General features: G+C 46.9%; 53 protein-coding genes, 2 tRNA genes and 7 pseudogenes (1 of these 62 running past the window's edge). 52 read left to right on the top strand and 10 right to left on the bottom strand.

Annotated elements, in window-relative coordinates; all coding sequences use genetic code 11:
* The 4 genes and pseudogenes from mnmE to DWX76_RS15060 all read left to right on the top strand — a co-directional run.
* A pseudogene (mnmE, locus tag DWX76_RS08500) lies at positions 1–899 on the top strand (tRNA uridine-5-carboxymethylaminomethyl(34) synthesis GTPase MnmE) (it extends 479 nt beyond the left edge of the window).
* A gap of 358 nt (positions 900–1,257) precedes the next feature.
* Positions 1,258–3,165 carry a tRNA uridine-5-carboxymethylaminomethyl(34) synthesis enzyme MnmG gene (gene mnmG, locus DWX76_RS08495; RefSeq protein ID WP_118570495.1) on the top strand — a complete coding sequence of 636 codons (1,908 nt, stop codon included), beginning with the start codon at positions 1,258–1,260 and terminating at the stop codon, positions 3,163–3,165.
* A 344-nt stretch (positions 3,166–3,509) separates the two neighbouring features.
* A pseudogene (rsmG, locus tag DWX76_RS08490) lies at positions 3,510–4,192 on the top strand (16S rRNA (guanine(527)-N(7))-methyltransferase RsmG).
* Between the two features lie 94 nt (positions 4,193–4,286).
* Positions 4,287–4,415 carry a hypothetical protein gene (locus DWX76_RS15060; RefSeq protein WP_270224374.1) on the top strand — a complete coding sequence of 43 codons (129 nt, stop codon included), beginning with the start codon at positions 4,287–4,289 and terminating at the stop codon, positions 4,413–4,415.
* A 460-nt stretch (positions 4,416–4,875) separates the two neighbouring features.
* Here DWX76_RS15060 and DWX76_RS08485 read toward each other — a convergent pair whose 3' ends face one another.
* Positions 4,876–5,826: an alpha/beta fold hydrolase gene (locus DWX76_RS08485; RefSeq protein WP_022358786.1), complete on the bottom strand. Its 951-nt coding sequence runs from the start codon at positions 5,824–5,826 to the stop codon at positions 4,876–4,878.
* A gap of 606 nt (positions 5,827–6,432) precedes the next feature.
* Here DWX76_RS08485 and DWX76_RS08480 point away from each other — a divergent pair.
* The 27 genes and pseudogenes from DWX76_RS08480 (at position 6,433) to DWX76_RS08340 (ending at position 27,547) form a co-directional block, all read left to right on the top strand.
* Entirely contained in the window at positions 6,433–6,972 is a 540-nt protein-coding gene (locus DWX76_RS08480) for an HD domain-containing protein (RefSeq protein WP_243021913.1), read from the top strand.
* Between the two features lie 158 nt (positions 6,973–7,130).
* Complete coding sequence (locus tag DWX76_RS08475) at positions 7,131–7,901, top strand: ParA family protein (protein ID WP_107000951.1); 771 nt, start codon at positions 7,131–7,133, stop codon at positions 7,899–7,901.
* A gap of 76 nt (positions 7,902–7,977) precedes the next feature.
* Complete coding sequence (locus tag DWX76_RS08470) at positions 7,978–9,153, top strand: ParB/RepB/Spo0J family partition protein (protein WP_227589454.1); 1,176 nt, start codon at positions 7,978–7,980, stop codon at positions 9,151–9,153.
* A 51-nt stretch (positions 9,154–9,204) separates the two neighbouring features.
* Positions 9,205–9,708, top strand: a complete 504-nt coding sequence (locus DWX76_RS08465; protein WP_107000950.1) for a DUF4446 family protein — start codon at positions 9,205–9,207, stop codon at positions 9,706–9,708.
* A gap of 136 nt (positions 9,709–9,844) precedes the next feature.
* Complete coding sequence (locus tag DWX76_RS08460; protein WP_412694024.1) at positions 9,845–10,660, top strand: DUF3881 family protein; 816 nt, start codon at positions 9,845–9,847, stop codon at positions 10,658–10,660.
* Positions 10,661–11,044: 384 nt separating this feature from the next.
* Positions 11,045–11,116 (top strand) — tRNA-Arg (locus DWX76_RS08455).
* Between the two features lie 314 nt (positions 11,117–11,430).
* Positions 11,431–12,045: a ParB/RepB/Spo0J family partition protein gene (locus DWX76_RS08450; RefSeq protein ID WP_243022503.1), complete on the top strand. Its 615-nt coding sequence runs from the start codon at positions 11,431–11,433 to the stop codon at positions 12,043–12,045.
* A pseudogene (locus DWX76_RS08445) lies at positions 11,963–12,298 on the top strand (AAA family ATPase); the annotation flags it as partial. The gene DWX76_RS08450 and the pseudogene DWX76_RS08445, both read left to right, overlap by 83 nt.
* Positions 12,292–12,594 (top strand): annotated as a pseudogene (locus tag DWX76_RS08440) (NifB/NifX family molybdenum-iron cluster-binding protein); the annotation flags it as partial. The pseudogenes DWX76_RS08445 and DWX76_RS08440, both read left to right, overlap by 7 nt.
* Before the next feature lie 264 nt (positions 12,595–12,858).
* Positions 12,859–13,068, top strand: a complete 210-nt coding sequence (locus tag DWX76_RS08435) for a DUF6219 family protein (RefSeq protein WP_015516636.1) — start codon at positions 12,859–12,861, stop codon at positions 13,066–13,068.
* Positions 13,069–13,071: 3 nt separating this feature from the next.
* Positions 13,072–13,527, top strand: a complete 456-nt coding sequence (gene bcp, locus DWX76_RS08430; RefSeq protein WP_118293336.1) for a thioredoxin-dependent thiol peroxidase — start codon at positions 13,072–13,074, stop codon at positions 13,525–13,527.
* On the top strand, positions 13,527–14,276 hold the full coding sequence (gene yaaA, locus DWX76_RS08425) for a peroxide stress protein YaaA (RefSeq protein ID WP_118522287.1): 750 nt from the start codon (positions 13,527–13,529) through the stop codon (positions 14,274–14,276). The genes bcp and yaaA overlap by 1 nt, the downstream gene beginning before the upstream one ends.
* Positions 14,277–14,403: 127 nt before the next feature.
* Positions 14,404–14,811, top strand: a complete 408-nt coding sequence (locus DWX76_RS08420) for a Fur family transcriptional regulator (protein WP_107000938.1) — start codon at positions 14,404–14,406, stop codon at positions 14,809–14,811.
* Positions 14,804–15,985, top strand: coding sequence for a rubrerythrin (gene rbr, locus DWX76_RS15055; RefSeq protein WP_107000937.1), 1,182 nt, complete (start codon positions 14,804–14,806; stop codon positions 15,983–15,985). The genes DWX76_RS08420 and rbr overlap by 8 nt, the downstream gene beginning before the upstream one ends.
* A gap of 16 nt (positions 15,986–16,001) precedes the next feature.
* Positions 16,002–16,301 (top strand): annotated as a pseudogene (locus DWX76_RS08410) (L-lactate dehydrogenase); the annotation flags it as partial.
* Positions 16,302–16,328: 27 nt separating this feature from the next.
* Positions 16,329–16,703 carry a desulfoferrodoxin family protein gene (locus tag DWX76_RS08405; RefSeq protein ID WP_107000936.1) on the top strand — a complete coding sequence of 125 codons (375 nt, stop codon included), beginning with the start codon at positions 16,329–16,331 and terminating at the stop codon, positions 16,701–16,703.
* 90 nt (positions 16,704–16,793) lie between these two features.
* Positions 16,794–16,952: a rubredoxin gene (locus DWX76_RS08400; RefSeq protein WP_107000935.1), complete on the top strand. Its 159-nt coding sequence runs from the start codon at positions 16,794–16,796 to the stop codon at positions 16,950–16,952.
* A 573-nt stretch (positions 16,953–17,525) separates the two neighbouring features.
* A pseudogene (locus DWX76_RS08390) lies at positions 17,526–17,798 on the top strand (antirestriction protein ArdA); the annotation flags it as partial.
* Positions 17,799–17,914: 116 nt separating this feature from the next.
* Positions 17,915–19,348, top strand: a complete 1,434-nt coding sequence (locus tag DWX76_RS08385; protein ID WP_118570494.1) for a phospholipase D family protein — start codon at positions 17,915–17,917, stop codon at positions 19,346–19,348.
* A gap of 18 nt (positions 19,349–19,366) precedes the next feature.
* Complete coding sequence (locus DWX76_RS08380) at positions 19,367–20,038, top strand: response regulator transcription factor (protein ID WP_118570493.1); 672 nt, start codon at positions 19,367–19,369, stop codon at positions 20,036–20,038.
* Positions 20,038–21,081 (top strand): sensor histidine kinase, encoded by a 1,044-nt coding sequence (locus tag DWX76_RS08375; protein ID WP_118482275.1) that lies wholly within the window; start codon positions 20,038–20,040, stop codon positions 21,079–21,081. Before DWX76_RS08380 ends, DWX76_RS08375 begins: the two co-directional genes overlap by 1 nt.
* A gap of 31 nt (positions 21,082–21,112) precedes the next feature.
* Positions 21,113–22,174, top strand: a complete 1,062-nt coding sequence (locus DWX76_RS08370; RefSeq protein WP_118471711.1) for an FUSC family protein — start codon at positions 21,113–21,115, stop codon at positions 22,172–22,174.
* 120 nt (positions 22,175–22,294) lie between these two features.
* Positions 22,295–22,516 (top strand): calreticulin, encoded by a 222-nt coding sequence (locus DWX76_RS08365; protein ID WP_227589456.1) that lies wholly within the window; start codon positions 22,295–22,297, stop codon positions 22,514–22,516.
* 151 nt (positions 22,517–22,667) lie between these two features.
* On the top strand, positions 22,668–23,900 hold the full coding sequence (locus DWX76_RS08360; protein ID WP_117796787.1) for an ATP-binding protein: 1,233 nt from the start codon (positions 22,668–22,670) through the stop codon (positions 23,898–23,900).
* 349 nt (positions 23,901–24,249) lie between these two features.
* Entirely contained in the window at positions 24,250–25,890 is a 1,641-nt protein-coding gene (gene hcp, locus DWX76_RS08350) for a hydroxylamine reductase (protein WP_118570492.1), read from the top strand.
* A gap of 308 nt (positions 25,891–26,198) precedes the next feature.
* Positions 26,199–26,684: a YbaK/EbsC family protein gene (locus DWX76_RS08345; protein ID WP_118570491.1), complete on the top strand. Its 486-nt coding sequence runs from the start codon at positions 26,199–26,201 to the stop codon at positions 26,682–26,684.
* A 26-nt stretch (positions 26,685–26,710) separates the two neighbouring features.
* Entirely contained in the window at positions 26,711–27,547 is an 837-nt protein-coding gene (locus DWX76_RS08340) for a Tim44 domain-containing protein (RefSeq protein WP_118293331.1), read from the top strand.
* A gap of 135 nt (positions 27,548–27,682) precedes the next feature.
* On the opposite strand, the gene DWX76_RS08335 is transcribed toward DWX76_RS08340, so the two are convergent.
* A complete protein-coding gene (locus DWX76_RS08335) occupies positions 27,683–28,513 on the bottom strand; it encodes an alpha/beta fold hydrolase (RefSeq protein ID WP_243022505.1) in 831 nt (276 codons plus the stop codon).
* Between DWX76_RS08335 and DWX76_RS14415 the strand changes: the two genes are divergently transcribed.
* Positions 28,436–28,669 (top strand): hypothetical protein, encoded by a 234-nt coding sequence (locus DWX76_RS14415; RefSeq protein WP_243022506.1) that lies wholly within the window; start codon positions 28,436–28,438, stop codon positions 28,667–28,669. The genes DWX76_RS08335 and DWX76_RS14415 overlap by 78 nt on opposite strands.
* A 38-nt stretch (positions 28,670–28,707) precedes the next feature.
* Here the strand turns inward: DWX76_RS14415 and DWX76_RS08330 are convergent, their stop codons facing one another.
* Positions 28,708–30,516, bottom strand: coding sequence for a bifunctional lysylphosphatidylglycerol flippase/synthetase MprF (locus DWX76_RS08330; protein WP_118570489.1), 1,809 nt, complete (start codon positions 30,514–30,516; stop codon positions 28,708–28,710).
* 489 nt (positions 30,517–31,005) lie between these two features.
* Between DWX76_RS08330 and DWX76_RS08325 the strand changes: the two genes are divergently transcribed.
* Entirely contained in the window at positions 31,006–32,196 is a 1,191-nt protein-coding gene (locus DWX76_RS08325; protein WP_022359140.1) for an iron-containing alcohol dehydrogenase, read from the top strand.
* Positions 32,197–32,338: 142 nt separating this feature from the next.
* Here DWX76_RS08325 and DWX76_RS08320 read toward each other — a convergent pair whose 3' ends face one another.
* Positions 32,339–33,628: a RelA/SpoT domain-containing protein gene (locus DWX76_RS08320; RefSeq protein ID WP_107000923.1), complete on the bottom strand. Its 1,290-nt coding sequence runs from the start codon at positions 33,626–33,628 to the stop codon at positions 32,339–32,341.
* Positions 33,629–34,041: 413 nt separating this feature from the next.
* Here DWX76_RS08320 and DWX76_RS08315 point away from each other — a divergent pair, with 413 nt between their 5' ends.
* Positions 34,042–35,025, top strand: coding sequence for a 3'-5' exonuclease (locus DWX76_RS08315; protein WP_118570488.1), 984 nt, complete (start codon positions 34,042–34,044; stop codon positions 35,023–35,025).
* Between the two features lie 157 nt (positions 35,026–35,182).
* On the opposite strand, the gene DWX76_RS08310 is transcribed toward DWX76_RS08315, so the two are convergent.
* Positions 35,183–36,622, bottom strand: a complete 1,440-nt coding sequence (locus DWX76_RS08310; protein ID WP_243022502.1) for a serine hydrolase — start codon at positions 36,620–36,622, stop codon at positions 35,183–35,185.
* Positions 36,541–37,551, bottom strand: coding sequence for a TIGR01906 family membrane protein (locus DWX76_RS08305; protein ID WP_412694022.1), 1,011 nt, complete (start codon positions 37,549–37,551; stop codon positions 36,541–36,543). Before DWX76_RS08305 ends, DWX76_RS08310 begins: the two co-directional genes overlap by 82 nt.
* A 440-nt stretch (positions 37,552–37,991) precedes the next feature.
* On the opposite strand from DWX76_RS08305, the gene DWX76_RS08300 reads away from it, so the two are divergent.
* Positions 37,992–38,654 carry an HAD family hydrolase gene (locus tag DWX76_RS08300; RefSeq protein ID WP_118570486.1) on the top strand — a complete coding sequence of 221 codons (663 nt, stop codon included), beginning with the start codon at positions 37,992–37,994 and terminating at the stop codon, positions 38,652–38,654.
* A gap of 140 nt (positions 38,655–38,794) precedes the next feature.
* Here DWX76_RS08300 and DWX76_RS08295 read toward each other — a convergent pair whose 3' ends face one another.
* Positions 38,795–39,697: an SH3 domain-containing protein gene (locus DWX76_RS08295; protein ID WP_118570485.1), complete on the bottom strand. Its 903-nt coding sequence runs from the start codon at positions 39,695–39,697 to the stop codon at positions 38,795–38,797.
* A gap of 576 nt (positions 39,698–40,273) precedes the next feature.
* Here DWX76_RS08295 and trmB point away from each other — a divergent pair.
* The 3 genes from trmB (at position 40,274) to trxA (ending at position 41,498) form a co-directional block, all read left to right on the top strand.
* Positions 40,274–40,909: a tRNA (guanosine(46)-N7)-methyltransferase TrmB gene (trmB, locus tag DWX76_RS08285; RefSeq protein ID WP_118570483.1), complete on the top strand. Its 636-nt coding sequence runs from the start codon at positions 40,274–40,276 to the stop codon at positions 40,907–40,909.
* Positions 40,910–40,975: 66 nt separating this feature from the next.
* Positions 40,976–41,119 carry a hypothetical protein gene (locus DWX76_RS13975; RefSeq protein WP_181986257.1) on the top strand — a complete coding sequence of 48 codons (144 nt, stop codon included), beginning with the start codon at positions 40,976–40,978 and terminating at the stop codon, positions 41,117–41,119.
* A 61-nt stretch (positions 41,120–41,180) separates the two neighbouring features.
* Positions 41,181–41,498, top strand: coding sequence for a thioredoxin (gene trxA / locus DWX76_RS08280; protein WP_117796797.1), 318 nt, complete (start codon positions 41,181–41,183; stop codon positions 41,496–41,498).
* Positions 41,499–41,757: 259 nt separating this feature from the next.
* On the opposite strand, the gene DWX76_RS08275 is transcribed toward trxA, so the two are convergent.
* Positions 41,758–41,830 (bottom strand) — tRNA-Lys (locus tag DWX76_RS08275).
* 734 nt (positions 41,831–42,564) lie between these two features.
* Here DWX76_RS08275 and nrdD point away from each other — a divergent pair.
* The 4 genes from nrdD (at position 42,565) to DWX76_RS13970 (ending at position 46,480) form a co-directional block, all read left to right on the top strand.
* Positions 42,565–44,754: an anaerobic ribonucleoside-triphosphate reductase gene (gene nrdD, locus DWX76_RS08270; protein ID WP_117796798.1), complete on the top strand. Its 2,190-nt coding sequence runs from the start codon at positions 42,565–42,567 to the stop codon at positions 44,752–44,754.
* Positions 44,755–44,801: 47 nt separating this feature from the next.
* Positions 44,802–45,299, top strand: a complete 498-nt coding sequence (nrdG, locus tag DWX76_RS08265; protein WP_118522276.1) for an anaerobic ribonucleoside-triphosphate reductase activating protein — start codon at positions 44,802–44,804, stop codon at positions 45,297–45,299.
* 207 nt (positions 45,300–45,506) lie between these two features.
* Positions 45,507–46,121 carry a hypothetical protein gene (locus DWX76_RS08260; protein WP_118570482.1) on the top strand — a complete coding sequence of 205 codons (615 nt, stop codon included), beginning with the start codon at positions 45,507–45,509 and terminating at the stop codon, positions 46,119–46,121.
* A gap of 191 nt (positions 46,122–46,312) precedes the next feature.
* A complete protein-coding gene (locus DWX76_RS13970) occupies positions 46,313–46,480 on the top strand; it encodes a hypothetical protein (protein WP_182429761.1) in 168 nt (55 codons plus the stop codon).
* Between the two features lie 195 nt (positions 46,481–46,675).
* On the opposite strand, the gene DWX76_RS08250 is transcribed toward DWX76_RS13970, so the two are convergent.
* On the bottom strand, positions 46,676–46,915 hold the full coding sequence (locus DWX76_RS08250; protein ID WP_022359127.1) for a helix-turn-helix domain-containing protein: 240 nt from the start codon (positions 46,913–46,915) through the stop codon (positions 46,676–46,678).
* 215 nt (positions 46,916–47,130) lie between these two features.
* Positions 47,131–48,048: an AraC family transcriptional regulator gene (locus tag DWX76_RS08245; RefSeq protein WP_117796802.1), complete on the bottom strand. Its 918-nt coding sequence runs from the start codon at positions 48,046–48,048 to the stop codon at positions 47,131–47,133.
* A gap of 449 nt (positions 48,049–48,497) precedes the next feature.
* Here DWX76_RS08245 and DWX76_RS08240 point away from each other — a divergent pair, with 449 nt between their 5' ends.
* The 10 genes and pseudogenes from DWX76_RS08240 (at position 48,498) to DWX76_RS08210 (ending at position 57,488) form a co-directional block, all read left to right on the top strand.
* Positions 48,498–50,294, top strand: coding sequence for a beta-L-arabinofuranosidase domain-containing protein (locus DWX76_RS08240; RefSeq protein ID WP_243022501.1), 1,797 nt, complete (start codon positions 48,498–48,500; stop codon positions 50,292–50,294).
* On the top strand, positions 50,279–50,440 hold the full coding sequence (locus tag DWX76_RS14410) for a hypothetical protein (protein WP_243022500.1): 162 nt from the start codon (positions 50,279–50,281) through the stop codon (positions 50,438–50,440). Before DWX76_RS08240 ends, DWX76_RS14410 begins: the two co-directional genes overlap by 16 nt.
* Before the next feature lie 106 nt (positions 50,441–50,546).
* Entirely contained in the window at positions 50,547–51,104 is a 558-nt protein-coding gene (locus DWX76_RS14405) for an ABC transporter permease (RefSeq protein ID WP_243015326.1), read from the top strand.
* Positions 50,993–51,481: an ABC transporter permease gene (locus DWX76_RS14400; protein ID WP_243015327.1), complete on the top strand. Its 489-nt coding sequence runs from the start codon at positions 50,993–50,995 to the stop codon at positions 51,479–51,481. The genes DWX76_RS14405 and DWX76_RS14400 overlap by 112 nt, the downstream gene beginning before the upstream one ends.
* An 11-nt stretch (positions 51,482–51,492) precedes the next feature.
* Positions 51,493–52,215, top strand: coding sequence for a hypothetical protein (locus DWX76_RS14395; RefSeq protein ID WP_243022499.1), 723 nt, complete (start codon positions 51,493–51,495; stop codon positions 52,213–52,215).
* A gap of 20 nt (positions 52,216–52,235) precedes the next feature.
* A complete protein-coding gene (locus tag DWX76_RS14390; protein WP_243022498.1) occupies positions 52,236–52,616 on the top strand; it encodes an ABC transporter permease in 381 nt (126 codons plus the stop codon).
* Positions 52,617–52,627: 11 nt separating this feature from the next.
* Positions 52,628–53,706: pseudogene (locus tag DWX76_RS08225) on the top strand (ABC transporter ATP-binding protein).
* A complete protein-coding gene (locus DWX76_RS08220; RefSeq protein ID WP_022359121.1) occupies positions 53,703–54,641 on the top strand; it encodes an ABC transporter ATP-binding protein in 939 nt (312 codons plus the stop codon). Before DWX76_RS08225 ends, DWX76_RS08220 begins: the two are co-directional and overlap by 4 nt.
* A 192-nt stretch (positions 54,642–54,833) precedes the next feature.
* Positions 54,834–56,522, top strand: a complete 1,689-nt coding sequence (locus DWX76_RS08215) for a peptide ABC transporter substrate-binding protein (protein WP_243022497.1) — start codon at positions 54,834–54,836, stop codon at positions 56,520–56,522.
* A gap of 258 nt (positions 56,523–56,780) precedes the next feature.
* Positions 56,781–57,488 (top strand): FCD domain-containing protein, encoded by a 708-nt coding sequence (locus tag DWX76_RS08210; protein ID WP_118570480.1) that lies wholly within the window; start codon positions 56,781–56,783, stop codon positions 57,486–57,488.
* The last annotated feature ends 183 nt before the right edge of the window (positions 57,489–57,671 follow it).

The following is a 57,671-nucleotide window of genomic DNA, read 5'->3' as shown; positions in this document are numbered from 1 at the left end:
GAAAGTGCGGGAACTTCGCGAAAAACTAATCTATGAGATTGCCTTTATTGAGTCCGCACTTGATGATCCGGAGCATATTTCTCTGGACGGATACCCGGAGCGCCTCGGGAGACGCTGCAGCCGATTGAGATGGAACTGGAGGCGTCGATCGGGACGTTTGACAACGGGCGTATCATGACGGAGGGGATCAAAACCGTGATCTTAGGTAAGCCGAATGCAGGAAAATCGTCCCTGATGAATGTACTGCTGGGAGAGGAGCGCGCGATTGTGACAGAGATCGCCGGTACGACACGCGATACGCTGGAGGAAAATATCCGTCTGCGCGGGCTTAGCTTAAATTTGATCGATACGGCGGGCATCCGGGAAACGGAGGATATCGTTGAAAAGATTGGCGTGGAACGGGCGAGAAAGATTGCGGATGAGGCAGATTTGATCTTGTATGTGGTCGATGGATCAAGGGAGCTGGATGAAAATGACCGTCAGATCCTCGATTTGATCCGGGGACGGAAGGTGATCGTCCTCTTAAATAAGACAGATCTGGAACCGGTTCTCACAGAAGAAGCGCTTCGCGAAGCGTGCGGGCAGGAAGTGATCCCGGTATCGGCGAAGGAACAGCAGGGAATTGATCGATTGGAGGAAAAAATTCAGACGATGTTCTTGCAGGGAAACCTGAATTTCAACGATCAGTCATGCTGACAAACGTCCGTCACAAGACGGCGATGGAGCAGGCGCTGAAAAGCCTGCGCCTGGTCGAGACAAGCATCGACAATGCGATGCCGGAGGATTTTTTCTCGATTGATCTGATGGATGCCTATGAACATCTTGGAACGATCCTTGGGGAATCACTGGAAGAGGATCTGGTGAATGAGATTTTCAGCCATTTTTGTATGGGGAAATAGATCAATTTTTTTGCAAGGTTTCTTTCCTTGTGGTATGATAGGGTGGATCTGAAAACAAGAAAGAATATAAGGCGTTTGATCGAATTGAAATGTGCAGCTGCAGTAAAATCGGCTGCGAAACATACGGCGCATGAGCCGTAGCGTTTATCTCAGTCGAGAAGACTCCCACCTCTTCAGGTGGTGAGTAATAGCAAATTTGTCTCAGTGGAAGCCTTGTCTCCGACTGAGATAAACGCTCCGCGAGGATGCGCAGTGATTCTGTAAAGAATATGTCAGCTTACGCTGACCAGAATCACGCGCCAAGTCTCACGGATGTTCGACTTGAATAGAACGCAGAGATAGAGAGGAAAGAGGAAACATGCCCTGTTTAACAGAAAATTATGATGTAGCGGTCGTCGGGGCGGGACACGCCGGCTGTGAGGCGGCGCTGGCAAGCGCGAGACTGGGACTCGAGACGATCGTGTTTACCGTCAGCGTGGACAGCATCGCCCTGATGCCGTGCAACCCGAATGTCGGCGGAAGCTCGAAGGGCCACTTGGTGCGCGAGCTGGATGCGCTCGGCGGCGAGATGGGAAAAAATATAGATAAAACCTTTATACAGTCCAAGATGCTCAACCAGTCTAAGGGACCGGCGGTGCATTCGCTCCGCGCGCAGGCGGACAAGCAGGAATACACCCGCCAGATGCGCCGTACCATGGAAAATACCGATCACCTGACGATCCGTCAGGGAGAGGTGGCAGAGCTGATCGTGGAAGAAGATCAGATCAAAGGACTGAAAACGTACTCCGGCGCGACGTATTACTGCAAGGCGGTGGTGCTGGCAACGGGAACGTACCTGAAAGCGAGATGTATCTATGGCGATGTGAGCAATCCGACCGGACCGAATGGTCTGCAGGCGGCAAACCATCTGACAGATTCCCTGAAAAAGCTGGGAATCGAGATGTTCCGTTTCAAGACGGGCACACCGGCGCGTGTCGATAAGCGCAGCATTGATTTTTCTAAGATGGAAGAGCAGTTCGGCGATGAGAGGGTTGTGCCATTTTCTTTTTCCACCGATCCGGAGTCGGTGCAGAAGGAGCAGGTGTCCTGCTGGCTGACCTATACCAATGAGAAAACACATGAGATCATCCGCAACAACCTGGATCGATCGCCCCTCTTTTCGGGCGCGATCGAGGGAACAGGTCCGCGTTACTGTCCATCGATCGAGGATAAGGTGGTAAAATTTCCAGATAAGAACCGTCATCAGGTTTTTGTCGAGCCGGAGGGAATTTATACGAATGAAATGTATCTGGGCGGTATGTCCAGTTCCCTGCCGGAGGATGTGCAGTACGCGATGTACCGTACCGTGCCGGGACTTGAAAATGTCAAAATTGTTCGAAATGCATATGCAATTGAGTACGATTGTATCAATGCACGCCAGTTAAAGGCATCGCTGGAATTTAAGGCGATCCGGGGATTGTTCAGCGGCGGTCAGTTTAACGGAAGCTCCGGTTATGAGGAAGCGGCGGTACAGGGCTTTATGGCGGGTGTCAATGCGGCGCGCGAAGTGCTGGGAAAAGAACCGATCATCCTCGACCGTTCCCAGGCGTATATCGGTGTCTTGATCGACGATCTGGTTACCAAAGAAAACCATGAACCGTACCGGATGATGACGTCGCGTGCGGAATACCGCCTGCTTTTGCGTCAGGACAACGCGGATCTGCGTCTTTCCCCGATCGGGCATGAGATTGGACTGGTCAGTGATGCGATGTATGAGCGTGTCCTCTGGAAAGAAAAAATGATCGAGGAAGAGGCAAAGCGTCTGGAGAAGATCAACATTGGCGCTGGAAAAGAAGTACAGGAATTTTTAGAGCGCCACGGAAGCACCCCGCTCAAGACCGCGGCAACGCTGGCAGAGTTGGTACGCCGTCCGGAGTTAAGCTATGAAGCACTGGCAGAGCTGGATCCGAACCGTCCGGAACTTCCGGAAGATGTGATCGAGCAGATCAACATCAACATCAAGTATGACGGCTATATCCGCCGCCAGCTGCAGCAGGTTGCACAGTTCAAGAAGATGGAGAGCCGGAAGCTGGATGAAAACTTCGACTATTCCACGGTCGGAAGCCTGCGCCGTGAGGCAGTACAGAAATTAAATCTCTATAAACCGGCAAATATCGGTCAGGCATCCCGAATCGCGGGCGTGTCACCGGCGGATATTTCGGTGCTGCTGGTACACTTAGAGCAGAGCCGCCATGCGGGGCATGGGGAAGAGAAGAAAGAACTGTAAATATAGAAACGAGCGGATTCAGAGTTACTGTACACGGGCAGGCACTTTTGGAACCGAAAGTGCCGTAAGAAAACCTGGTGGCAGGAGGAATTTGCCGTATTTAAATGCGAAGCCACGGCAAATTCCGTTACTGGGCACGTATGCGTGAACAGTAACGAGTCAGAGACTGCATGGAAACAGGTAAACGCATTGCAGCAACTCAAAATGTAAGATAGATAAGAACCTGAGAAAAAATAGAACATATCATAAAGGATATATTTATGGCAGAAGAAAATAAAGTAGAAAGCGGTGTGGTTCTGCCTCCGGCAGACTTTACCGAGCAGCTTCAGAAAGAAGCGCAGGAGATGGGCGTCACGTTAAATGAACACCAGATCAAGCAGTTCTACGATTACTATGAACTGTTGATTCATTGGAATACGATGGTGAATCTGACAGCGATCACGGAACAGAAGGAAGTTGTGACCAAACATTTTTCGGATAGTCTGGCACTTGTGAAAGCGGTGCCGGATCTGGCAGAGAAAGAGTATACGTTGATCGATGTTGGAACGGGAGCTGGATTTCCGGGTATCCCGTTAAAGATTGCATTTCCAAATTTAAAGGTCACGCTTCTCGATTCTTTAAATAAGCGGATCAACTTTCTGAACGAGGTAATTCAGGCATTGGAACTGGAAAAAATTCAGGCGGTTCACGGACGGGCGGAGGATGCAGCACATGATAATGTTCACGTGAAACATTTGATTTCTGCGTTTCACGCGCGGTGGCAAATCTGTCCACGCTGTCGGAATACTGCCTGCCGTTTGTCAAGGTGGGTGGCTGGTTTGTGCCGTACAAATCGGGCAAACTGGAGGAAGAGATGAAGACGGGAAAAGGTGCGATCCGCAAGCTGGGCGGCGAGCTGGAGGATGTGATTTCCTTCCACCTTGCCAATGAGGATGAGCGTAACCTGGTCCGGATTCATAAGACAGAGAGGACGGGAAAGAAGTATCCGAGAAAAGCGGGAACGCCGTCGCGGGAGCCGCTGAAATAAAGCAATCAAAAGGTAGATAGAGAAAGACTGTATATGGAACACGTAGGATATACAGTCTTTCTTTTTCATATAGGCGGGGTTTAAACAAAAATGTATGACTGAATATTTGTCCTGGAAGATTGTGTTCCAGAAGCCGTATCAGGCATATGACAGAGGAAATCTGGAGAAGCAGGTAGAGGCGATGGCAGAGCTGAAGATAATAGGAAAAATTTATAAAATTTGAGTTTTCGTTACAGAATATAGTTTTTTGTGCGAAAGCCGAGGAGATCGAGTGGGAATAATGTAGAATAAAGAGGAGCATTCCGGGGGTTTTGTTTGTATATAGATAGTGCGGCGGGACCTGGATGAAACATTAGGACCGTTCCTATCAAGAAGAAACAAACAAGGCGCACGGAAGGATGACGCTGTGAATATGAAAGATACTGGAAAATGGTATCTGCATCATGGTATGAGTATGAAAAAGCAATTTTTATGGAGATGTGGGAAAGAGAGAGTAACTGTTCGCGGGTAGGCACTGTTGGAACCGAAAGTGCCGTAAGAAAACGTGGTGGCAGCAGGAATTTGCCGTATTTAAATGCGAAGCCACGGCAAATTCCGTCACTGGGTACGTATGCGTGAACAGTAATAAGCTTCGTACTATGACGAAAAAAACGCTCCGCGGTATGCATACGCATTATCCTTTTTTAAGAAAAAAACATATGGATCGCATCCATCACGGCATCCGGCTGTTCTAACTGCGGCAGATGTTTGGTCTTCGGGATGATAGAGGACTCGATTGCGGAATTATAAATCTTGTAATCCTGAATCGTCGCCTCGATCATCGGTTCCTCGGAACCGCCGATGATGAAGATGCTGTTGTCGATCTTCCTGAGAGCATTGGAAATATTGCACTTGGTATAGCGGCATTCAATACTGGAGAAGATCGCTTTCGGACATTCACCGAGATGTGCGGCTTCGTGGCTGCGGTCGATCTGAACCGGTTTTACGGTATACGGATTGTAAAAATATTTGGTGCGGAATGCCTCTTCGATCATAGAGCGGCTGCACGCAATGTGGTAAATGAGCGTTCCAGCCAGCGGGAGATCCAGAAGAAGCTTATAAAGCTTGGCATTTTTACCCGGAAGCTGACAACAGTCGGTAAGGCTGCTCGGGTTGATGAGCATGATCTGATCAAACAGTTCTGGAGAGTTGCTGCACGCCATGATAGACAGTGCCGCTGAATCACCGGTGGAGAGAATGTTGGTCCGATGTCCGATCTCAGATTTGATAAAATCACAGATCAGCTGGACAAACAGGTAATTTGTGTAGGTCAGGTTCGGCTTCTCGGAGCGTCCGCAGCCGAGAAGGTCGAGCGTGTAGACGGTGTAGGAGCGGCTGAGCTGTTCGCGGATGGATTCCCACTCATAGCCGCTCGATGCAAAGTGCAGATCGTGAATTAACAGAAGCGGTTTGCCGGAACCGCATTTTGTATAGTAGATATTTCCCAGCCGCCATTTGTAGCAGAGAGAATTCTCTTCCCGGGTCAGACCGCGGGAGGTGGCAGAAAATTGAATATATTTATTTAAAAGTGCCAGTGAAACTGCGCCGCCGGCGGACAGCATCAGGCAGGTCATGATCTTGTTTTTTGTGTTCATATAGAAAGCTCCTTTTGAATCGAAAAATTAAACTCGAAAATATCTCATCAAGTAATTCTATTATACCATAAATACTAAATTCAGCTATCGCCTTTGTCTTGGCTTCATTAAGTATTTAGGTATGACTCGCACTAGGATCGAAAATGCATCGCTAAGTGTTCATATATATCATATGAACGTATTCTCACCCGTCCACTCACGAACCCGCGCTATCGCGTTCTACCGCCCTGCTTCGCATGGCTGTTCGTTCCTTAATGGCGCAAGAAAAGAATATGTCTGCTTCGCAGCCGCATTCTTTTCTTCTGCGCTCATTATATCATATTTTCCTGTATTCCAGTTCAGCTATTTCCAGCGTGTTTTTCACAGAATATTTGTTCACAGATGTGTGCCCAAGTAACGGGATTTTGCCGATGCTTCGCATTTCAAATCGGAAAAATCTGCAACCAGAACGGTAGCGTTCGGAATTTTCAGTTCAGAAAATTTCTACCTGTGAACAGTTATGAATATGCTATTTTATGTAAACAAAATTTCATTGAAAATCGATATTAAATTCATTATAATGTTCACGTATCAAAAAATCAATCAATGGGGAAAGAAATGCGCGATATGATAAAGAAGGAAAATAAGTTATGCTTTCAGCATCGTATGGAACGGAAGACAGAGAAATCTTTTCAGTTGTCGGCGGGCAGGCAGCGGCTGCTGGCGGAAACGATACGCGAACTGAAGCAGGAAGGGCGCTTAGACGAGGAGAAGCTGGCGATGCAGCATGGTACGACATCCATTTACCGCCACAGCCTCAATGTTGCCTACACAAGCCTTTGGATGATGGAACGGTGGCAGATTCGCTTGGAACCAAAATCACTTGTGAGAGGGGCACTGCTGCACGATTATTTTTTGTATGACTGGCATCAGAAGGATTCCTCGCACCGCCTGCACGGCTTCCGTCACCCGAAAACAGCGCTTGGAAATGCACAGAGAGATTATCATTTAAATTGGAAGGAAAAAAATATCATCGCACGTCATATGTTTCCGCTGATACCGGTGCCGCCTCAGTGCCGCGAGGCATGGATTGTGTGTCTGGCAGATAAATGGTGTGCTCTGGGGGAGACGGTGGAGCCGATGTTTCACGTGAAACATTTTAAATGAAATTTTTCTAAAAAAGTAGGAAATGAGTTTTAAGTGTGTTATACTATTAGGCAAGACAAGAACGGGAAAAAGCTGGAAATCGCTGTGCGGATGCCTGCGGGAAGGCTTTTTCCTGTCTTTCATGTGAGATAAAACCGAGGAAATGGAAGGAATACGGTATGGGACGAACGATTGCGATTGCAAATCAGAAGGGCGGCGTAGGTAAAACGACAACGGCGATCAACCTGTCGGCATGCCTGGCAGAGGCGGGACAGAGGGTTCTGACGATCGATTTTGATCCGCAGGGAAATGCAACCACTGGTTTGGGATTGGAAAAAGAACAGATTGAAGATACAGTCTATGAGCTGCTTTTGGGCGATTGCACACTGGAGGACTGTCTGATGCGCGATGTTCAGGAAAATCTGGATGTTCTTCCTTCGGATTCGAATCTGGCAGGAGCTGAGATTGAACTTCTGGATGTGGAAAATAAAGAGTCGGTGTTAAACGGTTATCTGGAGACAATCCGCGATCAGTATGATTTTATTATCATCGACTGCCCGCCGTCGCTGAGTCTTTTGACGATCAATGCGCTGGTAGCGGCAGATACGGTGCTGGTGCCAATCCAGTGCGAATATTATGCGCTGGAAGGACTGAGCCAGGTACTCCGGACGATCGGTCTGGTCCGGAAAAAGATGAATCCGTCGCTGGAGCTGGAGGGCGTGGTATTTACCATGTATGATGCGAGAACGAATCTCTCCCTGCAGGTCGTAGAGAATGTAAAACAGAACTTAAATGAGCGGATTTACAAGACGATCATACCGAGAAATGTGCGACTGGCGGAGGCGCCGAGCCACGGAATGCCGATCAACCTGTACGACAGCCGTTCGACTGGTGCAGAGAGCTACCGTCTGCTGGCAGCAGAGGTGATCAGCCGGGGAGAAGAGCTGTAGGCAGGAAAATAACGGTGAAGTGAAATTCAGAAAGGATGCCTGCCGGGGCGTCGGGAGGTTCGTGAGGAGGAAGGAAATGTCAAAGAGAACGGGGCTTGGCAGAGGACTGGGAGCTTTTTTTGGAAATGATTACGAGAATGCAGAAGCGGGAAAAAGCAGCGCAAAGCCATCGGATGAAGCCGGAAAAAAGACTTCCGTTCGTGAGACGGAACAGGAGATAGAGAAAAAGAGCCTGGAAGAGCTGGATATGGTGCTTCCGGGATCTAAAAAACAGAAAAAATCGGCGTCTGCCGGAAAGACAGCTGCGAAAACAGTGGGAAAAGGAAGCCGCGTGGGAGTTGCAAAGGCATCCGGAAAGACGACGGCAGAAGGAAAAACCCGCACAGCCGGGGAGACGGCGGCAAAATCGAAGACACAGACGGCAAAAGCGGAGCCGGTCGTAAGGATCGTCGAGGTGGAAAAAGAGAAATTTCTAAATATTTCGGAGATTGAGCCAAATGTCAGCCAGCCGCGTAAGATGTTTGATGAAGAACAGCTCGGAGAGCTGGCAGAATCCATCCGCCGTTACGGCGTGCTGCAGCCGCTTCTGGTTCAGAAAAAGGGCGATCGTTATGAGCTGATTGCCGGAGAGCGCCGGTGGAGAGCTGCCAAACTGGCAGGATTTCGGGAAGTTCCGGTGATCGTGCGCGAGTATACGAGACAGCAGACGATGGAGATCGCCCTGATCGAGAATGTACAGCGTGCAGATTTAAATCCGATTGAGGAGGCGAAAGCCTACCAGATGCTGATTCAGGAGTTTGGGCTGCGTCAGGAGGACGTGGCAGAGCGCGTAGCGAAGAACCGTGCGACGATCACGAACAGCATGCGTCTTTTGAAACTGGATGAGAGAGTGCAGGAGATGCTGATTCAGGACCGGCTTACCGGAGGTCATGCGAGAGCGCTTCTTTCGCTGGAAGATGGTGAAAAACAGTACCAGTTGGCGCTTAAAACAGTAGAAAATCATTTGAGCGTCCGCGAGGTCGAGCGTCTGGTGAAAGAGCTTTTGAAGCCGAAAAAGGCGAAAAAGAAAGCAGAGCCGGAACGCGATATGGAGGTCTTTTTCAAGGATGTGGAAGAGAAGCTGAAAGGAGTTATGGGAACGAAGGTTTCGATCAACCGCAAGGATAAGAATAAAGGCAGAATCGAGATCGAATACTATTCATCAGCGGAACTGGAACGTCTGATTGAGCTTTTGGAGTCATTAAGACAGTAATCACACAAAATTCGTCCCAGGGGACGGATGATGGGAAATGAGGAATGAAAGATGGAGAGCAGTATTTTTAGCGGGATTGGCATCGATCCGGGGGTTATCGTGATCGTTCTGGCGATCCTGACACTCATATCATTTATTGCGTCCGTCATCTGTTTTTCGCAGTATAGGAAGTTGTATCGCAGATATGATATGTTTATGCGGGGAAAAGATGCGGAGACGCTCGAAGACACGATCATGGAACTGGTGGATGAGACCGAGTATCTGCGGGCAAAGGACGGAGATACAAAACGCTTGGTGGATTCGGTTGTCTCCAAGGCGCAGGCTGGATACCAGAAAACCGGTATTGTCAAGTACAATGCGTTTAAGGGCATGGGCGGCAATCTGAGTTTTGTCATTGCCATGCTGGATGATAACAACACGGGATTTGTGCTGAATTCTGTTCACAGCCGTGAAGGCTGTTACCTGTATCTGAAGGATGTCGTAGAGGGCAAGACCGAGGTGCTTTTAGGAAGTGAAGAGAAGGAAGCACTGGAGCGTGCGCTTGGGTATAAGTAAGGAAAATAAAGGATAGAAATGAGGCGGCTGTATGTGTTGGCAGCAGCTGCGGATTGTAGTTAGAAGGAGTCAATATGCATCGTTTTTTGCGAGCTGCCGGATTTAGTATGTATCAGAAGAAGAAGGACATCCGTGCCTGCTTCGCTGTCTGGCGAGAGAGGCGGGAACCTCCAGCTGTCTTCAGCTTGACAGGGAGACCGAATTATATGAGATCAAGACAGAAGTTGCGCCGGGGATCGGCGTGGCGATGTATGGGGAGCTGAATGAGCAGGATGAGATGGAGATAGAGTATTATTATCCCTATATCCTGAACGAGGAGGTAACCTCGCGGGCAGAATGTTCCATTCAGCGTCATACGGAGAAGGAAACCTATGCGGGGCTTCTGGATGAGTATAAGGTAGGGCTTTCGCTGATCTTTTATCTCTTGAATCCGATCGAATACAGGGAGTGTTACCGGAAAGAGCGCGAGCGCTTACAGGTGACTTCGGTCAGCCTGGCAGGATTTGCCAATCGGGGCAAGGTGCTTCTTCCGATCAAAAAGACGGCGCTGCAGATTGAAAAAGCCAAAGTGGCGGCGAAAAACCGGGATGAACTTTTGGAAGCGGCAAAAAATGGCGACGAGGATGCGATGGAGTCCTTAACAATCGAGGATCTGGATCTCTATTCGATGGCATCGCGCCGGGCGACGAGAGAGGATATTTATTCGATCGTCGATACAACTTTTATGCCAAGCGGGATCGAGTGCGATCAGTATTCGATTTTAGGCGAGATCAAAGAGGTTGTATGTAAGAAAAACCGGTTTACCGGCGAGGAAATCTATGATCTCAAGGTGGAATGCAACGAGCTGTATTTCCGCGTAGGTATCAATAAGATAGACCTGCTTGGAGAACCGCTTCCGGGACGTCGGTTTAAAGGAAAAATATGGATGATGGGAACGGCTCATTTTGCGTAAAGGTCTATAAAAAATCGTCGGTTCCAAAAGTGCCTACCCGTGAACAGTTACACAGAAATTACATACGGAGCAGGCAGGAAGAGAAAATAGTTGCGGAACACATGAAAATGAATTATAATAAAATGCAGTATGAAAATACGATATATGTTTCACGTGAACATATAAATCTCTGTAGCTCAGTAGGATAGAGTATTCGCCTCCTAAGGTAGAACCATGGCGGAACCTTTTTGAAGAAAAAGGGTAGCGTTTGAGGGTCACTTAAGGAAGCGAAATCTGAAAAATTAGAAGAGATAAGAAAGAGATAATTCATCACGAAAGTGATTGAGTTCATAAAGTTGGTCGCCGTGACCGAAAAGGCTGAAAAAGCCCGAAAATACGGCATTTGTTCCCATAGTTAAATGGATATAACAAGCGCCTCCTAAGCACTAGTTGAGGGTTCGATTCCCCCTGGGAACGTGCATTTTTTGCAGCAATGATCGTAAAAGTTCATTGCTGCTTTTTCTTTTTTCCGGTGCTCGTGAGCACCGAGAGAACACTTAAACGCAGATATTGAGCACCGAAATTTCTTAACGGGCACCAATGCAATAATTCAATCCTGGTACCGAACGGAGATAACTACAGCGTAGGATAAGGATTGGGGTGTCAATGAATGTAAATATGGTTTTCTTGCCTGAACAAAACAGGCCTGACGGATCTATCCGCTCAGATTAGATTAAGAATCTATTCTGGGCGGATTTTTTCGTTACAGATATTTTAGAGGAGGATAGCTTATGGATAAAAAAACGGATGTAAGAGATCCGGATGAAAAAGTTGTTGAGATTGAAATGGAACGGTTAAGAGCATTTTCAAATCATCCATTTAAAGTGATCGGAGACAGTCAGATGATTGAGCTGCAGGACAGCATAAAAAAGTATGGTGTACTGAATCCATTGATTGTTCGTCCAAAGATTGAAGGCTACTACGAAATTATTTCTGGCCACAGAAGAAAATATGCGGCTGAGAAGCTGGGATATAAGAAAATTCCGGTAATCATTTGTATGTTGCAGGATGATGAAGCAGTAGTGATCATGGTCGATTCCAATTTGCAGAGAGAGCAAATTACACCAAGTGAAAAGGCCTATGCCTATAAGATGAAATATGATGCCATCAAAAAAAAGGCAGGCAGAAAGAATTGTAGTCAAGTTGACCACAATACAGGAAAGAGGAGTATTGACGTAATCGGAGAACTTTGTGGTGACAGTGCGAAGCAGGTGCATAGCAGTATCAAATCAAAAAGGTGGAGTTGGAAAGACGGTATCGTGCGTGAATTTAGGAATCGGACTGGCACAGGAAGGGAAAAAGGTTCTTCTGATAGATGCAGATCCGCAGGGCAGTCTCACAATTAGTTTAGGGTATGAGGAACCGGATGAAATGGAGTATTCTCTTGCAACGCTGATGCTAAATATTGTGAATGATGAAAAACTGAACATGGAAAAAACAATCCTTCATCATAAGGAAGGTGTGGATCTGATACCGGCCAATATAGAATTATCAGCGATTGAGGTATCTTTGGTAAACGCAATGAGCAGGGAACTGATTATGAGGTCACTTATTGAGAGATTAAGGGAATTTTATGATTTTATCATTATAGATTGTATTCAGAAGTAGTAGATACGAATAGAAGCGGACATGGTGCATTGGCAGGAGTTCTTAATGCATTAAATGCCGATGTTTTGATCTGCGGCGGAATAGGAGGAGGTGCCCAGACTGCGTTAGCGGCAGCAGGCATTAAGCTTTTTGGCGGAGTTTCAGGAGATGCAGATAAAGCAGTAGAAGCTTTTATCAATGATACACTTGATTATAATCCAGATGTTAAGTGTTCTCACCATGAGCACAGCCACGGAGAGGGACATACATGTGGTAAACATGGATGTGGAAACCATAGCTGTCATTAAGAAGAATAGCAAAAAATACAATACGAAAGGATGCGTCAAGGTAATGAGAGAATTATCGTGATACATCCTTTTGTATTATTTGATAAGATGGCAGATTACATTTTCAATAAGGCGGTTAAAAACTGTGAATGCTACATCGATCTCTACATGGATTGAGTATTTTTCTTTTCTTACTTGTAGAAAGTGATGAATGGAAGGTATAATATTGTTAATGATCCAGAGATATTTATTTTGGAAACAGCTTAATCAATTTGGAGGTATAAAATGAAAGCACATAAATATTGGTCAATCGGAGCAATAGTTACAATGGTTGGAACTTTTTATACAGGATATAAAGGGTTAAAAGCAGCACACAAATACTTTGCATTTGGCTCTCTGATATGCATGATTATGGCAGTCTATTCTGGTCATAAAATGATTTCAGGTAATAAAAGAACAAGAAAACAGGTGGAAAATACAAAAGCGGAGGAATAGTAAATGTTAGAGATAGGAACAAAAGCACCGGATTTTGAATTGCCGGATCAGAACGGAGAAGTGCATAAATTAAGTGATTATTTAGGTAAAAAAATAATTTTATATTTTTATCCAAAGGATAATACACCAGGATGTACGAAGCAGGCATGTGGCTTTTCTGAGCGTTATCCACAATTCACCGAGAAAGGTGCGGTGATCCTTGGAGTCAGTAAGGATTCTGTAGCCTCTCACAAGAAATTTGAGGAAAAATATGGATTGGCATTTACACTTTTGGCAGATCCGGAGCGTAAGGTGATCGAAGCATATGATGTCTGGAAAGAAAAGAAAAAATATGGCAAGGTTTCTATGGGTGTGGTAAGAACCACATATCTTATTGACGAGCAGGGAATCATTAGAAAGGCAAATGATAAAGTCAAGGCGGCAGATGATCCTGAAAATATGCTTAAGGAATTAAATTGATGAAGATTATATTGTCACCTGCAAAAAAGATGATTGTAGATACAGATAACATAGCACCGGTTGAACTGCCTGCCTTTATTGATAAGACAGCAGAGATATTGAGCTGGATGAAAAGCAAATCAAAAGAGGAACTGAAAGCTATCTGGAAATGTAATGACAAGATTGCAGAGCAGAACTTTCACAGATTGGAAAATATGGATCTTTATAACAGACTTACTCCGGCTGTTTTAGCATATGAAGGAATTGCATTTCAATATATGGCACCAGCTGTGTTTGAAATCCAGCAGTTTGAGTATCTGCAAAATCATTTAAGAATCCTGTCTGCGTTTTATGGCATTTTAAAACCACTGGATGGTGTGACTCCTTATCGCCTTGAAATGCAGGCAAAAGCTGAGATTGAAGAAACAACAAATCTATATGATTACTGGGGGGACCGGTTATATCATTCAGTAATTGATGACAGCAGGATTATCATTAATCTTGCATCAAAAGAATACTCGAAATGTATAGAAAAGTATCTGACACCACAGGACAGATATATTACGATTGTATTTTGTGAGTTATCCGGAGATAAATTGGTAACAAAAGGTACCTATGCCAAGATGGCTCGTGGTGAAATGGTCAGATTCATAGCGGAAAATAATATTGAAAATCCGGTGGAGATTCAGAAATTTGACAGACTCGGATATTCGTTTAGGTCTGATTTATCTTCAGATTCAGAATATGTATTTGAACGCAAAATAAAATAGTTATTCAGGTAAAAGATGCTCAGTTTAGCACCTTTTATAATAATGAGAATTATTACTATTTTTATTGACAACAGGATGATGGCGGTATATAATCATTATTAAGAACTAATCCTAATAAGGAGGACGGATGACAAGTAGGAGAAATACCATTCAAAAAGATCTCGTAAGAAATACCGTATACGAAATGAGAAGACACGTTACGGCAATTGAAGTGTATGAATTTATAAAAGAAGCATATCCATCAATTGGAAAAGGAACTGTATATAGAAATCTTGATATATTGGTAGAGGAAGGTGCATTAAGAAAGGTTGAAGTTCCGAATGGACCGAACCGATTTGATTTTACATTGAAAAATCATTACCATGTAAGATGTATAAAGTGCGGTGAAATTTTTGATGTGGATATGGATCAAATACCGGATTTGCTGGAAAGAATTCATAACACTCATGGAATTGAATTTGTGGATTACGATATTTCATTTAAAGGCATTTGCCCGAAATGCAGGGAGAAGGTAAAGGAGGAACAGCATGGATAGGAAAGCAATGTATAAGTTGAGTTATGGACTGTTTATATTGACCGCTAAAGAAGCAGAAAAAGATAACGGATGCATCATTAATACAGCCATTCAGGCAGCTTCGGAACCAAACCAGTTAAGTATCTGTGTAAATAAGGCAAATTATACGCATGATATGATTCAAAGAACCGGAAAATTTACTGTATCAGTCTTAAGTCAGAAGGCACAATTTGAATTGTTCAAACATTTTGGCTTCCAATCAGGAAGAGATACCAATAAGTTTGAAGCATTTGAGCAGTGTGCCAGGGGCACGAATGGTATTTATTATATTACAGAAGGTACAAATGCATACATTTCTGTGACAGTTACTAAAACAGAGGACTTAGGTTCACATACGATGTTTATCGGTGAGATAACCGATATGGAAGTTTTAAGCAATGTTCCTTCAGTAACATATGATTATTATCAGAATAACATTAAGCCTAAGCCACAGGAGGTTGGAAAAACAGAGGACAGTCAGACAATATGGCGTTGCAGAATTTGCGGATATGAATATGTAGGCGAGGAATTACCGGATGACTTTATATGTCCTTTGTGCAAGCACCCGGCATCAGATTTTGAAAAAGTAGTAAAGAAAACGGAGGTAAAAGAGATGGCAGAAAACAAATATGTAGGAACACAGACAGAGAAGAATTTACAGGAGGCATTTGCGGGGGAATCACAGGCAAGAAATAAGTATACCTATTTTGCTTCTGTAGCGAAAAAGGAAGGTTACGAGCAGATGTCAGCATTGTTTTTAAAGACTGCAGATAATGAGAAAGAACATGCAAAGATGTGGTTCAAGGAATTAGCAGGAATTGGTGATACAAAGGAAAACCTGGCGGCAGCGGCAGAAGGCGAAAATTATGAGTGGACAGATATGTATGACGGCTTTGCTAAAACAGCTGAGGAAGAAGGATTCCCTGAGCTTGCAGCAAAATTCAGGGCAGTAGGTGAGATTGAGAAGCACCATGAGGAAAGATATCGTGCACTTCTTAAGAATATTGAAACTGCACAGGTATTTGAAAAGAGCGAAGTTAAGGTATGGGAATGCCGTAACTGCGGACATATTGTGGTAGGAACAAAGGCTCCTGAGGTATGTCCGGTATGTAACCATCCACAAAGCTATTTTGAAGTACATGAAGAGAATTATTAAGGAGATAAGATTATTAGCAGTCAAGAACAGTGCTTATGAAATAATAAATAAAAAGCACGCTACATATTATGGAATGGCAATGTCTGTAAAAAGAATCTGTGAAGTAATTATGAGAAATGAAAAATCAATACTTCCGGTATCGCACATAATTCATGGCGTATATGATATTGACGGAGTATCGTTAAGTATGCCAGTTATTGTAGGTGTTGATGGTATTGAGTCTAATATACCTATTAATTTAAGTGGTGAGGAAGCATTAAAGCTTAAGAAATCTGCAGATTCTTTGAAAAAGATTATAGAGACGATTGAACTATAAATTATACACATGGAAGGAGATAAAAGCATGGAAGTAAAGTATTATATATGTAAGCATTGTGGAAACATTGTTGAAAAGGTAAAGGATAAAGGTGTTCCTGTAATTTGTTGCGGAGAACCTATGCAGGAATTAAAAGCCGGTGTGACAGATGCGGCTGTTGAGAAGCACGTGCCTGTATATACAGTGGAAGGCAATTATGTTCATGTCGTGGTCGGAGAGACAAAACATCCAATGCTTGAAGAACATTTCATTGAGTGGATTACATTAAATACCAATCAGGGAATATACAGAAAACAGTTAAATCCAGGGCAGGAGCCGATAGCAGATTTTTGTCTTTGCGATGGTGAACAGGTAGAAGAAGTATATGCATATTGTAACCTGCATGGATTATGGAAATGCTAAAAGCATTTATACATATTAAGATTTAAGAACAACACAAATATAACCGTAATATAGGCTGTGTATTAATGTATTTACAAGGAGGAACAACAAATGAAATATGTATGTGATGTTTGCGGATGGGAATACGATGAGGAGAAGGGATATCCAGAAGGTGGTATTGCACCTGGTACAAAGTGGGAGGATATTCCGGAAGATTTTGAATGTCCGTTATGTTTTGTAGGCAAAGACCAGTTTTCAAAGGCTGAATAAAAATGAAAGCAGGACTAATGGATGTATGAAATGAAACCAGAATATTATAATGGAATAAATATGATAGAATTGACATAATATTGGAAAATCTTCGTGATTATACAGTAAAACACTTTACTGATGAAGAGCAGTATATGGAATCTATTAATTATAAGAAGTTATTTACACAGAAAGTTCAACATCTGAAATTTATACACAAACTTGATGAATTTATAGAACATCATAATGATGAGATAGAAGATCAAGATGAACAGATTATGGTTATATGTGTAGAGTCTGCGGATAGAGGATAGGGGAATGTGCAGCATGTTTCCGTATTACTCCCATGTTGTTACCAATTGCTATCCTTTTGCTACCATTCTACCTCTTTTTTTCAGAATTGACCTGTGCTAATATTATCATAGACAAATGAGACATGAGCTACAAACTTACATTTCATTTGTTTCTCTTTTGCAAAAGAATACGGACAAAATATAAAGCGTCTGCTCATTGCCGGAATGGTGATGAGTATGGCGCTTTTTTTGATGCCGAAAACCGGGTGATGACCTGAAAAATGAAACAGGAGGAAATAGCATGGCATATGAATATGGCCACGATTGCCCATTTGAAGCTTACATCACGAATCTCGGAAAATATAACGAAGGGGAGTTGGTAGGCGAATGGGTAAAGTTTCCTACCACATCAGAAGATCTGAAAAAAGTATTTGAACGAATTGGAATCGGTTCAAAAGATGACTTTGGTAATCCTTATGAAGAATGGTTCATAAGAGATTATGACTGTTATGTCGATGGGCTGTATGAAATGCTGGGAGAATACGAAAGTCTGGATGAACTCAATTATCTGGCTTTCTTTAAAAAGAAGCCGGTCATATTTTTTTATGAAAAATAAATTTTGTTGAGGTTAAATTGAGATTGACTTTGTATTGTATAAGTATGAAATAAAAAGGAATCAGGTGCTGTACAATGAAAAAGCATAAAATATGTAAAATCCTTCTTGTTATACTGGCAATTTTTTTATGTGTGGCTTTTTATGAATTGCTCGGAATCTGCGTTGCATATAAAAAGCAGCCGGAAGTGTCCAATACAACCAAAAAAGAAACAAAAAATGGGTCATGGAACGAATGCAGTGAAAATACAGAACGGGCAGTAATCATAGAAAAGAATCCAGAAGCGCTTTTACAAAGAGTGCGTTTGATCAAGAATGCAAAAGAAGACATTATTCTTTCTACTTTTGCATTTCAATCCGATGAAAGTGGAAAATTGATCTTAGGAGCACTGCATGATGCGGCAGACAGAGGTGTGCATGTTCGTCTGTTAGTAGATGGAATGGAGAGCTGGATTGATATGGAAGGAAATCCGTATTTCTATGGATTATCTTCCCATGAGAATGTTGAAATTAAACTGTATAATAAGGCCAATCCGTTGAAACCATGGAAGATGATGGGGAGAATGCATGATAAATATTTGATTGCAGATGGTAAGACATATATTCTTGGTGGAAGAAATACATACAATTATTTCCTGGGTGATTTTCTGGGACATAAGAACTATGACAGAGATGTGTTAGTGGTTTGCAATGAACCTGAGAAAGAAAATTCAGTTAACCAGTTGTTAGAGTATTTTGAAACGATATGGGAACAAGAAGACAGTGGTTATTTTCATGACAATAAAAAACTGGCAAATAGAAAATCTGTAAAGAACGCAGTTTTAGAGCTGCAGAACGGCTATCAGAAATATTTTGAAGAGAATAAGGAAAGAATCTGCGATACCGATTACACGGACGAAACTTTTGAGACAGAAAAGATTGCATTAGTGTCAAATCCTATCCACACAGGTCCCAAGGAACCAGTAGTCTGGTATCAACTGGGAGAACTAATGAAAAATGCAAAAGAGCGCGTGAAAATTCATACACCATATATTATCTGCAATGATATGATGTATAATACATGGAAAGAGATTGCGGAGAGAGTTCCGGATTTTTCTATCATGACCAATTCGGTTGCCAACAATGGAAATCCGTTTGGTTCTGCTGATTATGCGAGAAACAGAAACAGAATTTTAAATACAGGAATTGATATCTGGGAGTATGAAGGCGGCTATTCTTACCACGGAAAAAGCATCCTGATCGATGATGATCTATCCGTAATCGGTTCCTTTAACATGGATATGAGAAGCACGTATCTGGATACGGAACTGATGCTTGTAATACGTAGCAAAGAGATTAATAAACAGTTGGAAGAAGGCATGATGGAATATGAAAGAGTGTCCCGACAGGTATTGGAAGATGGAACCTATCGTGATCCGTATCATGTAGAGCCAATTGAATTGACAAAGAAGCGTCAGAGAAACGTACTTTTGGTACAGCATCTGCTTGGATGGGCAAGATATCTGTTCTGATAAAGGAGGAAGAAGATCGTGTTTCAAATATTAATTGTAGAAGATGATAAAGAATTAAGCCAGCTATTCCAAAAAGTGCTTGAGAAGAATGGATATCAGGTCAAAAGTGCATCGGATGGAGCACTGGCATTAGAAATATTGGATAAAGAGTATATTGATCTGATCATTTCCGATATTATGATGCCGGTTATGGATGGTTATGAACTGGTGTCGAAACTCCGTTCAGCAGGATATCAGATACCGGTACTTATGATCACTGCGAAAGGTTCCTTTGATGATATGCGCCAGGGATTTCTTTCGGGAAGTGACGATTATATGGTAAAACCGGTAAATGTGAATGAAATGGTTTTAAGAGTCGGAGCACTGCTTCGCCGTGCACAGATACTGAATGAACACAAAATTGTGATCGGTTCAACAGAGTTTGATTATGATGCAATGACGGTTACAACTGATAAGGAAAGTCTTGTTTTGCCTAAAAAAGAATTCCTGCTTTTATATAAGCTTGCAGCTTCGCCAAGCAGAACATTTACAAAACAACAGTTGATGGATGAAGTATGGGGATACGAGACGGAGGCAGACCCACATACGATAGAGGTACATATAGGAAGAATCAGGGAGCGTTTGAAAGATAACCCGGATTTTGAAATCGTAACAATGCGTGGAATTGGATACAAGGTGGTGAAAAAATAATGGAACAAAAGAAAGAAAAAGGATTGCGGATCCGATCCTGTCTGACTGGTGCAATCTGGCTGGCACTTGTATTTTCAACAGTCATATCTGCGTTATTATTTGCTTTTTTGAATCATTTTTTTAATCTGCCGGGCAGCATACCTGTGCTTGGCTGGCTTTTGATTTTCAATACATTGATTGCAGGGCTGATCACTTCCTTTATCAATGCAAAGTTACTGGAACCAATTACCAGACTCAGTAAAGCAATGAAGGAAGTTTCGCAGGGAGATTTTGAACAGCACTTGGAAACGAACAGCCGTATCGCAGAAGTTGGAGAATCTTATCAAAGTTTTAATGTGATGACAAAAGAGCTTCGTGCAACAGAAGTACTGCAGATGGATTTTGTCTCCAATGTTTCTCATGAGTTTAAGACCCCGATCAATGCCATTGAAGGATATACAATGCTGCTTCAGGGAGAAGAACTGTCTCCGGATCAAGAGGAATATGTAGAAAAAATCTTATTTAACACCCAAAGACTTTCTGGATTGGTTGGTAATATTTTGCTGTTATCCAAGTTAGAGAATCAGAACATACCAATGAAAAAAACAGAATATCGTTTGGATGAACAGATCCGTCAGGCATTTCTTTCCCTGGAGACAAAATGGACAGAAAAAGAAATTGGTTTCCAGGTAGAGCTGGAGGAAGTTAAATATACTGGGAATGAAGGACTTTTTATGCATATATGGATGAATCTTTTAGATAATGCGATTAAGTTCAGTCCTGCAAAGGGGACAATTATGATGTTTCTGAAGCAGGAAAAGGATTCTGTAATGTTTATTCTGGAAGATGAAGGACCGGGAATAGAAGATGATGTGAAAACCAGAATATTTGATAAATTTTATCAGGCAGACGGTTCTCACAAAGCAGAAGGAAATGGTCTCGGCCTTGCACTTGTGAAACGGATCGTAGATAGTGCTGGCGGGACGATCAAGGCAGAAAACCGGGAATATGGTGGATGCAGATTTGTTGTAGAGCTTCCAATACAGAAAGATGAGGCCATATAAGTTTAAGAAAAACAGATAGAGGAGGAATTACATGACATTTTATCAGGAATTGCAGTTAAATCAGGCAGGTTCTAAAAACTTGTTGAAAAAGAGTGAAACAGTGAAAGAAAAATCATATCATATGCTGGTATATTTGGTAAAGATAGCTGTTACAATGGCATTTTGTTTTTTATTTGTTACTATTTTCAGTATCTTATTTGGAAATGAGAATAGTATTGTGGGTGTAGTAGTTTTATTATGCCTTATGGTATTTCGGAATGCGGATCTGGGGATCCACACCGGACAATCTACGATGCTTTTGGCTTTGTTCTTTGTAATTATGACTGTATGTCCGCATTTAGCAAATCAGTTTTCACCGGTACTTGGAATGCTGTTAAATATTGCGGCACTGGCTGTGTTGATTCTGTTCGGATGCCATAATCCATTCATGTTTAATCAATCTACATTGGTTCTTGGGTATCTGCTGCTATATGGTTATGATGTTACGGGAAAAAGCTATCAGATGCGATTAGTCGGAATGGCTTTAGGTGCAGCACTTACCTGCTTCGTATTTTATCGAAATCATAAAAACAGAACTTATAAAAGAAATCTGAAAGATCTGATACAAGAATTTGATATCACTTCTTCCAGAACAAAATGGCAGATATGTCAGATTTTATGCGTACCGATTGTCCTTTGCATTGCAGAACTTTGTAATATGCCACGTGCAATGTGGGCTGGTATTGCGGCCATGTCCGCGATTTTGCCGTTTATGGAAGATATGCACTATAGAGTCCGTAAAAGAATTGTCGGAAATATTGCAGGTGTTATATGTTTTACAGTATTATATTTTCTGCTTCCTTCGTCAATCTATGCATATATAGGAATTCTTGGTGGAATCGGTGTAGGACTTTCTGCAAAATATGGCTGGCAGGCAGTATTTAACACATTTGGTGCTTTGGCCATTGCTACAGAGAGTTATGGACTAAAAGGAGCAGTTGGTCTTAGAGTGATTCAGAATGTTTTTGGCGTTGTATTTGCATTAATATTTTGTGCTGTGTTTTATTGGCTTATGTCAAAAAAAGGAAACGTGGTAACCGTAGATGCAGAATAACGTGGGATGGAAAGAAAAAGGGTTAATCCGGAAATGGCAGCTTTGCTGACGAGTCTGGCGAAGAGTATGAAGATGTAAGGGAAAATTTAAGATCTGTTGGCTTTGGGAAGAATCCTAAGGGTGACAGATCTTTTTTTATACCTGCCTATCTTCCTTCATTTTAACACAAAGGTATTCTTCGTATTTAAAAAAGTCCAGGAAAAGAAGAAGGAACAGGAAGCGGCAAAGCCTGATCCGGATGCTGATTATGTGGACGATGACGAGGACTATGGGTACGATCCGGAGTTTGAGAACGATGATGCAGATAGCTCTGTCGATGAAGATGATAATGAACCTGTGTAAACAGGATAGGCTTGATGCCTGGGGCAGCCTTCGGGTTGCCTTTACATAATTTCCACTTTCAAAAAATAAAAAATTTTATGTTTTTGAAAGCGACATCTTGCATATACTATTAGCAGACAGTATAATAAGTACAGTGAAGCGGTTTCGAGAAATGAAAAAATTTCAATTTTTGAAAGCGGGTGACGATATGAAAACAATTACGAGAGCAAAATATCTCAATAGAATCATTGAACTGAATGACACTCCTGACATCAAGATCATCACGGGCATTCGTCGATCCGGTAAGTCCAAGCTGATGCAGGCGTATATTGAGTATCTGAAAAGCCATTTTGAAAACATCAATATCATATTCATTGACTTCATGGATTTGGCGTATGAAGAAATCAAGGAATACCATGCCTTACACGCCTATGTGGAAGAACATTATCAGGAAGGTAAAACGAACTACCTGTTTGTAGACGAGGTTCAGATGTGTCCCAAGTTTGAGTTGGCAATCAACAGCCTGTACTCTAAGGGAAAATACGACATCTATGTAACCGGCTCCAATGCTTTCCTGTTGAGTGCGGATCTGGCAACTCTGTTTACCGGACGCTATATTGAAATTCATGTGTTTCCTTTCAGCTTCCAAGAATATTGTCAGTATTATGATGATGTTAGTGATAAAGATAAGCTCTTTGATGATTACGCTATCAAGGGCGGTTTAGCAGGTTCTTACGCTTACAGAACCGAAAAAGACAGAACAAACTATATCAAAGAGGTCTACGAAACGATTGTAACAAGGGATTTGGTGCAGAAATATGCGCTCCCGGACACTTTGGTTTTACAGCGTCTGAGCGAGTTCCTTATGGATAATATCAGCAACCTGACTTCTCCTAATAAGGTCAGTCAGCTACTGACAGCAAATGAGACTCCGACCAATCATGTAACCGTCGGCAAGTACATTAAGTATTTGTGCAATGCTTTTGTATTTTATGATATTAAGAGATACGACATCCGAGGCAAGAAATACCTTGAAAGCTCTGAAAAGTTCTATTTGTGTGACAGCGGTATTCGATATGCAATACTGGGAAGCAGAAATATGGATTATGGCAGAGTATATGAAAACATCGTTTGCATCGAACTTCTTCGCCGTGGATACGATGTCTATGTCGGCAAGCTCTATCAAAAGGAGATCGACTTTGTTGCTCAGAGAGGCAGCGAGAAGATTTATATTCAGGTCAGTGACAACATTTCCGGGCAGGAAACATTTGAGAGAGAATGCTCTTCTCTGCTTCAGATCCGAGATGCTTATCCGAAAATGATTATTGCCAGAACCAAACATCCAAAATATAGTTATGAAGGAATCGAAATCCATGATATAGCCGATTGGTTGCTACAAGAATAAGCAGGGCGAAATATCTCCGCCATTCTCTTTTGAAATGATGGAGATATTTTTATGTTGATGGAGATTCAGGGACAGAAAACTGTGTCCGGTTGCAAAATTCTTTCTGAACTTTTTACATAGCAGTCATGCATTACGGTGTGTGGCTGCTTATTTTTTTGCGAAAGGAGCAGATGCAAATGAAATTAGTTTTGGCTGAAAAGCCTTCGGTTGCACAGAGCATTGCCAAGGTGCTGGGTGCAAACAAACGTGAGGAGCGGTAAACTTTTGGCTCTATCCCTATCAAGAATATAAATCACGCGAAATGCAGATTATATCTAAGACACGATAGATGCGATAGGAGGAGTGAACAATGGAACAGAAAATGTTTTGTTATCAATGTCAGGAAACGGCCGGATGCAAGGGCTGTACGGTGGTCGGTGTCTGCGGTAAGCAGCCGGATGTGGCGGCAATGCAGGATTTGCTTGTGTGGGTGACGAAGGGTATCTGCGCGGTGACGACACGGCTTCGAGAGGAGGGACGTGCGGTGGCAGATGAGGTCAACCATCTGGTTACCGAAAATCTGTTTACGACGATCACGAATGCCAATTTTGATAAGGCGGCGATTGAAAAAAGGATTGAAAAGACGCTGGAAATGAAGACGGCACTGTGGGAGCAGCTGGAACGTCGGGACAATCTGCCGGAGGCGGCTGGCTGGACAGGTGAACCGTCTGAATTTATAAAAAAAGCGTCGGAAGCGGGCGTTCTGATCGGGCAGAACGAGGATATTATTTCCCTTCGCAGCTTGATTACGTATGGCTTGAAAGGTTTGTCTGCCTATACCCGGCATGCGAACGTTCTGCTGCAGGAGGACCGGGAGGCGGATGCATTTTTACAGCGGGCGCTTGCGGCGACGCTGGATGACAGCCTGAGTGTGGATGATTTGATTCACCTGACGCTGGAAACTGGCGAATATGGTGTCCGGGGAATGGCGCTTTTGGATCGAGCAAACACAGAGACTTATGGAAATCCGGAGATTACTACGGTTGATATCGGTGTCGGAAGTAATCCGGGTATTCTGGTTTCGGGACACGATCTGCGCGATATGGAAATGCTTCTGGACCAGACGCAGGGAAGCGGCGTCGATGTATATACGCACTCGGAGATGCTTCCGGCGCAGTATTATCCGGCATTTAAGAAATATCCGAATTTTAAGGGTAATTACGGCAATGCGTGGTGGTGCCAGAGGGAGGAATTTGAGACGTTCAACGGACCGATCCTGATGACAACGAACTGCATCGTGCCGCCGAAGGACAGCTACAAGGATCGCCTCTACACAACCGGTGCGGCGGGATATCCGGGCTGCACATATATCAACGGTGGAATCGGAGGAAAGAAGGATTTTTCAGTGATCATCCAGCATGCGAAGCGCTGTGAGCCGCCGGTCGGGATTGAGCAAGGACAGATTGTCGGCGGCTTCGCCCATGCACAGGTGCTGGCACTGGCAGATAAGGTAGTGGATGCGGTCAAATCGGGAAAAATCCGAAAGTTTGTCGTCATGGCGGGGTGTGATGGGCGTGCTAAGAGCCGCACTTACTACACCGATTTTGCAAAGGCGCTGCCGGAGGACACGGTAATTCTGACGGCTGGCTGTGCGAAATACCGCTACAATAAGCTGAATCTGGGCGATATTGAAGGGATTCCGCGTGTCCTAGATGCGGGGCAGTGCAATGATTCATATTCCCTGGCGGTCATTGCGATGAAGCTGCAGGAGATTTTTGGGCTGGATGACATCAACGACCTGCCGATTATTTACAATATTGCCTGGTATGAGCAGAAGGCGGTCATCGTTCTTCTGGCGCTTCTCTCACTCGGTGTCAAGAATATCCATCTTGGGCCGACGCTTCCGGCATTTTTAAGTCCGAACGTGGTAAATGTATTGGTGGAAAAGTTTGGAATCGTGGGAATTGACAGCGTGGAGAGCGATATGGAATTATTTTTTGGAAAAAAATGATAAATACAGGACGGAACTGGATAAAAGGGAATCAAACAAAGTCGGAATTTGGAACTGAAATCTGGAGATAGATTTGCAAAAAATCTGTGTTGGTTTTACAAAAAGCGGTCGGAACGATCTTGAAAATAGGAATTAATGAAATAGGGGGCGGTTCTCTGGCAAATGCAGGGAACCGTCTTTTTTCGTCTATAGAAATATTGATATGGAAAATGAAAGTGTGATATGATGGGAAAGATGAATGAGTTCTAAAATATAAAAGAAATTGATACGGCAGATCAATCGATAGAGGATACGGGAGGAAAACAACCATGTCACTGGAAAAAGCAGAAAATTACTTAAAGGAAGCCGGATTTTTGGATCATGTTATCGAGTTAAAAGAGTCCACAGCGACGGTTGCGCTGGCAGCGGAGGCATTAGGCGTGGAGCCGGGGATGATTGCGAAAACGATGTCCTTTTTGCAGGGAGAACAGCCGGTATTGATTTTGACAGAAGGTACTGCGAAAGTGGATAACCGGAAATATAAAGATACGTTTCACGTGAAAGCAAAGATGATCCCGTTTGAGCAGGTGGAGGAGGTTACCGGTCATGCGCCGGGTGGGGTCTGCCCGTTTGGTATCAAGGATGGAATCGAAGTGTATCTGGATGAGAGCCTGAAGCGTTTTGAGACGGTTTATCCGGCAGCGGGAGACGACCACAGCGCGGTACGTCTCACGATCCCGGAGTTGGAAGAAGTGTCTGGAGCGAAAGGCTGGGTGGATGTCTGCAGGGAGCCGGAGGATCAGCAGCACGAGTAGGTGTGGGAGATTTTAGGAGAATTCATATGAGAGATGTGAAAGCAACGGGGAGAAGCTGGGGAGAAAATGAAAACGGCGGAATCAGGGTGGGTTCCAGATTGGGAAAGAAAGGTCACTTGTGCCGGAAAACGTTCGTCCGTCTGCTTTGCCTGGCAGCAGCCATGATGGTTCTTGGATCTTTTACCGCCTTTGCCAGAGCGGGAGGTGCTTCCGGCGGCGGAGGCGGCGGAGGTGGCGGAGGTGGTTCTTCCCATCATCATACAAGCAGCAGCCGGGGACAAGGCGGACGGGCAGGTGCGTTTCAGGCGCTTTTGCTTACGGGAACCTTTGTGATTCTGGGAAGTGCCGGAACCATTACATACCTGCACCGGGCAAAAAAGAAACAGGCAGCAGCCCGTGAAAAATTGAAAGAATTTTCCATCGGAGAAGATCATTGGGATCGGAGTGAGATACAGGAGCGGGTGCGGGAATCATATTACCGGATTCAGGAATGCTGGCGGGATCGTGATTTGGAAAAAGGGCATCCTTACCTGAGCCAGAAGATGCAGCAGGAGTTTCAGACGAAATTTGAGTGGAGCAGGATGCGCCATGAGGTGTTTGTCATGGAAGGGATCCAGCTTCTGGATGCGATTTTGGTGGAAGCGGAGAATGAGGACGGCGACGACCGCGACTATATCTGGTATTTGATCCATGGAAAGATGATCGATTATGTGTATCACGAAGAAACAGGAGAACTTTTGAAGGGCTCCCGGAAAATGGAAGATTTCTTCGAATATTGGAGGTTTGTTCTGGAAGATGGAAACTGGGTGCTGGATGAGATCTGCCAGAAGGAAGAAGTGGATAATGGGCGGAAGTTGTGCTGAGAGGTGCTTTGAGTTGAGTGCTCGAAACACGGCAGCTGCGGATGCTGTCCGGTAGAGATGTTTGAAGAGGAAAAGTATAGAACCTAAAAGTGAATGGAGCAAGGAAAGCGGAGCAGCAGGAAGAGTGAGGAGACTTTAGCTGCGGCGCAGAAATGCCAGAATTGCGCGCAGATAAGGTGCCGGTGTACGGAATATGGAAGTATGCCGTCCCCCGGTCATTAAAAAAAGCCGACTGGTTGGAATCTGCCTTGCTAACCAGCGGGAGTGTGAGGGCTTAATGAGATCCCGGGTTCCGGCGATCAGCAGCACAGGAACGGAGATGGTTTGCAATTTCCGGGCACTTAAACGGGGCGAGTGAAGTAAAAGAGAAGTCAGATTTCGGCGGCGGAGGACGCGGTGCGTCAGCCGGGTAAGAAAGTCAGGCTTCTTTTTTTGTTCTGCCGGAATCCGGGGGAAAATTGACACGAAATGACGTTGCCTTTCTTTGTCGGCACAAACTGCGGATGTGGCGGAAACAGAGAAATTCTTCTGAAATGGCAGGGAAACTTTCGGGGTGGACAGTGCAGAGACCGCGGAGGCCCCGGAGGATGCAGAGGCAGAAGAGAAGCTGCATTTTAAAACAGGCAGCAGGAGATTCCCCAGGAGATTTAAAATGCTGTGCAGCATTTGGGCGGCAAGGTGCAGCGGCGTGAGCAGCCCGTCCGGTGAGGCGTTGGCGCTGATACAGATGAGCTTTTTCAGCCGCTCCGGGTATTTGCATGCAATCTCTAGCCCGATATTGGCACCATCGCTGAATCCCAGCAGGTGGACGGAGGAAAGATGTAAGTGGTTAAGCAGGGCGATAACGTCGTCTGCCATATCCTCTGTAGAGAACCCGTGGAGCGCTGTGTGGACAGACAGCCGGGAACGCCCATGTCCCCGGCTGTCCATCAGAATCACCTGAAAATCGGGCAGAAACGTGCGCAGAAATGGATAAAAGACGGCAAGGGACTGGCTGTTTCCATGCAGGATAAGGAGCGGTGTGCCGCTGCCGTACTGTTCATAGTAGATTTCTGCGCCGGAGGTGGTGAGATAGCCGGAATGTTTCATCGTAAGAGCGCCTCTTTTCTGGTAAAAAAATGAAATTTATCAGGCTGCATCCAGCATGATAAAAGCTGAGTTTAGTCTGCCTTTTTATCTGCATCTGTCTGCTTTCTTGTGTCGGGCTGCTTCGTGCTGGAAGAAGCAGTCCAACTTACCTGGCGAGATGGTTTACTTTGATGTGTCGGGGAAGTCCTCTTGTTTCTCAGTCGCTGCGCCCATCCTTTTACCAGATCCTCCGCTGCCTCGCGGATCTGATGCGGATTCTGAATCGTCACAAGGGCATAAAACATGTCTGGTGTTGGAATCTTCGGCAGGTAAATATAATAAGAAGGAACCCATTCGGTCGGGCTGTACTTTTCCTTGGCACGGTAGAGATCGCGGAATCCATAACAGTCATTCAGGTGGTTGTAAGCGAAGCAGAGCAGCTTTTCGACCGGATTAGAGCTGTCATTTTTCAAGCCAGCGAGCGGGGCAACACCGAGGCTGCCATACTCAATGCCCTCGTCTTTGAAAACCTGAAATGCGTCGTAAAGAATCGTCTCCATCACGCCGCTCGGTGCGCCGGTTCCGTGGCGGGTGACGTCCGCCATGTAGCCTCTTTTGCCGAGAAATGGGACAAACACGATGAATGCCACGATTTTTCCGTCGGCGTCGGTGGCGTAGAAATATCGCTTGTCCATCGGATTTTCCAGCCCGACAGTTCCCATAACGAAAGTCAGCATTGAACTCTTTTTCTGTTGCAGCCATTCGTTCGTGATGCGGTTCAGATCTGCCTCAATCTGTGCATCTCGCTGCTTCAGCGGGCAGTATTCATGGACGACGACCCCGGCTTTCCGGGCGTGGTTGATGTTCATCCGCATCTTGGCGCCTTTCTTGCCAGAGATTTCATAGTCCGCAAGGTGGAAACGGGCTTCCTCCCCGTTTTTGACCCATCCAAAGCCCTGCTTCTTATATTCTTCCAGAAAATGGTCAGTGACGCTGATAAAAAACAAGTTGTGAGCGCTGCGCTGGCAAAATTCTTTAAATTCTGCCAGGAGAACCGGAAAATCGCTGTCCGCGCAGATGGGATCGCCGTTGATGACGATGGTGCTGCCGACGACTCCGTAGGGGATGACGCCGTCTACCTTCTGACCGAAATATAGGAGTTTGTCATCCTCCAGCGTCAGGTAGGCGCTGGGATTCTGGCTGTACAGGTTGACGAGGGTGCGGGCATGCATCAAATCCGAAGCATGGCTGACTGGATGCAGCAGCCATGGGCGGACCGCATACAGAATGGAGGCGAGGATGCAGCCCCAGCTGAACCAGAATGTAACCAGTTCGACTACATGTGTTTCACGTGAAACATTGCTCGGATTTCCCATGCCGAAAATCATGGCAGTTCCCTGAATGAGACTATCCATCAGCGAGTCAAGAGAGGTTTCTCCCAGCGGTTTTACCGAAAAATGATAGCTGATACCGGCATTGACGATGATGCCTGCCAGTGCCAGCAGCAGAAACAGGAGAGAGCGTCCGAGGCTGCGCCGGTCAGACGGGCAGCAGAAGTCCTTCCGAAAACACAGGAGAAGCAGAAATAATACGGCTTCTGCCAGGTGGAACGGAAGATACAAAGGCGAAGAAAGTGCTGTCAGCCCGCGTAAAAAGCTTAAAAACAGCAGGATAACAGCAATGTTCCAGGCGGCGCGCTTCCGTTTCCAAAGCTGGAAGGTCAGGATGAAGAGCACGACAGAAAAAGCACGCTGTACCATGTGACCCATTTCCAGAAGGATACCGACGCGGTTTGCCAGTCCCAGCCCTGGCAGGAAGCTGAGAATAAAAAGTACAAGGGAAAGAACGCCAAGTGCGCCGATCAAGGTGTTTTCCAGTTGGATTCGTGAGTTCTGTTTCATATTATAATGTCCTCCGTGTCAGTCTTGTACAGATATAATCTGTAAGGTGCTATGAAACGGGCATAAGCGCACAGGCGGCTTATGCTTGCCCTTGTTATAGTACGGAAAAACAGGGATGTCAAGATAAGATTTTGCATGGAAATAGGCGTGGAGAAATTCCGTTACTGTTTACGGGTAGGCACTTTTGGAACCGAAGGTGCCGTAAGAAAACATGGTGGCAGCAGGAATTCTTTATGATAGAGGCAAAGGCACAGGGGGATTATGCAGACAGAAAAGGAACGGTTCAAAATGGAGAAAAGAAGCAGTTTGTTGGATGATTGACAAGCGAAGAACGCAGTTTCTATGGAAATCAAAGTAATAAAATGTAAAATTTTTGAAAAATACACAAATATATCAAAAGTGAATAGTTAAAACAGTTGAAATCCACCAGAATGCGTGCTATAATCTGGACATAGGGTGGTTAAAAAATTAACAGGAGGTAGTATCAATATGGCTAGATTTACATTACCGAGGGATCTCTATCATGGAGAAGGATCTTTAGCGGAACTGAAAAATCTGAAAGGCAAAAAGGCAGTCGTTGTCGTTGGCGGTGGTTCCATGAAACGCTTCGGTTTCCTTCAGAAAGTAGAAGATTATCTGAAAGAAGCTGGCATGGAAGTGGCTCTGTTTGAGGGAGTAGAGCCAGATCCGAGCGTTGAGACCGTTATGAAGGGCGCAAAGCTTATGCAGGAATTTGGTCCGGACTGGATCGTAGCGATCGGCGGTGGTTCTCCAATTGATGCAGCGAAAGCGATGTGGGCATTCTACGAGTATCCAGATACCAAGTTTGAGGATCTGATCACTCCGTTCAATTTCCCGACACTGCGTACAAAAGCAAAATTCTGCGCGATTCCGTCTACTTCTGGTACAGCAACTGAGGTTACGGCATTCAGCGTTATTACCGATTATCATAAGGGTATCAAATATCCGTTAGCAGATTTCAATATCACACCAGATGTAGCGATCGTGGATCCGGAGCTGGCTGAGACCATGCCGCAGAAGCTGACCGCAAACACCGGTATGGATGCGATGACCCATGCGATCGAGGCGTATGTATCCACACTTCATTGTGATTACACCGACCCGCTGGCACTTCACGCAATCAAGATGATTCATACCTATCTGGTTAAATCTTACAATGGCGACAAAGAAGCGAGAGCACGTATGCACAACGCACAATGCCTGGCAGGTATGGCATTCTCCAATGCACTGCTTGGTATTGTCCATTCTATGGCACACAAGACAGGTGCAGCTTACTCCGGCGGACATATTGTTCACGGTGCAGCGAATGCGATGTATCTTCCGAAGGTTATTAAATTTAACTCCAAGGAACCGGAGGCAGCTTCGCGTTATGCAGATATTGCGAAGTTCATCGGTTTACAGGGAGATAGCGACGAGGCTCTGGTTGACGCTCTGATCGCCGAGATCAAAGAGATGAACAAGCAGTTAAATATCGCTCCGAGCATTAAGCTCTATGAGGGTGGAATCATTGACGAGAAAGAATTCAATGACAAACTGGCAACCGTAGCAGAGCTGGCAGTTGGCGATGCATGTACCGGTTCCAACCCGCGTTCGATCAATCCGGAGCAGATGGCGAAACTTCTGACCTGCTGCTTCTATGATACAGAGGTTGATTTCTAATTTAAGAAGCTTCTGAATTTGGAATGCAAAATTAGAATGTAAAACATCGTGTTTCGATGTTGGAAGCGGTTCTGAAAAGAATCAAATATGTAAAATAAAGAAGCCATCCGGCTAAAAACTGGATGGCTTTTATCGTTGTGTCCTATGCGTTTTCTGCGTGGCTGTTTTTCTCGCCGTTTTCTCCGTCTGCCATTGCGTCATGCTGTCCGGTCAGCTGTGCCAGAAGTGCTTTCGCTTCCTCTGTACAGCGGAGAATCTGTGCCTGGTCCGGCAGCTCGATGTCGTGGATCAGGACATTCCGCAGCTTGCGGAGCTGGACAATTTGGTTGATCATTTCTTTGTCAAAGAGATCCATCCGCTTGAGTGTATTGATATTGAAGGCACCGCGGGAACGCGTCGAGGTGCGCCGCGCAGTCTTGTTGAGCAGGCGCTCTAATGGTACCCACTCCTCGAGGAACTGGTTGACTGCCTGCAGGGTTTCCGGTGAGGCGGTCTCCGGTTCCGTCCGCAGCTCCTGGTAGCACTGGTAGCGCTTTTCATTGCCGGAGATAATCTGATCGATGATCTGCTGGGAAATGGTGCGCCGATCCTTTTCAAATTTGACAGACCGCAGAATCGGGGTAATATCTTTGAGACCGGTGAGCTGTAAACGCTGCAAAAGCCGGTAGAGCAGGGCAATATTTCCCATTCGAAGCTCGATGTCCTCGGTTTTGAGATGGCTGCTCAGGAAATTATAGAGATAGGACGCCAGCTCGTACTGGCTTCCAAACGCGGCATTGCGGCTGCGGAGCCGCTCATTTCCGGCTGCCTGTAGGCGTTCCAGCGCGATCTCGCCGGCAAGGACCAGACCATTTAACTCATCTAAGATCGACAGCTCTTCCTCGGATAAAGTTCCCTGCATTGGCTTGTAAATCAGATCATGCTCAACCTCGGACCAGGCGTGCATGATCAGGGATGCCACCTGGATCTCGATGCGCGCCGATCCGTATTTTTTCTGTGATTCATTCAAAATTTCATCGCGCATCCGCGCGCGGTAATGGTTCGCCCAATAGCCGGAAAACCGTTTGTGGTAAGTCGGGGGTTTCGACTGTTCCGGGAACTGTTTAAATTCCAGGATGTTGAAAAGCTCCGAGATGATCGCATCTACCTTGCCGCGATCACCGGGGAAATACAGGGAGACGCGTACACCGGACAGATCGGCAATGTCGTCGTAGATTTCCTCGAGTGTCTGGTATGGTTCTTCACGTCTGGAATTGCGCCGCTGCACTTTTGTGCGGAGTCTGGCGGGATTCTTGGCGCGAGAGGTCACGATCGCCCGGATACCGGCATTTTGCAGAGCGAGCTGGAGTTTCTCTGCCGCGAGCCGCCCGGCGGCGTCGTAGAACGTCCATTTCATCTTGTATGTATCGATAAATTGTTGTATTAAATCCATAAGCAGCCCCTCCCAAGGTGCATAATAAAGCTTAGAAGAAAGCATTCTGATAAAAGAAATGCTTCTTCGTTCTATCATGAAGTATAGCAAAGATGGAAGCACTCTGCCAGTGGTTCTATGTAAAAAATATGTTACTGTACACGCATACGTGTCCAGTAACGGAATTTGCCGTGGCTTCGCATTTAAATACGGCAAATTCCTGTTGCCACCACGTTTTCTTACGGCACTTTCGGTTCTAAAAGTGCCTACCCGTGTATAGTAACAAAAAGATTACTGTCCCCACATGTGTGCCCGGTAACCTGATATGGACTTATACACAGATTTGTGGTAAAGTTATGGACAGTGACAACGTGAAGAAAGAAAAGTAAGAGGTAACGCGGAGAAAACGGAACCGTTACAAAGAGACGAGAATTATGGGACAGTTTATAGTATTGGATCTGGAATGGAACCAGAGTCCGGCGGGCAAGGAAGGCTCGATGAACCGGCTTCCATTTGAGATTATTGAGATAGGCGCGGTAAAATTAAATAAAAATCTTCAAATCATTTCGGAATTTCGCCGTCTGATCCGCCCGCGGGTGTACCGGCAGATGCATTATAAGATATCAGAAGTGACGCATATGTCGATCGAGCAGCTTGACACAGAAGGCGAGGATTTTGTGCGTGCGATGACCGAATTTTTAGAATGGTGCGGGGATGATTACCGGTTCTGTACGTGGGGCTCGATGGATCTGACCGAATTGCAGCGGAATATGGTATATCACGGGATGGAGCTGCAGTTTCCATCGCCGCTTCTCTATTATGATTTGCAGAAAATCTATGCCCTGATCCACGGCACCAAGCAAAAGGAGTCGTTAGATACCGTGGTAGAGGAATTGCACCTCACGGAAGACCGCCCGTTCCACCGGGCGCTGGATGATGCGTACTACACGGGGCGTGTCATGAGTGAGATGGACTTTTACAGCATGATGGAGTATGTTTCAGTGGATTATTACCAGCCGCCGCTGACGGAGGAGGAAGAGATCTACCTGGAATTTCCAGGATATGCGAAATTTGTGTCGCGTGAGCATGAGACGAAGGAAGAGATTTTGGAGGAACGGCGTGTGGCGGAGATGGTTTGTTACAAATGCCGCCGGACCTTGCGGAAAAAGATCCGCTGGTTTTCCTCAAACCAGAAATTTTACTTCTGTCTGGCGGTCTGCCCGGAGCACGGTTATATGAAGGGAAAGATCCGGATGAAGAAGTCGGAGGACGGATCGTTCTTTGCTGTTAAGACGACGAAGCTGGTCGGTGAAGAGGGAGCGGCCTACGTGGAGCAGAAGAAGGAGGAAACGAAGAAGAAGCGCGCGGAACGCAACAAGGCGAAGAAGTCTGGAAAGGCGGCAGAAGCAGCCGAGTAGGGTGAAGGCAGCCGGGCGGATGGAGCGTATGAAATAGGAATTAGAGAAAAGAAAAATTCATAGAAAAGAGTTACTGGATATGGAAATGTTTCTCCTGCCTGTTTAGAGTAAGGTAAAAGAAGAGAATTTCCACATCTGGTAACTCTTTTTGTGTCAGTTATGGGATTTTATGCGATCGTTTCTTCCTTTTTTTTGCCAGCGCCGTTCGGCGATCCTGCATCATCAGGTCGAAATCTGCTTCGGACATTCCGCTGTCGCGCAGACGTTCCGCGCGCCGTCTGCGGCGTTCTGCGAGGGCGTCCTCCTCCTGGCGGCGCTGCATCTGGAGAAAACGGATGCCGGCGGTGACCGCGCCGATCACGACAAGAATGGCGGTCAGTGCGGCGATGAATGCCGGTGGAACGCGGACGGAAATATGAAACAGCTGTCCAAAGGATTTACCGGTGGAACTATTTTCCTGATTAGCAGCCGATTCGGGCGGATTGGAGAGCGGCAAGGCCTCCGAGGAGCCGTTTGAGAGGGCAGTGTCGGAGTTGTCCTGCGCGGCAGCTGTTGCCGCCTGGGATACAAGCTTTTCAGGAATATCTGCCGCTGTCTGGCTGCTGTCGGTGAGGGTCAGATATGCCTGGCCAACCTTGTGATCGCCGAGCGAATAAGTGACACAGGCGATCGTGCCGTCCGGTGCGCCAGCCGGGATCTCATAGTCGAAGGAGGTCGTTGTCTCCGAGAAATCCGCTGTTTTTGGAAGTACCACGCGGCTATCTGGGTCGATGGACAGGGATTCACCTCCGGCGGTAGACACATCTGCAATTTTCAAATCTTTTCCGATATTTGAAAAAGTTTGATCATAATCTGTAATTTTGACCGACTGGAAATTGTTAAATCCAAAGTCGAGCAGCCGGCTGGTATCCTCATACTGCGTGTTGTTGCTGTGCAGGATGACGGTAATCAGTGTCGTATCGCCCTGTCTGGCACCATTGACCAGTGTGTTGAGGGCGATGGAGGTATAACCGGTTTTGCCGCCGAGGACGTCCGGACGGTAGTACTGCGGCCAGTTCTTTTTGACCAGCTTATTGCCCGGGGAGATGCCCTGTCCCTCGGGATTTTTCTGGTTCGGCGGCAGTTTATAGTAGGTTGTCTCGACGATCTTGGCAAACGTAGGATTTTCAAATGCCGCCCGCGTGATGAGCGCCATGTCGTAGGCGCTGACATAGTGTTCCTCGTTATTCAGGCCGCTCGGATTTGCAAAATGCGAATCCTGGCACCCAAGCTCGGCGGCTTTTTCATTCATCAAAACAGCAAATGCATCAGCGGAGCCAGCAACGTGCTCGGCGAGTGCGTTGGCAGCCTCATTGGCTGATTTTAAAAGCAGGGCGTAGAGGCAGTCCTTGACGCTGGCAGTATCGCCTGTATCGTATCCGGCGCTGCTGCTGTTGGACTCCACGTTGTAGACCGCGCTCTCGGAAAAGGTGACCGTCTCATCGAGGGAACAGTGCTCCAGAACGATGAGGGAGGTCAGAACCTTTGTGATACTGGCGGGAGAGTAGGTTTCATGGATGTTTTTTCCATATAAAACGACTCCGGTGTTGGCGTCCATGACGATCCCGGCATCGGAGTCAATGGAAATGTCCGACGGCCATTCAGTGGAGGCAAGCGCTGCATCGGGGCGGCGAGCAGGGACAGCAAAAGTGTACCAATTAAAAACAAGGACAACTTGCTGCCTGTGCTGCCAGCTATTTTCGTCTTCAAATCCGGAGCAGCCGGGTGGCTGGAACTACCTGGAGAGCTGCTGCCTCCGGAATTTCCGGAATTTTCTGCCCCTGATTTGCCCCTGCGGTGTTCCCGCAGGATACATGCAAGGCAGAGAAAAAACAGGGCGCCGGTCATCAGGCAGAAGGTGATGCCGATCCGGGCGGCGGTGTCCATGAAAAATGGTTCCGGCACGATGTTGATCAGAAGATCGGTCCGCGGATCGAGCTGCCAGAGATCGTTGGTAAAGAAGATTTTGTGGAAAATAATAAAATATTTCGTAAAATCAGTGGAAATGATCCCGGCAAGCAGGGCGGTCACGCCCAGAAATAAAACCGTCCCGGCGCAGAGCATCCGTGGCAGCAGGTGTTTTAACGGAACCTTGAAAAGTGCCAGCAGTGCAACCGATGCCGCTGCCAGAAACAGGCAGAGGCGGCGCAGCGCCAGTCCTCCGAGAAAGAGGTTGCGGACATCAGCCATGTGCGCCTTCTCCCTGGCGTTGAAAAATTCGCGCGGCGTCCCGTCTACGACGGTGTCAATGTTCAGATCGTCGCGGCTGCCGCGCAGATATGCCATCATCTCGTCCGTCACGTAAAGCAGGTCGTCCATCTCCATATGGACATCATCGGCAACCTGGTAGCGGGTATATTCATTTTCATAATAATGCGGCGTCCAGTAGGCGACGGCTTCCACCGAGGTAATCAGAAACACGATCATCAGACTGAAAGCACAGATAAGCCCCAGAAGCCAGCTTAAATATGTTTTTTTCTGTGTCATATAAAACCTTTCGCGGCTGTCAGGTTGTGGTACAGCTGCAGCCTTTCATTTTATGTGATAAATTTGTAAAGAGGTCGTTTGTTCTATTTTCCTTGAAACGGCTCTGTATGTTAAAGTTTCCGTTTCGTTATCCAGTATAACAGTTTCGGGGAAGCATGAAAAGGCGCGAAATGGAAAAATATGTGAAATTTTTGTTACTGTTTACGGGTAGGCACTTTTGGAAGCGAAAGTGCCGTAAGAAAACATGGTGGCAGCAGGAGTTTGCCGTATTTGAATGCGAAGCCACGGCAAATTCCGTTACTGGGCACGATGCGTGAACAGTAATAAATTTTTCGAAAGAATGGCGGGAGGGTGGAATAGGGGCTTGTCAGCTGGCGGGGGATTCCTGTATACTGGGGGAAGATGTTATAATCTGGAGCAGAAAGAGAGAGGATACGAATATGATAAAGGCAGTCATTTTTGATATGGATGGGGTCATCATTGACAGTGAAGGAATTTATCTGAATTATCTGTATGAATATGCAAAAACGAAAAATCCGGAGGTGACTCTGGAGAGTCTGCACGGGACGGTGGGGACGACGAAGCAGGACTGCTGGATGGTTGTGGAGAAGGCGATCCACAATGGTCAGACCTGGCAGGAGCTGCATGACGAGTATCTGGGGCGCTGGACGGACATTTTTAATTCGATTGATTATCTCTCGATCTTCCGCCCGGAGATTCTGGATGTGATGGATCGCCTGAAAACAGAGGGCTTCCGGCTGGCGGTCGCATCCGCGACGAATATTGAGCAGGTGGAGCGCATTTTAAAGGAAAATGGCGTGGCGTCCCGTCTGGAGCGGATGATCAGTGCGAGTACGTTCAAGCGCAGCAAGCCGGATCCGGCGGTTTACCTCTATACGGCGGAGCAGATGGGCCTGCAGCCGGAGGAGTGCCTTGTGATTGAGGATTCGACGGTCGGCATCACGGCGGGGCACTGCGCGGGAATGACAGTGGCGGCGCTCATCGATAACCGTTTTTCCTTTGACCGGAGTCTGGCGGACTATGAGTTAAATTCGCTGGAGGAGATTGTGCCGCTGGCGGAGAAAATTCGGGATTTGAAGTAAAATTTGAGTTGAGTAAATTCAGGGATTCATTGCGGAAAGTATAATTGCGAAAGTGATGAACCATTGTACAAAGAAAATGAAAAGGAACCATGTATGTCAGGGAGAAGAATCACTGCATGTATGGTTCCTTTTTTGGCTGATTACTGCGAAACCTGCCGGATAAAGTCTCTGGAAACGTAGGCTTCCTGTCCGTTGTAGCTGATTACTGCCCATTTTTCGTCGTAATCACGGAGATATTCCACATCGGTATCTGGTGCTAGAACGCCAATCCTGTCGGTGTCGGTGGATGGTTCCGGACGGACATTGACTGTGTCGGTGGTCCGGTAAACGGTCGATTCTGCGGCAACGGTCTCTGCCTCGGTTTCTGGAGCCAGCGATTCGGTGCTGACGGCTGCAGTAGAATCCGGTTTGGCATCCGTCGCAGGGCGTATCATCTTGATGATCAAAAGCAGCAGGATGATAATAATAATCAGAAGCACTGGTTTAATAATGCTTCGAAATTCAAAAGACGGACCGCCTGCATAGGCGCGCGGACGGCGTCCCTCGGAGCTGCCGGAACGTGTGCCGGCAGGTTTTCCGTTTCCAGAGCTGGCAGAGGAATGTCGGCTGTTCCCGCGAAGGCGGGAAGAAGCGGGGGTTGGAGCTGCACTTCGGGAAGCCCGGGTGGATTTTTTTGTGTCATTGTAGTCATTTGCGAAGGTGTAGACCTCCTGCGACAGAAGGTGATGCGCCTGATTGGCGTTGTAGGCGCTGTTGTCTCCCTCATGGATCGCCTTGTTGCCGATCGTGCGGATCTTGTGGTAATGTTCGCAGGTGGTCTTGCTGATTTTTCCGGCGCTGTAGAGGGCGTCGATCATCTCCAGAAGACCGGTTTCCAGAATGCCATACCGCTCGCAGAGGCATTTGACCATGTATTCAAGGGTCTGGCAGGCTTTCACCATCGCCAGGTTATAATTCTTCTGTCCGATCAGGCGCTCGGTCTCGCGGACCCCGCCGTGGATCTGTTCCCAGGTGCTCTGACCTGTGTTAGCTGTTGTTCCCATAGGCATATCCTCCTGTGTATATGATGCAGGTCCGAAACCGGCGTGCCGGCGGCTGTTCCCGGACGGATCCTGGCTTTTGAATGTCCGGCAAACGGGTGAAAAGACGGCAGCCATTTCGTGACCGTATGTTTGGTTTTGCTCTAAAATTATTATAATATAATCGCTTGAATTATTCATCTATAAAATGATAAAAATTGGAAAAGTTATGAAATTTGTAAGAAAAGGACACAAAGTCGGACGGATTAGAAAGGACGGCATGGAGGAGAGTGGAGGCTGTTTATGGGCAGGCATTTTTGGAGTCGAAAGTGCCGCAAGAAAACGTGGGGGCAGCAGGAATTTGCCATATTTAAATGCGAAGCCACGGCAAATTCCGTTACTGGGCACGTATGCGTGAACAGTAACACGGGGATCGTAAAATGGTGTGAAAATAGAGCACCTTTGCTTGCGAAATGGGGGCTTCAATGGTAAGATAAGGATAGATCCGGCGGGTAAGCCGGGGCGTCTCAACGGAATGATACGGTACGGAAGAAAGTCTATCCGGGACGGCGCAGATTGTAGACAGCAGGAGGAACGAAGATGAGATTACGCCATATACCGGGCGCAGAGCAGATGATAGAAGAAACCCCGCACGTGGTTCACGAGGCGAAGGAGAAGAAGGGAACCTGGCAGCAGATTTTTGGAAATGACCATCCGATCCGTATCGAGGTGGGAATGGGAAAAGGTCAGTTTATTTTGGAGCAGGCGTCCCGCAACCCGGATGTGAATTTTGTGGGTATTGAGAAATATTCGACGGTTCTTTTAAAGGCGATCCGCAAGAGAGAACAGATGGAACTGTCCAATGTCTATTTCTTATGTGAGGATGCCAGAGAACTGGCAGAGATTTTTGGACCGGGGGAAGTAGAGCGGATTTATTTGAATTTTTCGGATCCGTGGCCGAAAGACCGCCATGCGAGACGGAGACTGACCTCGCCGCCATTTATGGCAGTGTACGATCAGATTCTCCAGAAGGATGGAAGAGTCGAGTTCAAGACAGACAACCAGGATTTATTTTCCTATTCCCTGGAGGCGATTCCGGAGGCGGGCTGGCGCATCACAGAATATACTCGTGACCTGCACCACAGCAAGATGGCAGAGGGCAATGTCATGACCGAGTACGAGGCAAAGTTCTCGGCGCAGGGCAAGCCGATCTGCAAGCTGGTGGCGGTGCGGTAGGGAAAAGAGTGCTGCAAAGGCATTTCGCTGTATATATTAGTTATAATGAAAAAATTGGATAGCGGAATGGATATTAAAAAGCAGATTACACGGAAACTCATTCAGGCGACCAGCGATAAAGTGGAATTGAATAAACAGGCATTAAAATGGAAAAAATCGATGGAAGAGGCAGCAAAGGCACTGGGAGGCGGTAAAAAGAAGCCGTCGTAAAGAGAAACAGGGCATTTCTGTTGACTGCCTATATGGATAGAACGAAAGGAGGAAATGAGTGATGGAGATGAAGTTTACGACCGCGAATTTTGAGGAGGAGGTACTGAAATCGGAGATTCCGGTACTGGTTGATTTTTACGCAGACTGGTGCGGTCCGTGCCAGATGATGGCGCCGGTGATCGGGCAGCTGGCGAGCGAGTATGAGGGAAGAGTGAAGATCGGAAAGCTGAATGTCGATGAGAACCCGGAGGTTATGGCTGAATATAAAATCATGTCGATCCCGACGATGATTATTTTCCGGAATGGGGAAGTGTTCAGCAAGGAAGTCGGCGCTAGTTCAAAGAAGGAAGTGGAGAAGGCGATTGGGCGGGCGCTGTAAAAGCTGCGTCTTTGGAGTCCGGCGTGGGCAGTTTGAAAAGAGTCGCATCTTTGAAATCCGGCGTGCGGCAGCTCGAAAAAGCTGGCGCTTTTCCTCGCTGTCGGGCATTCGCCTATAAAGAAAAAAAGAGATAACGGATGCTGTTTATGTGCAAGCACAACGCGTCATCCGCCATCTCTTTTTTTCTTTGCACGCCTCATTGCTAACGCACAAAGTGCCTGCCCCACAGCTCTCAGTCTGCGAAACAAGCACTTGATAGTGCGCCTTCAGGGACTCGAACCCTGGACAAATAGATTAAGAGTCTACTGCTCTACCAACTGAGCTAAAGGCGCTTATTTTGTTTTCTTGCGGATGCCTCATCCGTAAGACATGTGTTATTCTACTCCATCCAGAATAAAATGTCAACAGTTTTTTAAATATTTTTAAAAATATTTTAAAAAGCATTATTTTCGGTATTTTTAAAACAGATAAGGGTATGGGCGAAGGAGACTCAGAGGTATATGGGATGCAGCCATGGGAGAAATGACGAGGTGGGTTTTGCACATGGGACGGTGGATAAGTCTGGAAAGAACGTCGTGGAAAGGGGATCACAGATTTGGGTGTTTGTAAAGGGAGAAAATGATTTTTGTGCAAAATTCTGATTCGAAAAAATATAGGGGAATCCTCTTCCATTTTTAATCTAATTGGTGTATGCTTAAATACGTCACGACGAACACACTATATATTGTGTTATGAAAGAAAACGAGTTCAATATTTTGTGTGTAATTCTAAAAATTACCTAAATACAAATCAAAAATAAAGCCAATCGTAAGACAAGTCGGAACGGAAAAGAATCCTGTCAGTGAAGGCATCCGGACATGAAAAATAGCCTGTCAGAAGAAGGCGTTGCTCTCATGAATGAGGAAATGAGAGTAAGCTGGGGGACGGGAAATGGATACAGATGGATGTTCGATGTATGCCATAAAAGTAGAAAGAGAAATCACAGAAACGGGAACCGGCGAGTCAATTTATAGATTATAGAAGACAAGTCATAAAACGGGCTTAAGGGTAAGGAGAGGGAACAGGGATGGAAGACACAGTAACAACCAATGTAATCAAACGAAATGGAGAAGAAGTACATTTTGACCGGGCGAAGATCGTAAATGCGATCACGAAAGCAAACGGCAATGTGGAGCGTATTCACCAGATGAACCCGTACCAGATTGAAGCGATTGCAGATACGATCGCCGAGCAGGTGCAGGAGATGCCGCACGCGGTGAATGTGGAAGATATCCAGGATATGGTAGAGACCAGCATTATGGAGATGCGTGGTTATGAGGTTGCACAGAAATATGTGCGCTACCGCTACCGCAGGGAGTTAAAACGCAAGTCCAACACGACCGATAACGGCATCCTGGCACTTTTGGACCATATTAATGAAGAAGTGAATCAGGAAAACTCCAACAAGAACCCGGTCATCAACTCGACCCAGCGTGACTACATGGCGGGCGAGGTCAGCAAGGACTTATCCAAGCGTGTGCTGCTGCCGGAGGAGATCGTCCGCGCGCATGAGGAAGGCATCATCCATTTCCATGATACCGACTATTTTGCACAGAAGGAGCACAACTGCGACCTGATCAATCTGGAGGATATGCTGCAGAATGGCACTGTGATCAGTGAGACGATGATCGAGAAGCCGCACAGTTTCTTTACGGCCTGCAACGTGACTACCCAGATCGTGGCGCAGGTAGCCAGCAACCAGTATGGCGGACAGTCCTTTACTCTGGCGCATCTGGCACCGTTTGTGGACATCAGCCGTCAGAAGCTGCGCAAGAACGTGATTGCAGAGCGCACCGAGTGCGGCGAGGCACTGGATGAGGATATCATCAACCGCGTGACCGAACGCCGTCTGCGCGAGGAGGTTAAGAGCGGCATCCAGACGATCCAGTACCAGCTTATCACCCTGATGACCTGTAACGGACAGGCTCCGTTTGTCACGGTATTTATGTATCTGGACGAGGTTCCGGAGGGACGGACCAGAGATGACCTTGCGATGATCATCGAGGAAGTGATGCTGCAGAGAATGCAGGGCGTCAAGAATGAAAAGGGCGTCTGGATCACACCGGCGTTCCCGAAGCTTATCTATGTGCTGGATGAGGACAATATTACGGAAGGTTCGAAATATTGGCACCTGACTGAGCTGGCAGCGAAATGTACCGCGAAACGGATGGTTCCGGACTACATTTCTGCTAAGATTATGAAAGAATTAAAGAAGGGCGAGGTTTACCCGTGCATGGGCTGCCGTTCTTTCCTGACGGTAGAGGATTCCCAGATGCTGCCGAACGGCAAGCATAAATTCTATGGACGTTTCAACCAGGGTGTTGTCACGATTAACCTGGTCGATGTGGCTTGTTCTTCGGAGGGAGATATGGACCGTTTCTGGCAGATTCTCGATGAGAGACTGGAACTGTGCCATCGTGCGCTCCGCTGCCGTCATGAGAGGCTGCTCGGCACGATCTCCGATGTGGCGCCGATTCTGTGGCAGAATGGTGCGCTTGCCCGCCTGAAAAAGGGTGAGACGATCGACAAACTCCTGTACAACGGCTATTCTACGATTTCTCTGGGATATGCAGGTCTGTATGAGATGTGTATGCGGATGTTAGGAAAATCCCACACCGATCCGGAGGCGAAGCCATTTGCACTGAAAGTTATGCAGCGTCTGAATGATAAATGCAAAGAGTGGAGAGAGGCGGAGAACATCAGCTATTCTGTATACGGCACGCCGATGGAGTCTACGACTTATAAATTTGCAAAATGCCTGCAGAAGCGCTTCGGTATCATTCCGGGCGTTACGGATAAGAACTATATCACGAACAGCTACCATGTACACGTATCCGAGAAGATTGACGCGTTCAGTAAGCTGAAATTTGAGGCAGAGTTTCAGAAGCTCTCCCCGGGCGGTGCGATCAGCTACATCGAGGTGCCGAATATGCAGACTAATATTCCGGCAGTTCTCTCTGTGATGCAGTTTATCTACAATAATATTATGTATGCGGAGCTGAACACCAAGAGTGATTTCTGTGAGAAGTGTGGCTATGACGGCGAGATCAAGATTGTTGAGGATGAGGCTGGCAAGCTGGTGTGGGAGTGCCCGAACTGCGGCAACCGCGACCAGAACAAGCTCTTTGTCGCACGCCGTACCTGCGGCTACATCGGAACCCAGTTCTGGAACCAGGGACGTACCCAGGAGATCCGCGATCGGGTGCTGCATCTGTAGGATGTGGTGAAAGCCTCCGAGAGTACATTGGTCTAGGGGAGGAAGATATGTATTACGGAACCATCAAAAAGCATGATATTGCCAACGGTCCTGGCGTGCGCGTCAGCTTGTTTGTGTCGGGCTGCCGCCATCACTGCAAGGGCTGTTTCAATGCGGAGACGTGGGATTTCCGATATGGACAGTTATATACAGAAGAGACGGAGAAAGAGATTTTAGCGGCATTGGAGCCGGGATATATACAGGGCTTTACGCTGCTTGGCGGAGAACCGTTTGAGCCAGAAAACCAGATGGAACTGGTACATTTACTCCGGAAGGTGCGCGAGACGTATCCGGAGAAGGATATCTGGTGCTACAGCGGCTATCTGTGGGATCGGGATCTGGCAGCCGGCGGCGTGGTCCATACAGAGGTGACAGACGAGATGCTGTCCTATGTGGATGTGCTGGTGGACGGAGAGTTCGTGGAAGCGGAGAAGGATCTGACCCTGCAGTTTCGCGGAAGCCGGAACCAGAGGATTCTGGAGCTTAAGAGAATAGGAAGAAAATAATAAGAATGAGATAAAAAGCTGCTGCAGATCGGAAAAAACTTTCTGATCTGCGGCAGCTTTTTGCATTACAAGGGAGGTACAGCAAGCATATACGTGCCTTTGTAATCCGGGGCAGGCTATCATAAGTGGATATTTTCTTCAAGGGGCATAAATAACCCACCTAGCATCCGCATTTGTGGTAAGATGGACTTAATAGGGGGTATAGCTATGGAGTCTGGAATTCTGATGATTGTGATAGTGGTTATTGGTGTCTTTTATCCGGTATATACAGCCTGGATTTCTCTGGTGGCGGCACCGGTGTATCTAAAGATAGGTTTCCTGTTTGCGATGGCAGGAGCACTTCTCGTCATGAGAATCCTGCGGAAAGAAAAGCAGATAAAATGGATAGTTCTGATCGGCATTCTGGGGGCATATGCCTGGAGTCTGTATAGTTGGTATGACGAAGAGTGCCATTACCAGTATGCGAGAAGCGTGCATGGAGATTCGGGCAATGCTTTGATGCTGTTTGTTGGCACCTTTACATGTCTGATACCGTTGTTTTTGCTGGATGCCGAACTGACCTTTTGGATGGAGTCCCGGAAGAAAAAGAAAGAAGAGAGTCCTGAATCTGAGAAGGAAACAGAGAAAAAAGAAAACCGTCTGGCAGCAGGAATGAAAAACTGGTTTGGAAAGCATCGCCAGACTCTCTGTACGCTGCTTATCTGTGCGATGGGCTGTGGACTTCTCGTGGTTCTGCTATATCCGTATAAGTGCTGGGAGGAAGGATGTTACAATCTGCCTTTGATGGCATATACTGTGAACAGCACAGGGCAGAGAAGATAGAAGAAAGTAAACGGGAAGAAGAGGAACGTAAAAAAAGAGAACGGGCTGAGCTGATAGAATTACAGAAGAAAAAAGAAGAAGAGGAATCCAGAAGCCATGAGGAATATCTTAAACGGATAGAAGAGGATCCCTTGTGGGAACTGAAACAACGGAGTCGTAAAAACACACCTGCGCAGAGGGGAATACCACCGGTGCAAAAGAATCTCCAGAATCCCTATGCAGCGTATGATGCAGGATATGATGATGTTATGGAAGGTGATGATTATGACTGGGATCGCTACCGCCGGGATTCAGAATATGCCGATGGTGTAGATGATGCCCTGGATGAGCGGGAAGAGTATGGACGGGATGACTGGTAAGGTATCTTGCTGGTGGACACCTTATATATAATATTCGGATAGGTTAAGCGGTACTGTCTTTTCAGAGGCGGTACCGCTTCTGTTTTTAAAAATAGGATCACCAAAAAGAGCTGTCACAAAAGCCGGTGCAAACCGTCGGTTGACAGCTCTTTTTTGGCGTGCGATCCGCACATGAAATCACTTGTTTCCGAATGTTTAATACATTCCATCGTAAGGATCTTCTTCCTCATGAACTTCAAATAGATCGCCGGGCGTACAGTCCAGTGCGGAGCAGATGCGGGCGATGGTGCTGAAGCGGATGGATTCAGTTTCATTGTCCAGAATTCGGCTGGCATTTTTATAGCCAAGCCCGGTCATGGCGATAAAACGGTATTTCGTCAGACGCTTTTCAGCCAAAAGTTTATGAATGCGAAGTTTAATCGTGACAGTTTTCAATTCGGAATTTCCTCCTTTGTATACACACAGTGTCACATTAAATATAAAGGATTTTCAATGTGCGGATAACTGGCTTAAACAATAGCTGATGTAAAGAAACTGATAGATACATTAAAAAACTGTTCACTGGTTTGTGTAAAAAAAAGAACTGCCACGCTCATGACAGTTCTTACGAAAACAAATAGATAGTAAAAAACATCAGCTGTGAATCGCCTCTAAGGCGCCTCACTCCCCCCATTCTCTTCTGCGTAAAACATCCGGTACTGCGCCGGGGTGATGCCGATCTCCTGCTTAAATACGCGGATAAAATAGGAGGGGATCCGCAGTCCTACCATCTCACCGACCGACTGGATCGTGGCGTCGGAGTGGAGGAGAAGCTGGGAGGCGTGTTCGATGCGTAGTTTTTTCAGGTACTGCATCGGGCTGGCACCGTATGCCTGGTGGAAGCTGCGGATTAAGTGGGACGGGCTGTAGGAATACTGGCGCGCCAGATCGTTTAAGGAGATCTCCTCCGTGTAGTGGGCATCCAGATAGTCGCGCAGCGTCCGGGCGATGCTTTCCTTCTCGCGGCTGTAGCAGTACGGCGCATAGAGAACCTGGAGAAATTCAATGAAATCATTCTGGAGCTCAAACGGCGTCCGCACGGAGGACGGAAAGCTCTTTTTCTGTGTGTATTTGCTGAAAGAAACCAGGTTCATCCGCTGCAGGTACTTTTCCAGCTTCTCCCGGTTGGCTTCCGGCACGGTGCCGGTGCGCGGCAGGGAGAGAATGAAATTCTGCGGCGAATAGTAAAATTTCGGCGCGGCGCGCCGGGTTACGTTGTCCGGGTAAAATTCATCGGACAGGCTGTATTTGCCGTTGGTATAGAAATGCACCCAGCTCGTCGTGGTCTTTTCCTGGCAGACGCGGCTGCCGCGGTGCGGGGTATCGGGGGTAATGATAAAAAACTGCCCGGCATTCAGTTCAACGCGGAACGGATCCTGTTCGAGATATAAAGTTCCGCTGTGAACATAGATAAGATCAAAGACATTTCGGATCGTCCGGCGCTCATGGATATCGCCGGGGCGGTAAACACATCCGCCTCCGACGATAAAATAAGGAAGGGGCGGACAGTTTAAATTAATAAAATTCATGATGTATGTACTCCCGTTTAAATAAAAACAGCCACGTAACAGGAATCCTGTCTGAACCGCAGAGAAGCAAACGAAAAACAGGACAACTTTGTCAGGTTGTTAAACAAATTTAAAATATCAATTTTATTATATCAAATAGAGAGAAAAACAGCAAGAATCTGTTTGGAAAATCCCTTGTATTTGCAGAAATAAAACACTCTACTTGGGAAAATAAGAGGGGATGAATGAAAAATAAAGAAAAATCAGAGAAAAAGAAAGAATGAAATCAGGCTGATTTTGTTCTATAAAAATGCGCGTATTCTTTTCTATAATATGCAAAATGTGTTAGATCGCTTTTCTACTATTTGAATGGTATACTTATAAGAAAACATACAAAAAAAGAAGTCTTTTTCAGATTATTAATAGGCGCTTACGGATAAGTGAATAATAAATCAGGAGGTTTTCTGTGAATGATAAAAAAGGAGACAAGTTTCATTGATTTGAAACAGGTAAAGATAGACGACCCGTTCTTTTCGCGGGTACAGAATGTGGTAATTCACACGATGCTTCCGTATCAGGAACGGGTGCTTCACGATGAGGTGTCCGGAATCCGAAAGAGCCATGTGATTAAAAACTTCCGCATTGCAGCGGGAGATGAGAAAGGAACGTATTACGGGCGTGTATTTCAGGACAGCGATCTGGCGAAATGGCTGGAGGCGGTGGCGTACTCACTGACCGTCGAGGCAAATCCAGAGCTGGAGGCGCGTGCCGATGCGATCATCGACCTGATCGGGCGGGCGCAGCAGCCGGACGGCTACCTGGATACCTATTTCATTGCGGCGGAGCCGGAACATAAGTGGCAGAACCTGACGGACTGCCATGAGATGTACTGTGCCGGACATATGACGGAGGCAGGCGTCGCGTACTATCAGGCGACGGGAAAGACGAAGCTTTTAGATATCTGCTGCAAGCTGTGCGATCATATCGATCGGCGGTTCGGACGGGAAGCAGGCAAAGTAACCGGCATTCCGGGACATGAGGAGATCGAGCTGGCGCTGATGCGGCTTTATCAGGCAACCGGGGAAGAGAGATACCGGAAGCTGGCGGCATATTTTATCGATGAGCGCGGACGGGATCCGGAGTTCTTCCATAAAGAAGCGGCGGCTAGAAGCTGGAGCCGCACCGATTACATGGACAAGCAGCCGCCGTCCTACATGCAGAATCACAAGCCGGTGCGTGAGCAGGATACGGTGGAAGGACACGCGGTCCGCTGTATGTATCTTCTGACGGCGGCGGCAAACCTGGCAGCGCAGAATCATGATGAGGCGCTGATGGCAGCCTGCCGGAAGATGTGGGACAACATGGTAGACCGGCGGATGTACATAACGGGTGGAATCGGTTCCACCTATTACGGCGAGGCATTTACCGTGGATTATGATTTGCCGAATGACACCGCTTACGCGGAAACGTGTGCGGCGGTGGGGGTCTGCTTCTTCGCGAAACAGATGCTGGAGGCGGATCCGGACGCGCGGTATGCAGATATTCTGGAGCGGGAGATTTACAACGGAACTATCAGCGGCATGCAGTTAGACGGAACGAAATTCTTTTATATCAATCAGCTTGAAGCCAATCCGGGCATGCCGACCAACGCATATGGCGAAGAAGAATACACACCGGAGCGGATCGGCTGGTATGACTGTGCATGCTGTCCTCCGAACCTGGCGCGTCTGATGACCTCACTTGGTTCCTATGTATGGTCTTCAAGTGAAGATACGATCTATTCCCACCTGTTTGTCGGGGGAACGGCTACCTTTGAAACAGCGGGCGGCGTGAAGATAGCGCTTACATCGAAATATCCGTGGAACGGCTCCGTTACCTACACGGTAGAACCGGAGCAGGCGGGAGCAGAATTTACTTTGGCAGTCCGTTATCCGGGCTGGTGCCATCAGATGCAGGTGAAGGTCAATGGCATACCGGTTTCCGGGGCAGTCAAGACAGACAAGGGCTACTGGATGATCCAGAGAAGCTGGCAGCCTGGTGATACTGTTTCCTGCGAGATGGAGATGGAGCCGGAGCGGGTCTATGCACACCCGATGGTGCGGGCGGATGCCGGATGCGTGGCACTCAGACGCGGACCAATCATCTACACCTTTGAGGGCGTGGACAACGGAGAGGATCTTCAGACACTGCGGATTCCGCGGGAGGCGAAGATTGAGCGCTTCCGTATCAGGCGGATCTGCTGGAAGGTATCGTGGCGCTGCGCGTGACGGGCTGCCGGAAGAAAACGGCGGTTAATCCGGCGCTTTATGCAGAAGATGCAGCACCGGAGGAGATGGTAACCCTGCAGGCAATTCCGTACTATGCATGGTGCAACCGTGGCATGACGCATATGCGCGTGTGGATGCAGGAATAGAGAGATAAAACCGTTTGTCTTATTTTATACTTCGGAGTTGAAAGAATATCCGGGCTATAAGAGAAGGAGAGAGACGTATTATATTAAGAAAGAAGGGAGTACGGACATGAAGAAATATATCGGAAAACGTATCATGATTTCTCTTGTCACGCTTCTGATCATCATCCTGGTACTTTTTATGCTGCTGCAGCTGATGCCGGGATCTCCGTTCAACGATGAAAAGCTGACCGCGGATCAGATTGCGATGATGTCGAAGAAATATGGACTGGACAAACCGTTGATCGTACAGTTTTTCACGTATGTGAAGAACCTGCTGCAGGGCGATTTTGGTGTATCGTATGTTATCTCCAAGGATACCTCCATCTCGGTTCTGTTAAAGAACCGTGTGCCGGTCAGCTTTGGAATCGGACTGGAGGCAGTTTCCTTCGGTGCGGTAGTCGGACTGATTTTAGGTATTCTGGCAGCGCTCAAGAAAAACAGCTGGCTTGATACCATCTGTACTGTGATTTCAGTTCTGGGCGTCAGCTTCCGTCCTATGTTTTTGCATTGGTTATGGCATATTTCATCGGCTACAAGGCACAGTGGCTGCCGCTTCTGTTTGACGGCAAGAAGTTCTTCGCATCGTCGATCATGCCGATGCTGGCGCTGTCGATGTTTACGGTAGCGACGGTGGCTCGATTTACGAGAACCTCCCTTCTGGAGGTGCTGGACAGCGACTACATGCTGCTTGCGGAGAGCAAGGGAATCACGGGACGCCCGCTTCTGGTGCGCCATGCACTTCGAAACGCGCTGATCCCGATCATTACGGTACTGGCGCCGTTGGTTGTCGATCTGATGATTGGTTCCCTGGTTATCGAGAAGATCTTCTCGATTCCGGGCATCGGAAGCTTAATGATTGCAGCGATTCAGTCCAACGATTACAACGTGACGATTTCGCTGGCATTTATCTACAGTGTCATGTACATTGTCCTGATGCTGGTGGTTGACGTCCTGTACGGAATTATTGACCCGAGAATCCGTCTGGCGAAGAAATCGGATTGAGAGGTGATGGCATGAAAAAACGGAGTGACGAAAAGACAGATGAGAAAATGACAGGCGGGGATGCGGCTTCCGTTCGGGAGCATGTGTTATCACCCGAAGAATATTTAAGCCAGATCGAATTTCTGGACGATGATTTTGAATTCCAGCACAAAGATGGCTTTGAACATGTCGATACAAACTTTGCAAGCCAGAGCTACTGGAAAGAGGCAATTGCACGGTTTAAGAAAAATAAGGGCGCAATGTTCAGCTTTGTCTGTATTCTGTTTCTGATTGTGATGGCGCTTGTCGGACCTCACATGAACCAGTTTACCTACGATCAGCAGATTATTACCAACCAGAACATGGCGCCGAGAGTGCCGGGACTGGAAAATATGGGTATCTTAGATGGTTCTGAGACGATCCGTACATCCACCGGAAGTAAAGAAATCAACTATTATGAGAGCAACGATCTGACCGATACCTACTACTGGTTTGGTTCCGATTCGCTGGGACGCGACCTCTGGACCAGGACCTGGAGCGGAACGCGGATCAGCCTCTATGTAGCGGTTCTGGCGGTATTCATCGACCTTGCGTTTGGTCTGACGTATGGACTTGTATCCGGATATTTCGGCGGAAAAGTCGATATGATCATGCAGCGTATCGTCGAGATACTAAACAGTATTCCGTACCTGATCACGGTTACCCTGCTTTTGTTAGTTATGAAACCGGGGCTTATGTCCATTACGTTCGCCTGATGTTTTCCGGGTGGCTGGGCATGAGCCGAATCGCCCGCGCGGAGGTATTAAAGCTGAAAGAGCAGGAATATGTGCTTGCTTCCCGGACGTTGGGAGCAAAGAGCTTCCGCATCATTTTCAAAGAGATTTTACCAAATATTTTTGGTCCTCTGATTACACAGACGATGTTCTCGATCCCCCACGCAATCTTTACCGAGGCATTCTTAGCCTTTATTGGTCTGGGTGTGCCGGAGCCGATGGCTTCGCTGGGTTCCCTGATTTCGAGTGGATATCAGAACTTTACAAGCCATCCGTACATGATCGTGTTCCCGTTAATTGTCATGGGACTTCTGATGCTGTGCTTTAACATGCTGGCGGATGGTCTGCGTGATGCATTGGATCCGAAGATGAAGGATATGTAGGAGGAAATGGCATGGAGAAAAAAGAAGAAATTTTACGAGTGCGGAATCTGGACATTTCCTTCGAAACGACAGCCGGAGTGGTCAATGCCGTCCGGGGCGTCAACCTGACGGTAAACCGGGGCGAGACGGTCGCGATCGTTGGGGAATCCGGTTCCGGTAAATCGGTTTCTGCGAAGGCGATCATGGGAATCCTGGCAAAGAACGGAACAATCGACCGCGGACAGATCACATTTTCCTATTACCGTAACCCGGAGGAACGGGTCACCAGAGAAATTCTGCAGATGAAAAAAGAGGAAATCCGCCGCCATATCAACGGAAAACGGATCGCGATGGTCTTCCAGGATCCGATGACCTCCTTAAACCCGCTGATGCCGGTTGGGAAACAGATCATGGAAGGCATGATCTGGCATTACCATACACCGAAGGAAGAGGCATATAAGAAGGCGCTGGAGCTGATGAAGCTGGTCGGCATCACCGACGCGGAGAAGCGAATCAAAAACTATCCGCACCAGCTCTCCGGTGGTATGCGCCAGAGAATCGTCATTGCGATCGCACTGGCGTGCGATCCGGAGCTTTTAATCTGCGACGAGCCGACGACGGCGCTGGACGTTACGATTCAGTCGAAGATTCTGGAACTGATTCAGGAGATTCAGAAAAAACGGCAGCTGTCGGTTATCTATATCACGCACGATCTGGCGTCGTTGCGAAGGTTGCCGATTATGTCAACGTCATGTATGCAGGCAAGATCGTCGAGAGCGGCACGGTCGAGGATGTATTCTACGATCCGCGCCACCCGTACACATGGGGACTTCTCTCCGCGATGCCAGATCTGGGAACGGATGACGAACGTCTTTACACAATCCCGGGCAGCCCGCCAAACCTGCTTCACAAGGTAACGGGCGATGCGTTTGCACCGCGGAATAAATATGCGTTAAACATTGACAGTCGTCTGGAGCCGCCGATGTTCAAGATATCGGAGACGCACAGCGCCGCGACATGGCTGCTGCATCCGAAGGCGCCGAAGGTCGATATGCCGCCGGAGCTTCGGGATCGAATTGAGAGAATGAAGAAAGAGGGGGGAATCGCATGAGTACAGTGACAGAGACAAACAAAAAGCCCCTTCTGGAAGTAAAAGGACTCAAGCAATACTTTCCGGTCAGCCGGAAATTTACCGTAAAAGCGGTTGAGGATGTCAGTTTTTATATCAATCCGGGCGAGACCTATGGTCTTGTGGGGGAATCCGGATCGGGAAAGACGACGATCGGGCGGGCGCTGATCCGCCTTTACGATCCGACCGCAGGACAAATTACCTTTGACGGGATGGATATTTCCGGAAAAATGAGCCGCCAGACAGAGGCGAGACTCAGAAGTGATATGCAGATGATTTTCCAGGATCCGATGGCATGTTTAAATCCGCGCCAGAAAGTAGCGGATATCATTGCACAGGGGCTGGATATCCATCACCGGTACCATTCCCAGAAAGAGCGGACCGAGATGGTGGCAGACATCCTCCACAAGGTAGGTCTGGCGCCGGAACATGCAAACCGGTACCCGCATCAGTTTTCCGGTGGTCAGCGGCAGCGTGTCGGCATCGCCCGGGCGCTTGTCATGAATCCGAAGCTGATCATTGCCGATGAGTGTATCTCGGCGCTCGATATGTCCATTCAGGCGCAGGTTGTCAACTTGATGAAGGACATCCAGGACGAGACGGGGCTTGCATATCTCTTCATCGCCCACGACCTCTCGATGGTTAAATATATTTCCGACCGCATCGGCGTTCTTCATCTGGGCTACCTTCTGGAGACGGGCACGACGGAGGAGATCTTCTCCCATCCGGTACATCCGTACACCCGAAGCCTGATTTCGGCGATCCCGAACCCGAACCCGGTGGTAGAGCGCAGCCGGATTGCACTGCACTATGATTATAAGACGAGCGGTCTGGATTACGGCGCAGGTACGATGCATCAGATTGAGGGCACACATTTTGTGCGCGGAACCGATGCAGATTTGGAAAAATGGGTGTAGATTTAAAAGAAAGCCGATGCATTCCGGCACAAAATCAACCATAATAAATGTGATAAAATGACCTGTTTAGCGGGTGATTTTATAGATGAGCCGAACCAGCAGACAACTGAGGATAGACAGCCGGGACCAGGAAATGCAGCATGAAACGGGAATGGTTTGGTTTTATTAAAAAACAAAAAAGGAGGAAGTATTATGAAGCTAAGAAAAGTAATGGCGTGGACGCTGGCTTCTGCCATGTTTGCTGGACTTTTGGCAGGCTGCGGCGGCTCGACCCAGACAACAGAGACAGCAGCGGCTGAATCTGGAAGCGAAGAGGGCGGCAGCTCGGCTGAGGGCGGCAAGGTGCTTCGCTATCAGGCAAGCACTCTGGTAGACTCCCTGGATCCGGCACTTTCCAACGACTACACATCCAGTGGTGTTATCTCCCAGTTTATGATGGGTCTGATGACCAAGGATGAGTCAGGTGCTCCGGTTTATGGCGTGGCGGAGAGTGAGGAGAAGTCCGAGGATGGTTTGACCCTGACCTTCAAGATCCGTGACGACGCAAAATGGTCCAACGGCGATCCGGTAACGGCAAACGATTTCGTTTACGCATGGAGACGAGTAGCCGATCCGGCAACTGCAAGTGATTACCAGTTCTTTATCACAACTGCCTGCATCGCAAATGCAGAAGAGGTAACAACAGGTGAAAAACCGGTTGAGGAACTGGGGGTAGAGGCAGCGGACGATAAGACATTAGTCGTAACTTTAAGCTCCCCGTGTGCTATCTTTGATTACCTGATGGCATCCGGCGCATGCTTCCTGCCTTTAAATCAGAAATTTGTAGAGAGCTGCGGCGGCAACTTTGCAACTTCCGCAGATACCCTGTTAGCAGATGGTCCGTTCAAGGTATCTTCCTATGAGCCGTCTGCCATGAAGGTAGAATTAGTAAAGAATGATCAGTTCTTCGGTGCATCCGATGTCAAACTGGATGGTGTTGAGTTCTCGATCATTACCGACAGCCAGACAGCAGCCCTTTCTTTTGAGAATGGCGATCTGGACGTTGTAACCTTAAGCGGTAACCTGGTAGAGCAGTATGAGGATGATCCGAGATTTTCCACCAGAAGTGACGGTTACAACTGGTATCTGACCCCGAACATGAAGAAAGAGGGGCTTGACAATGTAAATATCCGTAAGGCACTGGCAAAATCGTATGACAAAGAAGCGATCACAACCCGTGTTCTGAAGGATGGTTCCACACCGATGGATTACTTCGTACCGCAGGGCCTTGCAACCAATGAAAAGGGCGAAGATTTCCGTGAGGCAGCAGGCAGCGCATATGACAGCTGGACCTACGATGTAGAGGCAGCAAAAGAGCTGTGGAAGACAGGCCTTGGCGAGCTTGGCAAAGATTCCTTATCCTTCACTTTAATGTGTGAAGATACTGATTCTGCACAGGCTGTTGCACAGTTCTTACAGAGCGAGTGGCAGAACAACCTGCCGGGTCTGACCATCGAACTTCAGGTACTTCCGAAGAAAGCCCGTCTGGAATACATGCAGAAAGGTGAATATGATATTGGTCTTACCCGCTGGGGTCCGGACTACGCAGATCCGATGACCGATCTGGATATGTGGGTAACCGGCAGCTCTACCAACTACTCCCAGTTCTCCGATGCAGACTACGATGCAACCATCCAGTCCGCAAAGAAGGGCGATCTGGCACTCGACCAGGATGCTCGTTGGGAGGCTTTAGTTGGCTGTGAGAAGACACTGGCAGATCAGTGTGTTCTGTTCCCGATTTACGGACAGTCTGTAGCTGTTATGACCAATCCGGATGTAAGCGGTATCCAGTATTACTCCGTAGGACTTCCTTATCTGTTCATCAATGTAGATAAAAAGTAATAAATAAAAACAGATGGATCAAAATCTGAAATGATTTTAGATTCAAAGCGGACCGCAGAGTGAGAAAATGTACCCTGCGGTTCGCTTTTTTTTGTTATTTTATGGCATTTTCGCTGTCAAACTGCAGCCTGCTTGTAACGGTTCACAGGTGGGAATTTTCTGAACTGAAAATTCCGTACGATACAGTAAGGGATGATTTACACGAATCGGAAATGATGATACAATCATAGAAATAGTACAGAGTATTGAGGTGGAAAGATGGCAGGGAAAAAACGAAACAGCAGCTTTGAAATACTGACAGCCATGCAGGAATTAAACACCCCGGCGGGAGCGCTCCAGCTGGCGCAGATCCTGCATCTTCCGTCCGCCAGCATCGGGCGGGAGCTTCTGGATTTGGAGAAAGCAGGGCTGCTTGTCAAGGTGCAGAATAAGGGGCGGATCCTGACGCCGCAGGGCGAACGCTTTCTGGAAGAAGAACGGTCACGCCGGGAGAAGATGAAGGCGGCGAATGAGCTTATCGAGGCGGCGTCGATGGAGACAGAAAGCGGTCTGGAGGATATTCTTTTAGTGCGGAAACTCCTGGAGGGATATGCGGCGGAGGCGTGTGCAGAGCGGATTGATCCGAAGGAATTGCAGAAATTAAAAGATCTGCAGGCAGACTATCTCTATGCAATCCGCCATGGAAGGGCGGGAAGCGAGGAGGATCTGGCGTTCCATCTGAAGATCGCGCATCTCTCAGGCAGTCCGTCTATCCTGCGGATGTTAAAGCTCATCCTGACCGATCAGGACGCGTATGCGCGCTTCAACCAGGCGGCAGTCCGCTCTGATGAAGTCCGGGAAAATGAACACGAAAGCCTTCTGGCAGCGATCGAAGCCGGAGACGGGGCGCTGGCGCGCCGGGAGATGGAGCGGCATCTGGAGCATGTAGGGGAGAACCTGCAGGCGTATTTTGCGGGGAGAAAGTAGGATTTGTACGGATTATAAATAAGAAAAAATTTATGCAAATCACATTTTCGATGCGGAATTTGTATGTGCATGAATTCTGTTCTTAAATATGCTTGCGTTATCTGAAATAAAAAATAATGGTTTGCAGAATAAAATTTAAAACAGAAAAAGAAAATGAAAAAAAGATACTTAAAAATGTGAGGA

The organism is Clostridium sp. AF21-20LB (assembly GCF_003478795.1).
In the GTDB taxonomy this organism is placed as follows: domain Bacteria; phylum Bacillota; class Clostridia; order Lachnospirales; family Lachnospiraceae; genus Otoolea; species Otoolea fessa.
Note: the sequence above shows the minus strand (reverse complement) of the source record. Positions and strands in the feature narration are given on the sequence as shown.

Excerpts from the sequence above, each read along its gene's own strand:
- DWX76_RS08480 (WP_243021913.1), top strand. The coding sequence starts at position 6,433 with ATGATAAAGAAGGAAAATAAGTTATGCTTTCAGCATCGTATGGAACGG.
- DWX76_RS08485 (WP_022358786.1), bottom strand. The coding sequence starts at position 5,826 with ATGAACACAAAAAACAAGATCATGACCTGCCTGATGCTGTCCGCCGGC.
- nrdD (WP_117796798.1), top strand. The coding sequence starts at position 42,565 with ATGGAAGACACAGTAACAACCAATGTAATCAAACGAAATGGAGAAGAA.
- DWX76_RS08245 (WP_117796802.1), bottom strand. The coding sequence starts at position 48,048 with ATGAATTTTATTAATTTAAACTGTCCGCCCCTTCCTTATTTTATCGTC.
- DWX76_RS08220 (WP_022359121.1), top strand. The coding sequence starts at position 53,703 with ATGAGTACAGTGACAGAGACAAACAAAAAGCCCCTTCTGGAAGTAAAA.
- DWX76_RS08370 (WP_118471711.1), top strand. The coding sequence starts at position 21,113 with ATGACATTTTATCAGGAATTGCAGTTAAATCAGGCAGGTTCTAAAAAC.
- DWX76_RS14395 (WP_243022499.1), top strand. The coding sequence starts at position 51,493 with ATGAAAAAACGGAGTGACGAAAAGACAGATGAGAAAATGACAGGCGGG.
- DWX76_RS08295 (WP_118570485.1), bottom strand. The coding sequence starts at position 39,697 with ATGGGAACAACAGCTAACACAGGTCAGAGCACCTGGGAACAGATCCAC.
- hcp (WP_118570492.1), top strand. The coding sequence starts at position 24,250 with ATGGAACAGAAAATGTTTTGTTATCAATGTCAGGAAACGGCCGGATGC.
- DWX76_RS08475 (WP_107000951.1), top strand. The coding sequence starts at position 7,131 with ATGGGACGAACGATTGCGATTGCAAATCAGAAGGGCGGCGTAGGTAAA.
- DWX76_RS13975 (WP_181986257.1), top strand. The coding sequence starts at position 40,976 with ATGGATATTAAAAAGCAGATTACACGGAAACTCATTCAGGCGACCAGC.
- DWX76_RS08315 (WP_118570488.1), top strand. The coding sequence starts at position 34,042 with ATGGGACAGTTTATAGTATTGGATCTGGAATGGAACCAGAGTCCGGCG.
- DWX76_RS08375 (WP_118482275.1), top strand. The coding sequence starts at position 20,038 with ATGGAACAAAAGAAAGAAAAAGGATTGCGGATCCGATCCTGTCTGACT.
- DWX76_RS08320 (WP_107000923.1), bottom strand. The coding sequence starts at position 33,628 with ATGGATTTAATACAACAATTTATCGATACATACAAGATGAAATGGACG.
- trxA (WP_117796797.1), top strand. The coding sequence starts at position 41,181 with ATGGAGATGAAGTTTACGACCGCGAATTTTGAGGAGGAGGTACTGAAA.
- DWX76_RS08330 (WP_118570489.1), bottom strand. The coding sequence starts at position 30,516 with ATGAAACAGAACTCACGAATCCAACTGGAAAACACCTTGATCGGCGCA.
- DWX76_RS08345 (WP_118570491.1), top strand. The coding sequence starts at position 26,199 with ATGTCACTGGAAAAAGCAGAAAATTACTTAAAGGAAGCCGGATTTTTG.
- DWX76_RS08465 (WP_107000950.1), top strand. The coding sequence starts at position 9,205 with ATGGAGAGCAGTATTTTTAGCGGGATTGGCATCGATCCGGGGGTTATC.
- rbr (WP_107000937.1), top strand. The coding sequence starts at position 14,804 with ATGGATAGGAAAGCAATGTATAAGTTGAGTTATGGACTGTTTATATTG.
- DWX76_RS08260 (WP_118570482.1), top strand. The coding sequence starts at position 45,507 with ATGGAGTCTGGAATTCTGATGATTGTGATAGTGGTTATTGGTGTCTTT.
- nrdG (WP_118522276.1), top strand. The coding sequence starts at position 44,802 with ATGTATTACGGAACCATCAAAAAGCATGATATTGCCAACGGTCCTGGC.
- DWX76_RS08325 (WP_022359140.1), top strand. The coding sequence starts at position 31,006 with ATGGCTAGATTTACATTACCGAGGGATCTCTATCATGGAGAAGGATCT.
- DWX76_RS08360 (WP_117796787.1), top strand. The coding sequence starts at position 22,668 with ATGAAAAAATTTCAATTTTTGAAAGCGGGTGACGATATGAAAACAATT.
- DWX76_RS14405 (WP_243015326.1), top strand. The coding sequence starts at position 50,547 with ATGAAGAAATATATCGGAAAACGTATCATGATTTCTCTTGTCACGCTT.
- DWX76_RS08340 (WP_118293331.1), top strand. The coding sequence starts at position 26,711 with ATGAGAGATGTGAAAGCAACGGGGAGAAGCTGGGGAGAAAATGAAAAC.
- DWX76_RS08450 (WP_243022503.1), top strand. The coding sequence starts at position 11,431 with ATGGATAAAAAAACGGATGTAAGAGATCCGGATGAAAAAGTTGTTGAG.
- bcp (WP_118293336.1), top strand. The coding sequence starts at position 13,072 with ATGTTAGAGATAGGAACAAAAGCACCGGATTTTGAATTGCCGGATCAG.
- DWX76_RS08210 (WP_118570480.1), top strand. The coding sequence starts at position 56,781 with ATGGCAGGGAAAAAACGAAACAGCAGCTTTGAAATACTGACAGCCATG.
- trmB (WP_118570483.1), top strand. The coding sequence starts at position 40,274 with ATGAGATTACGCCATATACCGGGCGCAGAGCAGATGATAGAAGAAACC.
- DWX76_RS08240 (WP_243022501.1), top strand. The coding sequence starts at position 48,498 with ATGATAAAAAAGGAGACAAGTTTCATTGATTTGAAACAGGTAAAGATA.
- DWX76_RS08385 (WP_118570494.1), top strand. The coding sequence starts at position 17,915 with ATGAAAAAGCATAAAATATGTAAAATCCTTCTTGTTATACTGGCAATT.
- DWX76_RS08435 (WP_015516636.1), top strand. The coding sequence starts at position 12,859 with ATGAAAGCACATAAATATTGGTCAATCGGAGCAATAGTTACAATGGTT.
- DWX76_RS14390 (WP_243022498.1), top strand. The coding sequence starts at position 52,236 with ATGAGCCGAATCGCCCGCGCGGAGGTATTAAAGCTGAAAGAGCAGGAA.
- DWX76_RS14400 (WP_243015327.1), top strand. The coding sequence starts at position 50,993 with ATGGCATATTTCATCGGCTACAAGGCACAGTGGCTGCCGCTTCTGTTT.
- DWX76_RS08470 (WP_227589454.1), top strand. The coding sequence starts at position 7,978 with ATGTCAAAGAGAACGGGGCTTGGCAGAGGACTGGGAGCTTTTTTTGGA.
- DWX76_RS08420 (WP_107000938.1), top strand. The coding sequence starts at position 14,404 with ATGACAAGTAGGAGAAATACCATTCAAAAAGATCTCGTAAGAAATACC.
- DWX76_RS08400 (WP_107000935.1), top strand. The coding sequence starts at position 16,794 with ATGAAATATGTATGTGATGTTTGCGGATGGGAATACGATGAGGAGAAG.
- DWX76_RS08215 (WP_243022497.1), top strand. The coding sequence starts at position 54,834 with ATGAAGCTAAGAAAAGTAATGGCGTGGACGCTGGCTTCTGCCATGTTT.
- DWX76_RS08405 (WP_107000936.1), top strand. The coding sequence starts at position 16,329 with ATGGAAGTAAAGTATTATATATGTAAGCATTGTGGAAACATTGTTGAA.
- DWX76_RS08305 (WP_412694022.1), bottom strand. The coding sequence starts at position 37,551 with ATGACACAGAAAAAAACATATTTAAGCTGGCTTCTGGGGCTTATCTGT.
- DWX76_RS08300 (WP_118570486.1), top strand. The coding sequence starts at position 37,992 with ATGATAAAGGCAGTCATTTTTGATATGGATGGGGTCATCATTGACAGT.
- DWX76_RS15060 (WP_270224374.1), top strand. The coding sequence starts at position 4,287 with ATGACTGAATATTTGTCCTGGAAGATTGTGTTCCAGAAGCCGTATCAG.
- yaaA (WP_118522287.1), top strand. The coding sequence starts at position 13,527 with ATGAAGATTATATTGTCACCTGCAAAAAAGATGATTGTAGATACAGAT.
- DWX76_RS08310 (WP_243022502.1), bottom strand. The coding sequence starts at position 36,622 with ATGGACGCCAACACCGGAGTCGTTTTATATGGAAAAAACATCCATGAA.
- mnmG (WP_118570495.1), top strand. The coding sequence starts at position 1,258 with ATGCCCTGTTTAACAGAAAATTATGATGTAGCGGTCGTCGGGGCGGGA.